Below are 56,292 nucleotides of genomic sequence, written 5' to 3'. Positions count from 1 at the left end.
ATGGCCACAGCGGTCAGGGCAGCCGAAGCGATGGCCCCGACCCACCCGCACCCCGGCGTGGAGTCCCGGGCCAGGAATGTGATGCTCGGCCCCATGGCCGCGGTGATGGACCGTACCCGTGACATCGTCCGCAAGGCCATGGGCGGCGGCAAGGACGGGTGACCACCGGGGCGCCATGGCAAAGCAACGGCTGCGGTTCGACGGCTGGATCGCGGGAGCCGGCACCTCCACCGGCACCCGCATCGTGCTGGGGCACTGGCCCCGCACTCCCTTCGGCGCGTTCAGCGACGTCATGGTCGAACACGCCGACGGCACCCGGCTGCTGCTCGCCCCCACCGACCGTACGGCCGCATTCATCGCCTCCACCTACGCCTTCGACCGGGTACGCGTCGAGCCGGTCACCGTCCAGCGGGCCGGGAACGACTGGTCGGTCATCAGCGACTCCCTCACCTGGCACTTCACCACCGGCCCCCTCGGCCTGCCCGGACGCCTCCTGCGCCTGGTACCGCCCGCGCTGGCCGCTCGTCCCGCATGGATCCGCTGCGCCGACCTGCCGGCCCGGATGCTGGGGCTGCGGACCTGCGGAAGCGGGCGTGCCGGCCGCCGGGAGTTCTACGGCATCCACGACCTGCGGCCCATCGTCATGACGACAGGGCAGTGGGAAGGCACGAGCCTGGGCGGGCTCAGCCGAGTCGAGCCCCCCGTTCGCTTCGGCTTCGCCTCCGTCCCCCGCCGGCCCGCTCTCATCCGCGTCACCACGACGGTCGACCTCCCGGCCGGTGGGCTGGCCGGACCACCGGCCGGAAAGAGCCCCGCCTGACCCGGCGGCCCTGCCGCGACCGGCAAACCCTGGTCGGGCTGGGAGCAGATGGACGGCCTGCTGAGGCCCTGACGACCGTGCCGCCGGGGCCCGGGGCCCCGGCGGTGGCGTACGCGCAGGAAAGCCGGAGATATTCGCTTCAGCGTCACCCGCGCTCCCAAGTACCCTGGCGCGCATGCCATGACCTCGCCGCCGCAACGGCGCCCGACCTCGTCAGCGAGCGCCCCCGCACTCCTTCGCCCGCCCGCCCTCACCACCGGCCTCGCGAAGGAGAACCCACCCATGCCCGCCACACCACCCCTCCGCGTCCCCGACGCCTTCGCCCTCTCGTACGGGGCCAACGGCCCCCAAGCGCGCGCCTGGCTCACCGGCCTGCCCCGCCTCGGCGAGGAGTTCCTCGACCGGTGGGACCTGCGCCCGGACGGCCCGCCCACCCACGGCATGGCCTCGCTCGTCCTGCCCGTCCTGCGCGCCGACGGCACCCCGGCCGTCCTGAAGTTCCAGCAGCCCCGTGAGGAGACCGCCGGCGTCGCGGCCGGCCTGCGGGCCTGGAACGGCGACGGCGCCGTCCGCCTGCTCGACCACGACGAGGACAGCGGCACCCAGCTGCTGGAACGCCTCGACGCCTCCCGTACCCTCGCCTCCCTGACCGACAGCCGCGCCGCGCTGCAGACACTGGCCGAGCTGATGGCCCGTCTGACAGCCGTGCCCGCCCCGCAAGGTCTGCGGCAGTTGGCCGACATCGCCGCCGCCATGCTGGACGAGGTGCCCCGGGCCGTACGCGCGCTGCACGATTCCACCGAGCAGCACCTCCTGCACTCCTGGGCCAGCGCCGTGGCGGAACTGGCCGGCGAGGCCGGCGACCGCCTGCTGCACTGGGACCTGCACGACGGCAACGTCCTCGCCGGCGAGCGCCGGCCCTGGCTGGCCATCGACCCCGAACCCCTCGCAGGCGACCCGGCGTTCGAGCTGTGGCCCGCCCTGGACGCCCGCCTGGACGAGGCGATCGCCTCCGCCGACCCCGAACGGGCCGTGCTCCGCGGCTTCGACCACCTCACCGCCGTCCTCGCCCTCGACCGGCGGCGCGCCGCCGGCTGGACCGTCGGACGGATCCTGCAGAACACCCTGTGGGAGATCCAGGACGGCGCCACCGCCCTGGACCCCGCCCAGCTCGTCATCGCCCGGGCAGTGCAGCGCCGAGCACGCTAGGCCGTGTCCGGCGGATCGTCGTCCCGCGCCACCACGGCGCCCCGTAAGGGGCGCGGGGCACTGCATGATCCGCCGGCAACGCCCTCGGGAGTGCGGGCAGCCGCCGCCTGGTTTCCGCCCGCTTCCTCCTGCGAAGGATCGAAAGGGGGCACGGCGGAGGGGGAGAACGTGACCGTGATCGTGGGGCTCGTGCACAACGACCGCGTCCATCTGGGCGGGGACTCGGCCGGCGTGTCCGGCCTCAGGATCACCGTCCGCCGGGACCCGAAGATCTTCCGCAACGGGCCCTACGCCATGGGCTTCACCACCAGCTTCCGCATGGGGCAACTCCTGCACCACGCCTTCAAGGCGCCCAAGCCCAAGGGCGACCTGGACGGGTTCATGGCCACCGTCTTCGTCGACAAGCTGCGCACCTGCCTGAAGAACGGCGGCTGGGCGCGCAAGGACTCCGAACAGGAGCAGGCCGGAACGTTCCTGGTGGGGATACACGGCCGCCTCTTCGTCATCTACGACGACTACCAAATAGCCGAACCGGCGGACGGCTACGCGGCCGTCGGCTGCGGAAGCGAGATCGCGCTGGGCGCACTCCACGCCACGTCCGCACTGGACGTCAAGCCCCGCAAACGTCTGACCCTGGCCCTGGTGGCGGCCGCCCACCACAGCGCCGGGGTCTGCGCGCCCTTCACCTACGTCACCGCGGCCAAAACCCCTCCCGGACAGACGTAGCATGCGGCCATGACGCAGACGCCGCCCCGCTTCCCGCCCCATCCGATCCGTGGCGTGCACGTACTGCACCGCAGGATCAATTGCGCGCCGCACTTCGCCGAGATCACCGTGGACTTCGAGCCCGCGCCCGAGGGCTTTGCCTTCGAAGTGGCCGAGGGGCTGACGCCGGCGTACGAACCGGCGGACGATGTGCCGCGCTTCTTCGCAGCGGTCGCCGCGGGAATCGAGGAGCAACTGCGCCTGCCCGAACACGGCATCGTGCCCGCCACGCGGGTGGTGCTGCGCCAGGCCCGGGCCCATGCGTGGGGCTCCCACGAACTGGCATTCCGCATCGCGGGCCACCTCGCCGTCGGCAAGGCCCTGTGCCACGACACCGGACCTGCCGACGTCACCTGTTCTCCGGCAGCCTCCGCAGGTTCGCCCGGCCGACGGTGACGTAGAGCCCGGTCCCGGTGACCACCCGGCAGTGGTCGCCCTCCTCGCGCAGGAGGAGCACCGGGGTCCCGGCCGGCAGCATTCCGTCGGGCTCGGGAGCCCGCTCGGACCGCTCGAACCAGTACGGGTGCACCTCCTCGAGGACGTGGCTGAACCGGTTGGGCGCCGGCCGCACGACGTTGTCGCGGGGAATGACCGCCTCGGAGCCGAGGACGGTGGCGTCGGGCCTCAGGACGGCGCGCTTCTCCTCTCCCCGCGCGTCCTCGTGCCCGCCTGGGGCCCGCCGCTCGCGCTCACCGTTCATGAGCGTGCATCCTCACGCCGCCGCCAGCAGGCTGTCCTCGGGCAGGACGACCGGAATGGTGCGCTGCACCGTGCCGGCGCCGACGGGCGCCGCGTGGGTGCGCAGCTCGCCCCGTTCGGCCATCTCCAGGTGGTTGGGCAGCATGTACGCGTCGGCGGCCTCGATGTCGACGACGTAGCCGATGTCGCCCAGGCTGGCCACCGTCAGACGGCTGAGCGGGTTCGGGGGACTGGCGACGAAGCCGGTCATCAGCTCATTGGCGAACACCGTCTCGCGCCAGTGCCCGTCACGCGTTCCCGCTCCGCCCTGGTTCTCCACCGGTACGGGCCGCGGCTGCCCCGCGCCGACCAGCTTGCCGTACTCCTCCATGGCTCTTTGGCCGCGGAAGACGGGGTTGTCGGTGCCGGCCCCGTGGAGCACTCCCTTCTCCGTCCAGGGGCGGGTGCCGATGCCGCAGACGTGCCCCATCTCATGGGTGATCACGTCCACCAGCGTTCCCTTGGTCTGCATCTGCTCCAGGTCGTCCGTGTCGAAGGACATCACGCCCTTCGCGGGCAGGAACGCGCCGGGCCCGTTCGCCGGTCGCAGCACCGTCGGTCCCGCTTCTCCCAGGATGTTCCCCGGCCCGTCGATCGACGTGCCCTGGGCCAGGACGAGCAGGTCGTCGACGACCTCGCCGTCGACGCTCACGTCCGGCAGGTCCCCGACGATGACCTTCGCCCAGCGGTCCGCCGCCTTGGCGAACGCGGCCTTCTGCGTCTCGTTCAACCCGCCGAGGAACTGCACAGCGATCGTGTACGGGGACGTGGTGGCGGCGAGCTCGCGCGCACGCCCCGCATCGGCCTTCGCGTAATGGGTCTCGTACTCGACCATGGGTCTCCCTCCTCGAAGGAGGAGTGAAGGAGGAGTTGTTACGGCTGCGCCGGAGAACCCCGGGAGACGTCGTGCGAGAAGCCGTCCACGAAAATTTTCTGCCTCGGGCCCACGAGCGTGAGGAAACCGCCGGCAGGCTCGGCGGGTTCCCGGCGCCGGCGCACTGCCGAGAGGGCGTGCGCTGACATGTCACACGGTGCGAGCAGGGGCGAAACCCGTGCTCCACTACTTCCAGGCTACGCCTGTCCGGGCCGCCGGCAATGTCACGGGGTTCCGCACGAACGCGCAGCACAGCGGAACCACTTCCCCGGCCCGCACCATCTGTTTGATCAACGGGGACCCGGTCAAGCGCATGGGCGCACACGCACAGCACCAAGGCAGGTATTCGGCATGGCCATCAGCAGGCGCACACTCCTGGCAGCAGGCACCGGAGCGGCGGCGACCGCCGCCTGGGGCACCACAGTCGCCATCGGCAGGGCGGGGGCGGCCGGTGCGCAGAAGGCCGGTGCCGCCGACTGGACCGCTCTGGGCAAGGGCCTCGCCGGCGGCCTCGTCCGCCCCGACGACGCCGACTACACCGCCGCCCGCCAGTTGTACAACACCCGTTTCGACGGGCTGCGCCCCGCCGCGATCGCCTACGTCGCCGGCACCGCGGACGTCTCCGCGGTCCTGGGCTTCGCCCGCCGCTTCTCCATACCGGTCTCCATACGCAACGGCGGTCACAGCTACGCCGGCTGGTCCAGCGGCAACGACCGGCTCGTCATCGACGTCTCGCGGCTCAAGAGCATCCGTACGCCCTCCGCGTCCACCGCCGTCATCGGTGCCGGCGCCAAACTCGTCGACGTCTACACGTCGCTGGCCGCGCACGGCGTCACCATCCCGGCCGGCTCGTGCCCCACCGTCGGTGTCTCCGGGCTCACCCTGGGCGGCGGCCACGGCATCCTGTCCCGTGCCTACGGCCTCACGTGCGACAACATGACCGGCGCCACCCTCGTCACCGCCGACGGCAGGACCATCGACTGCGACGCCATGTGGAACCACACCGACCTCTTCTGGGCCCTGCGCGGCGCCGGCAACGGCAACTTCGGCGTCGTCACCGAACTGCGCTTTCGTACCCGCCCCGTGGGCGAGGGAGTGACCGGCTACGTCTCCTTCCCCTGGTCCAAGGCCGCGGCCGTCCTCAAGGCCTGGCAGGAGTGGGGGCCGAGCCGGCCGGACGAGATCTGGTCCGCCTGCGACCTGTCGGCCGCCGGTGGCGGCTCGCCCCACATCTCCGTGGCGGCGTTCACGATCGGCTCGTACGGGGACCTGGAGAACGCCCTCGACGAACTGACCGGCAAAGTGGCCGCGGCGAGCGGCGGCAGCGCCGGCATCGGCACCCCCCGCCTGCGACGCCACTCCTACCTCGACACCGTCCGCGCCTACGCCGGCTGCGGCGACAAGTCCACCGAGCAGTGCCACCTGCCGGGCACCACGCCCGGCCGCGAGTCCTCCGGCCAACTGGAGCGCGAGACGTACACGGCCCGCTCGGACTTCTTCGACCGCTCGCTGGACGCGACGGGCGTACGCACCCTGCTCGACCAGGTGGAAGGATTCGGGCGCGGCGTCAAGGGCGGGGGAATCTCGGTGCAACTGACGGCCCTGGGAGGGGCGATCAACCGCATCAAGCCGCTGGGAACGGCCTTCGTGCACCGCCGGTCGCGGATGCTGGCCCAGTATCTGACGTCATGGGCGGCCGGCGGGACGGGAGCGGCGCAGACCGCCTGGCTCGACGGCATGCACGCGGCGATGCGCCCCCACGCCTCCGGCGCCGCGTACCAGAACTACACGGACCCGGGCCTGAAGGACTGGCGCACCGCCTACTACGGCGACGCGGCGGACCGACTGACCAAGCTGAAGCGGCAGTACGACCCCGAGCGCGTCTTCGACTTCCCCCAGGCCCTGTGACGCCGGGACCCCCGGCTCGCCGGCTCCCCGCCGCCGACGAGCCGGGCGGCCCTCACCCGTTCGCGACCACTCAGTCGAGGCAGAACTCGTTGCCCTCGACATCCTGCATCGCGATGCACGACTCGTTCTCGTCATCGGCGGGCAGGAGTTGCACGCGTGCCGCGCCGAGCGCGACCAGGCGTGCGCATTCGGCCTCGAGTGCGGCCAGGCGCTCCTCACCCACGAGCCCGGTGCCGACCCGCACGTCGAGGTGCACCCGGTTCTTGACGACCTTGCCCTCGGGAACGCGCTGGAAGAACAGCCGCGGACCCACACCCGAGGGATCGCTGCAGGCGAACCATGCACCCCGCTGCTCGGGAGGCAGGCTGCCATGGAACTCCTCCCACGTGGCAAACCCCTCCGGGGGCGGCGGGGCGACGTAGCCCAACACCTCGCACCAAAAACGAGCGACGCGCTCGGGTTCTGCGCAGTCGAAGGTGACCTGGAACTGCTTGATCGACGTCATCGGTGCATCATAGGGGCCCTTTCGTCGCCCCCACGGGCCCGCGGCCGACGCCCCGTCAGCCGCCCGGGAGACGGACAAGGGCCAGACCATCACGTTCGGCTATATGTCACTGCAAAGGACTGATTCCGCCAGAACAAGGGCAGATTGTCGCCGGGCGGGGGACCGAACAGCACTGCCTCAAGGGGGAATTCATGCCGGACGAGCAGGCGAACGACGTCGTCCGCGGCGGAAGCCCGGACTCCGCAGTCGACCGCGTGGCCGACTTCTACGGCGCCTACATCGACGCCGTCTCCGACGGAACCGACGACCTGGGCGACGAACTGCGCGCCCACTACCTCACCGAAGATCTCCGGGGGCGGCTGGCCGCCTGGGAAGAGGTCAACCACGCCGACGGCGTCCTACGGGCCCAGGACGTCCCCACGCACTGGGACGTCCGCTACCACGACTCCGGCGCCGGACACCTGTTCACCACCGTCACGCTCACCTGGGGCACCGGCCCCGACGCCGGACGCACCCGGCTGGCAGTGCAGAGCGACCTGAGCACCAAGCTCATCTCGGACATCGAGGACGCGCCTCCAAGCTAGGGCGTGTCCGGCGAATCTTCGTCATGCGGCACCACGATGCCCCGAGGTGCTGGTGCGGGTCCGCGCCGCCGGGGTGAACCCGGCCGACTGGAAACGGCGCGCCGGGCACCTGCGCCGGTTCGGCCCACCGCCGTTCACCCTCGGCCTGGACCTCGCCGGAGTCGTGGAGGCCACCGGCGAACAGGCGGGCCGATTCCGCACGGGCGACGCCGTCTACGGGGTCGTCCTCCCGCCGCGCGGGGCCTACGCCCAGTACGTGGCCGTCCCCGAGACTTCCCTGGCACCCGCCCCGGCCGGCCTCGACCCGGTGCACGCCGCCGCACTGCCCACCGCCGGTCTCACCGCCTGGCAACCGCTCGTGCGCGTGGCGGCAATCCGCGCCGGGCAGCGGGTGCTCGTCCACGCGGCGGCCGGTGGAGTCGGCCACCTCGCCGTCCGGATCGCCAAGGCCCACGGCGCCTACGTCATCGGCACGGCACGCGAGGACAAGCACGGCTTCCTGAAGGAGCTGGGTGCCGACGAACTCATCGACTACACCACCACGGACTTCGCCGCAGTGGCACACGACATCGACATCGTCCTCGACCCCATCAGCGGCGACTACGGACCGCGGTCGCTGGAGACCCTCGCCCCCGACGGGATCCTCATCGACATACGCGGCACCGGACCGGACCGCACGGCCGTCCGTGAGCGGGCCCGCGACCGCGGCCTGCGCTACGTCGAGTTCGGCTTCACCCCGTCCGGCGCCGACCTGAACGAGGTCACCGCTCTGGTCGAACGCGGCGCCCTGCGGTCCGCCGTCGACCACGTCCTGCCCATGGAGAAGGCCGCCGAGGCCCACGCCCTCAGCGAGACGGGACGTGTGCAAGGAAAGATCGTCCTGACGGTCGACACGCCCTGGCTGCGGCCGGCGGCAGCGTCCCCCTCCCCGGCGCGCGAGGGGGTCCTCCCGCGTGGCGCATGGCGTACACCGGTGTACGCGACAGCCCTGCGCGGGAAGTGAATCGGAGCGGATCCCCGGACAGAGGTGATCATGAGCACCGACGCGTACCACCACTGGCAAGAGCTCCAGGTCTCCCGGCCCGGCGACGTCCCTCCGGCCACGCCGCTGACATGGCTGGCGCAGAAACATCAGCAGCATGCCGACCGGCTGACCGACCGCCTGCTCCCCGCCGGCGCCCCGCACGACGCCGCCCCGGCCACGGCCGCCGACGCCCTCGCGGTGCTGGCCCTGCGCGAAGCCGTCTGCCGCGAGATGGAACACGGCCGCGGCATGTACCTCTTCGACGCCCTGCGGCTCGGTGCCACCTGGAACGAGGCCGCCGCCGCACTCGACCTCACCCCCGACCAGGCCCGCGATGTGCTGCGCGCCTGGGCCGAGGGCCAGCGCCACCTGTACGCCGCATCCGAGGAACGCGGCGAGCAGCCGCTCGGCCTCGGTCCCCAGGAGCACGCCGCCGTCCTGGCCCTCACCGGGCTCGCTGACGACGAGCCGGTGGCGCCGCGCCGAAGCGGGACGGCGGGGGCGTGACACCCCCACCTTCTATACCCTCATTCGGGTGAATTTCGGCTTTACTTCCCCTTTTCCGTGCTGTGCTGGAGGCGAGCCACGCACGCGTGGCCCACTTCCGCCAGGGAGGGGGGCGTCGGTGCCATGCGGGTGTTCATCGCGGGGATCGACGGGTATCTCGGCTGGCCGCTCGCGCAGCACCTCACCGCGCGGGGCCACGAGACGGCCGGCGTGGATGCCCTGTTGCGGCGCGCATGGGTCGCGGAAATGGGATCGGACAGCGCCGTGCCCGTCGCGCCGATCGACGAGCGGCTCGCGGCCTTCCGGGAGCACTTCGACACCTCTCTGCCCTTCACCCCGACGAACCTGCGCGACCACAACGCGCTGGGGCGTGCGCTCGCGGCCTTCGCGCCGGACGCGGTGGTGCACCTTGCCGAATGCCCCTCCGCGCCGTACTCGATGATCGACCACCGGCACGCGCAGTTCGTGCAGGACAACAACGTCTCGGGCACCCTCGGCCTGCTGTTCGCGCTGCGCGACCACTGCCCCGAGGCCCACCTCGTCAAGCTCGGCAGCATGGGGGAGTACGGCACCCCGGACATGGACATCCCCGAGGGCTTCTTCGAGGTGGAGTTCCGCGGCCGGCGCGACACGCTGCCGTTCCCCCGGCAGGCCGGCTCCTGGTACCACTGGAGCAAGGTCTTCGACTCGCAGAACGTGGCATTCGCCTGCCGCCTGTGGGGCCTGCGCGCCACCGACGTGATGCAGGGCGTCGTGTACGGCAGCTGGTGCCCGGCCGGCGATCCCCGGCTGAGCAGCCGGCTCGACTTCGACGAGGCCTTCGGCACCGCGGTGCACCGCTTCTGCTGCCAGGCCGTCATCGGCCACCCCCTCAGCCCCTACGGCTCCGGCACCCAGCGCCGCGGCGTCCTGTCGCTGGCCGACGCCCTCCAGTGCCTCACGCTCGCCCTGGAGAACCCCCCGGAGCCCGGCGCGTACCGGGTCTTCAACCAACTGCGCGATGTGCGCTCCGTGGCGGAACTGGCCGAACTCGTCCGGGCGGCCGCGCACTGCCTGGGCATCGACGCGCGCATCCTGCCCGTCGCCAACCCCCGGGCCGAGGCGGAGGGCCACCACTACCGGCCCGACAGCAACGAGCTGCCCAGGCTGGGATTTCGCCCCTCCGCCCCCATCGAGGAGGAACTGCGCCGCCTCATCCGCGATCTGCTGCCGCACGCCGACCGGATCGCCGCGCACGCCGACCGCCTGCCGCCGACCGTCCGCTGGCGGCCCGCACCACCGGTGGGCCCACCCCGCCCACCGCACCCGACAGGGAAAGGAAGACACCATGACCAGGACACTGCAGCAGGTCCTGCAGACGGCGGCCGAGGATCCGGACGTCCTGCGCGAACTGCGTGACGGCGCCCCCGCACTGGCCGACCGCTGCGGCCTGACCGGCGAGGCACGCCGCCGGCTGCTCCACGCCGATCAGCTCCTGCCGCGCACCCGCGGCGAGTACGTCACCATCACCCTCCACACCATCACCATCACCGGCGGCCGCACCCTGTGAGCCACCGGCCGGCGGACACCTCCACGCCCGCCATCAGCGTCGTCCTGCCGGCGCGCGACGAGGGTGACAGGGTCGGGGCGACCGTCGCCTCGGCCCTGACGGCCGCAGCCGCACCCGACCGCGTCGAAGTGGTCGTCGTCGACGACTCCTCCACCGCCGGCCGGCGGCCCCGCATCACCGATGCAGCGGACCGGCGCCGTACCCGCGTCATCCGCTCCGAGCAGCACCTCGGCGTCGGCGCCGCACGCAACCTCGCCGCCCGGCACGCCCGCGGCCGGCTGCTGTTCATCACCGACGCCCACACGGCCTTCTCCGCCGGCTGGGACGACGAAGCGCTCCGCCTCGTCGCGCCCGGACGCATCGTCTCCGTCACCGTCCGGGACCGGGCCTCCGACTGGCGCGGCCACGGCTGCCGCCTCGTCGTCCCCTACATGGGCACGCGATGGAACACTGCGGCACCGGCCGACCCCGCCCGCCACGTGCAGATCGCCTCCAGCGCCGGAACGGTCGTCGACAGCGCGCTGTTCACCCGGCTCGGCGGCTACGACGAGGGAATGGTGCACTACGGCGGCTTCGAACCCGAATTCAGCGTCCGGGCGTGGCGGGCCGGTGCCGAGATCGTGCACACCACGGCCATCGAGATCACGCACCGCTTCAAACCGCCCGACGAGTGCACCGCGTTCCTCGGCGCGGCCCGCACCGCGATGGTGCACAACTGCCTGCGTTTCGGCACCGTCCACCTGCCCGAGTCCATGATTCTCGAGATGGTGCGCCTGCACGCCCTGGAATACCCGGACCACGTTCAGCAGGCGTTGGTCATGCTCCAACAACGCGGTGCCTGGCAACGCCGCGCACACCTGGCGGCGTCACTGCCCTACGGCTTCGCCGCGTTCGTCCAGCGCTTCGCCCTGCACGACCAGATCGGACGACCGGTACCCCAGGAATGACCGCCGACGGGTGGTGAGGGCACGCTCGAAAGACCGGCGGGGCGGCCCGCGTCGGCGTGTGGTGGCAGCGGTCCCGCGCATGCCGTGCCGCGTGCGCCCCGGGCGCGTCACGGCGGGAGGAGCCGTACGCCCCCGTGAGCTCCGCCCGTGGCAGGAGCCCGGGCACGCCGGGCCAGCCCCAGGACGCACCGTCAGATCATCGCAGAGCAGGACGATCCGGGTGGATGCCCCCAGCACCATGGAAGTACGGCACAACGCCCCGTACCGCTCGATCCGGTCGGGGCCGCACCAACGGGGGACCATCATCAACGTCACGCGCACCACACCTGCCCGGTTGTCCCAGGAGGACATCCTTTCCCTGATCGACGGCACGGCACTGGCCGTGCACGTCCCCGGCTTCGTCCCGGCCGAGGCCCTCGCCCCGGCCCGCCGCAAGCTCATCGACCACCCCGACCGGGGCGCTCTGACCCAGGCCACCGAGTTCCAGCGCATCGGCTACGCCTACTCCGAGGTCCATGACGACGCCTCCCGCGAGCACTACCACCACCAGGCCCGCGCCGGCATCCAGCGCATGCGCGAGCTGTTCGCCCCCTACGCCTCACCCAGCGACGTGCTGCGCCTGCTGCTGGAGGAGACCTGGCAAGCCGGCGCCCACCTCATGCACATGGACGGCCGCAAGGCGTTCGTCGGCATCTGCCGCTACCAGCACAAGGACGTGGACCTCAACCCCCACACCGACGCCCTGGAGCGCAACCTGCCCGCCGGCCACGCCCTGCACCTCAAGGCCCAGCTCTCCGCCAACATCTACCTCAACATCCCGCGCACCGGCGGCGAGCTGGAACTGTGGGGGACCGAGCCGGGCGAGGAGGTCTACGGCCGGCTCATGGGCGGACGCACCTGGGGCATCGACCGCGCCAGGATCGGCCCGCCCGCCCAGGTCGTCAAGCCCGCACCCGGCGACCTGCTCCTGCTCAACCCCCGCCGCATCCACGCCGTACGCCCCTCCGGCGACGAGCCCCGCATCACCCTCGGCCACTTCATCGGCTACTACGGGACCGCCCGTCCCCTGGAACTGTGGAGCTGACGGTGAACGAGCCGGTGAACGACACCACCGCGCCACCCGCCCTCGGGCGGACCAAGGCCGGCTTCGGCGAAGACGCCAAACAGCTGCCCCTGCACGGCAGGAAGGCCGTGCTGCTCATCAGCGTCGGCCAGCGCTACCACGAGGGCGACAAACTCCAGGCCACCGTCGACCTCGCCAACCGCAGCGGATTCGGCCAGGTGACCATCGCCGTCGCCGACACCCTCCAACGCACCAACTACACCGGCCTGCCGCCCGAGCAGGCGTACGCGCAGGCACTGGCCGCCGGCGACGCCTGGCTCGCCCGCAACGCCGCGATCCTGGACCGGCTCACCATGAGCCACCCGGTGCTGCGCTGGGACCAGGCCCTGCGCGACCCGATGTACCCGGTCTTCCGGGAACGCATCGAGCACGCCTACCACCACGAGCCCGACTACCGGCAGGCCGTGCACGCCACGGTCGCCCGCTTCCTGGACCGGCTCCTGGCCCGCCGGCCCGACACGGACACCCTCGCGGCGTTCCACGACTGCCTGGCCTACCTCATCGAGGAACTGCCCCTGATCATGCCCACCTGGGCGCACCGAGGACACGACTATGTGATCTACCCGCAACCGATGACCACCGCCATGGCCGAAACCCGTCGGCGATTCGTCGCCACCGGATTCCCCGGCAAGGCCGCATGGTTGTCCCTGAGGTTCAAAAAGCGCGCCCTGAGCCCCGGACTGGCCGCCTGACCGACCGGCAGCCGGCCCGCGCAACGGACCGACGCAACGGATGCAACGATCCGACGCAACGATCCGACGCAACGATCCCGTGCAGCACGGGCCGCTGCCCAACCCCGGTGTAGAGGACGTAGAGGACAAGGACTGTGACACCCACGACCGACCGCACATGGTGGGCCTTCGCCGGAGTCGGCCTGATCAGCTTCCTCGGCTGCATCGACCTGACCATCGTCAACACGGCCGCCCCGCAGATCCAGGCCGACCTCGGCGCCTCCGTGACCGATCTCCAGCTCATCGTCAACATCTTCATCGTCGCCCTGCCGATGTTCATGGTGACCATGGGCCGGCTCGCGGACACCTACGGCAGGCGCCGCGTCCTCTACACCGGAACCGTCGTCTTCGGCCTGGCCTCGCTCGGCGCGGGGCTGGCCCCGACCACCGGCTGGCTCATCGCCTTCCGCTTCGTCCAGGGCGCCGCCGGAGCCATCCTGTACACCTCCACCGGCGCCATCGTCCAGAACGCCTTCCCCGCCGCCCGGCGCGGCCGCGCCATCGGCGCCCTCTACGGCGTCAACGGCTTCGGCCTGGCCATCGGCCCCCTCCTCGGCGGCGTCATCGTCTCCGCCCTCGGCTGGCAGTGGGTCTTCTGGCTCAACGTCCCCCTGATCGCCCTCGCCCTGGGCCTGTGCTCCTTCAGCGTGCGCGAGTCCCGCAACGAGGACGCCGGCCCCGGCCTGGACTGGCCCGGCCTCGTCCTGATCAGCCTCGGCATCCCCGCCGTGGTCCTCGCCTTCACCCTCGGCGACACCTGGGGCTGGACCAGCCCCCGCACCCTCGGCCTCCTCGCCTTCGCCGCCTGCGCCCTGATCGCCTTCCAGGCCGTCGAACGCCGCGCCGCCGACCCCATCATCAGCTTCGGCCTCTTCCGGCACCGCGCCTTCCTCGGCGCCATCGTCTCCGACTTCGCCCTCGCCTGCTTCTACGCCACCGTCCTGTTCCTCCTCCCGCTCTACCTCAGCGACGTCCGCGGCTACGACGGCTACGCCACCGGCGCGCTGCTGCTGCCGTGCACGGCCGTGATGGCCGCCCTCTCGCCCTTCGTGGGCCGGCTCACCGACCGCTACGGCCCCCGCAGGCTCCTGGCCGCCGGATTCACGGCGTTCACCGCCGCCGCCCTGCTGCTGTCCGCCGTCACCCCCGGCAGCGGCATGCCCCACCTCGTCCTCGCCCTCGTGGCCATGGGCCTGGGCTGGGCCCTCGTCCTCGGCCCCGCCACCGTCTCCGCCCTCTCCGCCGTTCCCGAACGCCAGGCCGGCCTGGCCGTGGGCTCCTCCTGGACCTTCCACAACCTCGGTGGCGCGATCGGCCTGGCGGCAGGCGTCAACCTCTACCGCGTCAGCAGCGACCACGCCCTGGCCGGTGAACTGATCGACCACCAGATCGCACCGGGTCCCTGGACGAAGGACGTCGTCGCCGACACCCACCAGGCGGCCACCCTCCTGCGCGAGCACACCTCCCTCACCTCAGACCAGGCCCAGGCGGTCTTCGCGCGCACGTTCACCGACGGCATGCAGGCCGCGATGACCCTCCTGACCGCCACCTCCCTGGCCGCCCTCGTCGTCCTCGGTCTCCTGGCCCTGTCCGCCCGCCGCGCCACCGCACCCGCGTGCGAGCCGGTGCTGGACGAGGAGGCAGCGCACTGAGGGAATCACGAGGGCATCACCCCGCCCCTGAATCACCCCGTCCCTGATCACCACGTCCCCTGAATCACCCCGTCCCGTTCAGCGCCGCAGCCTGCTCGCGAAGGGCGTCGACGAGGGTCGTGACCTGGGGGTGGTCGCGCCGGCGGCCGATCGTGGCGATGCCGATGTGCCGGGTCGGGACCGGTGACGCGATCGGCACGACGTGCAGGCCCGGCACGTGCGGGGTCAGTGCGACGGAGGGGACAAGGGTGACGCCCATGCCCGCGGCGACGAGCGAGCGGGCGAAGAAGTAGTCGGTGGTCGTACCGCGCACCTGTGGGGCGAAGCCGGCACGCTCGGCGTAGCGGCGCAGGTACGCCTCGGTCTTCAGGCACCCGAGCACCCACGGCTCGGCCGCCAGCTCGGCCAGGTCGAGCACTTCGCGGCCGGCCAGAGGATGTCCTGTCGGCAGGACCACGTGCAGAGGGTCCTCCAGGAGCGCGGTCCACTGCAGACCGGAGTGCGGGCCTTGCTGTCCGGGCAGCGGGCCGTCGAAGTGGTAGGCGAGTGCGAGATCCACGGCGCCCTGGCGGACCAGCGGCAGGCTGTCCTCGGGCTCGCCCTCCCTGACGTGGAGCACGGTGTCGGGATGCGCCGCCGTGAGGCGGCCGAGCGCGCCGGGCAGCAGCAGCCTGCCCCCGCTGGAGAACGTGGCGACGGTGAGCCGGGTGCGTCCGGTGCCGAGCCGGTCGACCTGCCGCCTGGCGTGGGCGAGTTCGGCGGCGACCGATTCGGCGGCACCGACCATGATCCGGCCGGCCGGGGTGAGGGTGACGCCGCGGGTGCTGCGGGCGACGACCCGGGTGCCGAGGCTGCGTTCGAGGGCGGCCACGTGCTGGGAGACGGCGGAGGGGGTCAGTTGCAGGGCGCCGGCCGCCTGGTTGAAGCTGCCGTGCTCGGCCACCGCCCGCAGGACGCGCAGCCGCTGTAGGTCGATCAACAGTTTGCCTTTATACGTCGTCAGTAAGTGATCACTTCTGCTGATGACGGTAGATCCTCAGGATGGAGGCATGCAAAAGATCTGCGTCATCGGCGGAAGCCGGTACTTCGGCAAGCTCCTCGTCCAGCGCCTGCAGGCCGCCGGCCACCAGGTCACGGTCGTCAACCGCGGCTCCACCCGGCCACCCGCCGGCGTCGAGCACCTCGTCGTCGACCGCAACGACGAAGCCGCCCTGACGGCCGCGCTGGGCACCCGCACCTTCGACGTCGTCGTCGACCAGGTCTGCTACACCCCCGTGCAGGCCGCCATCGCCGCCCGCGCCTTCACCGGCCGCACCCGGCGCTACGTGATGACCTCCACGATCGAGGTCTACGACCCGGCGACCGCCGCCCTCGCGCCCCTGCCGGCGGACACCCTGGTGCCGGAGGAGAGCGTGGATGCGGCCGCCTGGCGGGTCGCGACCGATCTGCCCTGGCACGACGAGGCGTACCTTCAGGCGCACTACGCCGAAGGCAAACGCCAGGCGGAAGCCGTCCTCACCCGCACCCCCGGCTTCGCGTTCGCCTCCGTACGCAGCGCCCACGTGCTCGGCGGCGGCGCCCAGGAGTTCACGGGCCGGCTCGCGCACTACGTCGAGCGCATCGCCCGGGGCGAGGAGATCACCGTGCACGCTCAGGCACGGCCCACGGTGTTCATCCACTACGAGGAGCTGGCGGACCTGCTGCTGTGGGCGGCCACCGCCACCGACTTCACCGGCCCCCTCAACGCCTGCTCCGACGGCCTTCTCGACGTACGCGACCTGAGCGCCGCCGTCGCCGCACGCACCGGACGCCGGCCCCTGTACCGGACCGTCGCCGACGGCGAGAGCGCCTCACCGTTCTCCTTCGACCGCCACTACGCCATGAGCAACGCCCGCGCCCGGCACCTGGGCTTCGCCTTCTCCCGCACCGCCGACTGGCTGCCCGGCGCCGTCGCCGAAGCCCTCACCGCATCCGCCGCCCCCACCCTCTGAAGGAACACGAACCACCATGCGCCACCGCAGCATCGGAAACACCCTCGTCAGCGCCGTCGGCCTGGGCGCCATGCCCCTGTCCATCGAGCACCGACCGGACGAACAGCGCGCCGTCGCCACCCTCCACGCCGCCCTCGACGCCGGCATCACCCTCATCGACACCGCCGACAGCTACCACTGGCACGCCGGCGAGGAAGGGCACAACGAACTCCTCATCGCCCGCGCCCTGGCCTGCTACGGCGGCGACACCTCCGACGTCCTCGTGGCCACCAAGGGCGGCCGCGGCCGCCCCGGAGACGGCAGCTGGACCGTCACCGGCCACCCCGAGCACCTCAAGCGCGCCGCCCGGGCCTCCGCCCGGCGCCTGGGCGTCGAGGCCATCGGCCTGTACCAGCTCCACAAGCCCGACCCGGCCGTCCCCTGGGCCGACTCCGTCGGCGCCCTGCGCGAGCTCCTGGACGCCGGCACGATCCGCGCCGCCGGCATCTCCAACGTCACCACCGCCCAGATCCACCAGGCGTACGCGATCCTGGGCGACGGACTCGTCTGCGTACAGAACCAGTACTCGCCGGCAGTCCGCGACAGCGAGCCCGAGCTGCAGCTGAGTACCGAACTCGGCCTGGCCTTCCTGCCCTGGAGCCCGCTCGGCGGCATCACCCGCAGCTCCCTCGACGGCCCCGCCGCCCCGGCCTCGGCGGGCACCGCCTTCCACCGCGTCGCCGCCGAGCACGGCGTCAGCCCCCAGCAGATCGCCCTCGCCTGGCTGCTGGCCCGCTCCCCGGCGGTGATCCCGGTGCCGGGAGCCAGCCGCCCCGCCTCCGTCCAGGACTCCGCCCGGGCCGCGAGCATCGAGCTGAGCGCAGCGGAGCTGACGCAACTCGAAGCGGCACTGCCGGGCTGAACCTGCCCCGGCACCGCAGCCCCCGCACCGCAGCCCCGGAAGAACATGCCTTCACACCTCTCCTCGACCGACACGCTCCGTGCCACCATGTCCACTTATGGCGCAGGGCGAGCGTGAGGGCGAATTACGGCGCATCGTACGTATTTCCGCACCCGGGGACCACGTGCAGGAAAGAGACGTCGCGTCGCTGGAGGCCTGGCTCAAGGCAGAGCCGGAGTTCAAGGACCAGGTGCAGGTCAAGCGTGCACCACGGCGCGCCGGGAGCGGCGCGCCCATGGGGCCGCTGCTGGACATCGTGCTCCATGTGATCGACTGGAGCGGTTCGGCGGTCGCGGCAACGCTCGTCAGCCGGGTGGCGGACTCCATCAAGGAATGGCGTACGAGCCGCCGGGCCCTCGGCGACCAGGATCCGCCGCAGTTCCGGGCAGAGCTGGACGACGAGCGGGATCAGCACGATGGCGGCTCCTGAGCCGCACGAGCGGCAGCGCAACCGCGCCCTGCTCGTCGGAGTGACGCAGTACTCCAGCGGAAGACCCCTGGAAGTCGCGGACGACCTCGGTGACATAGCGGCCGTCCGGCACAACCTCGACCAGCTGCGCGAAGCGCTGCGGGCGGGCGGAGTCTTCGACGAGGATGCGATCGAGTCCCTCGAATCGCCCGGGCTGGAGAAGTTCGAAAGCCGCCTCGGCCACGCACGGGACCGCACCGACGGACTGCTGCTCGTCTACTTCGCCGGGCACGGCATCGTCGACACCCGCACCAACAGCCACGGCCGACTGCTGCTGGGCCTGCGCGACGCGAAGGTCGAACACGGCGGGCCCAGCTTTCCCGGCTGGGTCCGCTGGGACGACGTGCTCAACCGCCTCTCCTCCGGCGTCCGGCGGCCCCGCCGCACCGTGGTGATCCTCGACTGCTGCTACGCCGGCAACGCGGCCGGCGCCTGGGAGGAACTCGACGAGCAGGACCAGGAACGCATCGCCCTGCTGCTGGCCGTCCAGAAGAACCAGCGCATCGACGCCGGCGACCCCGCCACCCCCACGCCGTACACGGCGGAACTCGTACGCCTCCTGGCCGAGGGCGCCGGCGACTCCGGCGGACCGGTCGGCCTCGGGGCCCTGCAGGAAGGACTCGCGGCCCGCCTCAAGGACAGGCGGACCGTGGGCAGGAAGCGCTGGAGCCCCCAGGCCTGCCACAAGGACACCGCGACCGCCGAGATCCTCGCCCGCCCACCGGAACCGGCTGAGGACGGCGAAGGGCGGGACGGAGCGGGAACCGGAGCCGGGACAGGAGCCGGCGCCGGTACGCTACGGGAAACGGGCATGGCCGCCGTACCCCCGTCCGGGCGTCGCCGCCTGATCCTCGCCGCGCTGACGACCGCTGTGGTCGCCGCTGTCGCAACCGTCGTCTGGTGGCTGCTCACCGGCGATTCGAAGGGCGAAGGCCCCGCTGCCTCCTGCGCGAACCACCCGCCCCTCGAACTGCGCGTCCTCACCGATCCCGACCTGCTGCCGGTCACCCGCAAGGCCGCGGACGGCTTCGTCGCCTCCCGGGCCAACACGGACGAACACCATTGCCGCCGCACCGGCATCACGGTCTACGGCGCGGGGGCTGCCGAGACCGTGGAGGCCTTCCGCACCCAGTACGGCGAGTGGGCGCACGTCGGCCGCGCCGGATTCAACCCCGTCGGCACCGTGGGCCCGCAACCGGACGTGTGGATCCCCGCGTCCTCGGCCGGCGCGCGGCGCGCCCAGGACGAGGCGGGCAACCAGTCGTCGGTGCTCACCCTGGACTTTGACACCACACCGCTCGCCTACGCGCCCATGGTGCTCCTGCTGCCCGAACAGCTCGCCGAGCACGCGGGCGCACGCACCGGCCGCACACTCGCCGAACTGATGACGGCGATGAAAGGACGGAACCAGCAGGCCGAGGTGCGGCGGCCGGACCCCGCGCTCACCGACGCCGGCCTGGCCGCGGCCCTCGGCCTCTACCGCACCGACGCGCCGCGCACCGTCGAGATGGGGCAGCGCCGCCAGGGACGGGCCGCCCCGACGGGACGGGATCTCGTGTGCGCACTGGCCCGGGGGAATTCCGCCGAGGAACGCGCCACCGACCGGCGCACCGCGGTCCTGGTGGCCGAGCCCACGCTCGTGCAGTACCGCAGTTGCGTGGGGGAGACCGGGGTGACCCGGGTGGCGGAATACCCCGACGACGTGCCCGCGCTCGACCCGGTGTTCGTCCACGTCCGCTGGAACGGCGCCCGCCGGGACGAGAACGACCGGGAGGCGGCGGTCCGGCGCTTCCACGACTGGCTCACGTCGGACGACGGCCGGAAGGTCTTCCAGGGCGAGGCGCTCCGCAGCACGCCGGGGTCGCCCCTGCCGTCCCCGCCGGCCGGGCTGCTGTCGGCGGGCCCCGGGCCCCTGCCCCGTGCCCTGACCCCCGACCAGGCGAGCGACACCCTCGAAAAGCACCGGCAGGCCACGGCCGCCAGCCGGGTCTCCTTCCTCCTGGACAGCTCGGGATCCATGAGCCGCTGGTGGGACGGACCCAACGGCGCCCGCGAGATCCTCAAACAGTCGTTGAGCCGCTTCGGCCCCGACGACGCCTTCGGCGTGTGGTCCGTCGCATCGGCCGGCTCGGATCCCCCCTCCCGCGAACTCCTGCCCTTCGGCACGCACGGGTCCTGGTCGCGGACGGCCGACAAGAGCGAGCAGGACAAGGCCGCCGACGCCGGACGGAAGATCGACGCGGCCACACCGCAGATGAACCTGGAGGCGGACATCGGCGGCGCCCTGCGCGCGGCACTGGACAGGATGCCCCGCGGCGACGAGGACGACGGCCATCCCCAACTCGTCGTCCTGCTCACCGACGACGAGGACAACGACCGCCTGAACGCCTCCCAGCAGAACGACCTGCTCTCCTTCGTGCGCGACCGGAAAGTGCCCGTGACCATGGTGTCGTTCGACTCCGGCGGCTGCCTCAAGGACCGCCTGGACCTGCGCGTGGCCGAAGCGAGCGGAGGGACGTGTCTTGATGGCCGGGGCGATCTCGCCAAGGGGCTCGATGCCGAGATCGCCCAAGTGGCACAGGGCCGCCAGTAAGCACGACGGGGGAAGGACCATGAGGCACGGAAAGACGTCGTGGCGGTGGGTCAGCGCCGCCGTGCTCCTCCTGGGCGCGACGACGGCCTGCACCGGTGGCGAAGGCCACGACAACCAGGCCGGACCGCCCTCGGTACGGCCGCTCACCGGCACCCAGCTCGTCATCGCCACCGGCGTGGACGTCACCGGCAAGAACGGCATCCGCAAACACCTGGTCGACGCATGGAACACCCTGCAGGAGAAACAGCACTCCCCCTACCGCGCCCAGGCCGTCATCCTGCCCGGCTCCGCCGACCTGCAACGAAGCCAGCTCCTCGCAGCGCTGCAATCCGGCAGCGCCGGCTACGACATCGTCAACCTCGACGTCACCTGGGTCGCCGAATTCGCCGCCGCCGGCCTCGTGAGGGAACTACCGCCGGAATTCGTCGACGACGGCGACATCATCGACAAGGCCGCCACCACGGCCCGCTGGAAGGGCAAGGTCTACTCCGTGCCCTACAACAGCGACGTCGGCCTGCTGTACTACCGCCGCGACTACCTGATCGACGGCGCCGGAATCGAGGAGAGCAAGCTCACCGACCTCACCAGGAAGGACGCGACCTGGAACGACGTCGCCTCCCTCATGGACGGCGTCGACGCCTGGGCCCGCGCCGACAAGAGCGAGAAATCGAAGAACTACCGCAGCGCCTGGACGAGCCAGCTCAGCCCCTACGAGGGCCTCACCGTCAACGGCACCGAGGCATTCGCCTCGGCCGGCGTCCACCTGACCGACGACGACGGCGACTACACCGCCACACCCGGCAACCTCGCCAAAGGAATAGCCGAATTCCGCCGCCGCACCGCCAGCGCCCACACCCTCGACTCGGCATTCGACGCGGACGAGGCCGGCACCCTCAAGGACTTCGCCGAAGGAAAAACCGCCTTCCTGCGCCACTGGCCCTACGCCTACCGCACCCTGCACACCGCACTCGGAAGCGGCAAACTCGGCGTCGCACCCCTGCCCGGAGCCGTCCTCGGCGGCCAGAACCTGGCCATAGCCGCCAACCCCGGAATGACACCGCAGCGCATCACCAAGGCCAAGGAACTCGTCAAATTCCTCACCGACAGAACCAGCGAACGCTGCCTGCTCGACGCCGGCTTCGCCGCCACCCGCACCTCCGCCTACACCGACCCGGCCGTCTCCTGCGACGGCGACCGCGCCGCCCCGAGCGCCCCCGCCCGGTCCGAGGGCAACGCCGCCGACATGCCCCGCGACCCCTCCCACCGCCCCCTGTACGCCCACGACACCCTCCTGCCCGCCCTCCAATCCGCCACCCTCCGCCCCCGCACCCCCTTCTACGGCGCCTTCACCCACGCCTTCACCACCGCACTCAACCGCCTCCACACGGCGGCGGAGGCACGGTCGATGCCCGACGAGGCGGCGGCAGCGGAACTGGACAAGGAACTCCGCACGGTCCTGCCGAGCGGCTGAGCAGCGACCAGCGGCACCAGCCGGCCACCCCGACCTGAGGGGTGAGCCGCGCCCTCCGCCGTACCCACCCCTACGAAGGAACCGCGCCCACCCACGCCCGCAACAACCGCTCCCGCTCCACCGCCCGAGGCGACCCGCCCTCCCACGTGCGGCCCCACTGCGACATCCCCGCCGGCGTCGTCGCCATCGTCGCGGCACCCTCGGTGAGGCGGGACAGGAGCGCGTGGGAGAGGCCGACCTCTGTCCGGGAGTACCCGACGGCCGCGGCAGCGTAGGCCGGCAACTCGTGACTCCCGAAGATCGGGGAGTTCCCGCACGCACGTTTGCCGCACCAGCCCGAGGCCCGCTGCCGGTTGCCCGGGTTTCCCACCCCGACAGGGAACGGGGCAACCCTTCACCCATGGCCCCGAATGCGGTGAGCTCCTGTCTGCCGGCCACTTGCCGGCTCGTCTTCTTCTCCCGACCCTTTTGAGGAGTACTCCCGTGAAGCGCAGGACCCTTCGCGCCGTTGCCACGTACGCACTGGTCTCGGCCGCACTCGCCGCAGCGGTTCCCCCTGCGTCAGCCGCCGTGACGACCAAGGCCGCTGCCAAGGCGCCGTCCGCGACGATCGACAAGATCCTCATCGGTCAGGGGACCATCCCCTCGGTGATCGTCTCGTTCGACTACGCCTGTACGGCGGCGACCGAGCGCCTCGACGTCACCCTCACCTCGTTTCCGCCGATCCCCGCGCCTGCCGCGTACCTGAAGGCGACGAAGACCAAGAGGGAACTGCGCTGCGACGGCGCGCAGCACACCGCCTTCGTCGAGTGGACGGACCGGACCATCGACAGGGGCACCCCCGCGCGTGCGGTCCTGTCGTTCCACGACAAGGCCGGCGAGCTTCAGGTGCCCATGGTGGAGAAGACCATGAAGCCGGGCACGGGAACGCCGCCGGTCGGCATCGGCTGACCGGGGTACGACCCCGCTCGTCCCGTCCGCGCGGCATCAGGGACAGGGCGCCCCGGGAGGCGGATCGGTCAGGAGGTCGTGCCACTCGTGGGCGGTGCTGAGGGCACAGACGCGGCTCGCGACATCGTCCGGGTCGAGCTCCCACAGGCGGCTGGTCCGGTCCGGGCTCGCCGTGGCCAGCGTGCGGCCGTCGGGCGGGAAGGCGAGGGAGACCACGGCGTCGTCGTGACCCGTCAGGGTGGCGACGACGCGGTGATCACGGGTGTCCCACAGCCGGACCGTTCGGTCGGCGCTGCCGCTGGCCAGGGTGCGGCCGTCGGGGGAGAAGGCCAGGGCCTTGACGACTCCGGTGTGGCCCGTCAGGGTCCTGGTCCGGCGCCACGCGACGGTGTCCCACAAGCGGATGGTGCCGTCCGATCCCGCCGTGGCGAGGAGCCGGCCGTCCGGGCTGAACGCCAGGGCCCATGTGGTGGCCGACTGTCCGGGGAGGACCGCGACGAGGCGGCGGGAGGCCACGTCCAGGAGCCGTACCGAGCCGTTGGCGTTGCCCTTGGCCAGGGTGCGGCCGTCCGGACTGAAGGCCAGGGTGAAGGTCTCATCGGTGTCACCGCTGACGACGACCTCCGAGCGCCGCGAGGCCACATCCCACAGTCGTGTCGTACGGTCCGCGCCCGCCGTGGCGAGGGAGCGACCGTCGGGACTGAAGGCGAGGGCGAGAACGGCCCGGTCGTGACCGGAGAGGATCGCCTCCGTACGCCGCGTGGAGGTGTCCCACAGGCGTACGGATCCGTCCGCGCCGGCGCCGGCCAGCGTCCGGCCGTCCGGGGCGAAGGCCAGCCCGGTGACGGCCTCGGACGGCCCGGCCAGGGTGGCGACCAGCCGGTGGCTGCGGACGTCCCACAGGCTCACCGCGCCCTTGGCATCACCGACGGCCAGCGTCCTGCCGTCGGGGGAGAAGGCCACCTGGCGGGGCATGACCCGCACGCCCAGCGCGGTGGTCATCCTGCCTGTCGCCACGTCCCAGATACCGGCCCGGGGCGGCTCCACCGAGGCACCTGCGGAACTACCGGGGCCAAGCTCCTCCAGCGAGACGGTCGCGAGGTGACGGCCGTCGGGGCTGACATTCACCCCGTTGACGGGCAGTTCGCTGCTCAGCGTGGTGGTCGTCTCGTGACTGGCTGCGTCCCACAGACGGACGGTGCGGTCGTGGCCCGCGGTGGCCAGTTTGCGTCCGTCGGGAAGGAAGGCGACCTGTGCCACCACTCCGGTGTGGCCGGTGAGCACGGCCAGAGGCCGGCGGGACGCCACGTCCCACAGGCGCGCGCTGCCGTCCGCGCTCGCGCTGGCCAGCGTCCTGCCGCCGGGGGAGAAGGCCGTGGACATCACCGAGTCGGTGTGCCCTTCGAGGGTCGCGGACTCCTTCAAGGTGGTGGTGTCCCACAGCTTGATCGTGTGGTCGTTGCACGCGGTGGCCAGCGTCCGGTTGTCGGGAGAGAAGGCGAGGTTCATCACCTGCTGCGTGTGACCGGTCAGCACGGCCCTCTGCCGGTACGTCGCCGTGTCCCACAACCGGACCGTACGGTCGTGCCCGGCAGTGGCGAGGGCGCGCCCGTCGGGGCTGAAGGCCACGCCGAGAACGCCGCCCTCGTGGCCGGTGAGCTGTGCGTCGTGACGTCCCACACCTTGGTGCTGCGGTCGTGACTGGCGGAGGCGAGGGTCCGTCCGTCGGGCGAGAACGCGAGCGCGTTGACGCTGTGGGTGTGGCCCCGGAGCGTGGCCAGCACCTTCCCCGAACCGGCATCCCACAGCTTGACCGTGTGGTCGTCGCTCCCGGTGGCCACGATGCGCCCGTCGGGGGAATAGGCCACGGTGTTGACGGTGGCCGAGTGGCCGCTGAAGTCGTCGGCGTGATGCCGGGCGTAGGCGCTCAGCAGGCTGCTGCGGGCCTCCACGGTGGGCGCGTGCCGGTAGGCCGTGAGCGCGGAGAGCATCGCGGCCTCGGGGGACTCCCGGGCCAGCAGGTCCGCCCGGGCGGCGAACTCGCGCGACAGGGCGAGCCGGTGGTTGCTCCTGGACGTCCGCCACTGCTGGAAGGCCAGCGCGCCGGCGGTCGAGGCCAGGACGAGGAGCACGGTGAGGACCGAGGTCAGTGTTCTCAACCGCCTCAGACGACGCTTCTTCGCCCGTGCCTTCGCGTCGTCGTGGCGGATGCTCGCGTCGAGGAACGCCCTGGCCGCCGAGCCGAGTACGACGCGTCCCGGAGCGGACGCCCACTCCCGCGCGGTGGCGAGGCGGCCACCGCGGTAGAGCAGCCCGCCGTCCCGGCCCTCCGCCTCCCACACCGCGGCCGTCTCCGCCAGGCGCTGGTGGATGTGGAGCCCCGCACGATCGTCGTCGACCCACCGGCGCAGCCGGGGCCATGCGGACAACAGCACTTCATGAGCGAGCTCCACACGGTCGGCGTCGTGGGTCAGCAACCGGGCCCGGGTGAACACCTCCAGTACGGCAGCGGCGTCCTCGGAATCGTCGCCGGCCACCTGCAGCAGGTCCGCCCGGCGCGCGGGACGGCCGGTCTCCTGCTGCTCCGCCCCGACGCTGACCAGCTGCAGCAGGACGTGACGGGCGGCTTCACGCTGAGGAGGGGTCAGGGACTGGTAGGCGCGCTCGGCTGTCGAGGCCACCGCACCGGATATGCCTCCCGTCAGCCGGTACCCGGCCACCGTAAGGGAGGCCCCGTCCCGGTGCTGCCACGTGCCCAGCAGGGCATGCGACAGCAAAGGAAGAGCACCGGGCCGCAGCCCGTCGCCCCGGCCGGAGGAGCCGGGCCCGAGCCCCGCGTCGCGCAGCAGGATCTCCACCAGCCCGGCCTCCACGGTCAGCCCGGACCGCTGCGCCGGGCCGGTGACGACCTCGCGCACCTTCCCCTCGTCCATCGGCGCCAGGGCCACATGCCCCCGCTGCAGGGACGGAGCCAGGCCGGGATCGGCGAGACAATGATGGTAGAAGTCGGCTCGTACGCCGAGGACGACCAAGGCGTACGGCCGGTCCTCGCTCCCGCTCGTGTCGGAAAGCGCGAGCAGGGCGGTGATGAAAGCAGCCCTCTCCTCGCCGTCCCGGCAGAGGGCGAAGACCTCCTCGAACTGGTCGACAACGACCACCAGACCGGCCACGTCCGAAGAGGAACGGTCGACGGAGGGGCAGAGCCCCGCCCCCACCTGCTTGACGAACGTCTCCGGCCCCGCACTCCACGCGGCGGCCAGCTCCTGCCGGGTGAGACCGCACACGGCCGCCAACCGACCCAGCAGCGCCTCCAGAGGACGCTCACCGGGAGTGATGACCACAGCAGGCCACGCGTGCGAGCCCGCTACGGGCAGCGCCCCCCGAGCGAGTGCCGGGAGCAACCCTGCCCGCAGCAGCGAGGACTTGCCGGCACCCGAAGGCGCCACGACCGTCAGCGGGCCCCGACCACGGTCGGCGAGCCGCTCGGCCAGCCGCGCGACGAGCTCGGCCACGGCCTCCTCGCGACCGAAGAACCACCGCGCGTCCTGAGGACCGAAGGAGGACAGCCCCAGGTAGGGACAGACATCAGTGTCCGCGGGCCGCGCCCCGTGGCACGCCGCGGCGTTCGCCGCCCGCGCGAGCTCCTCCAGCGCCCCGTCCGTCCCGAGCGCCTGGTCGCACGCCCGGGCCAGACCCAGGGTCAGCGGCTTGTCACCGTTCTCGACCCGGCTCAGGTAGCTCTTGCTGTAGAAGGCGAGCCGCGACAACTGCAGCAACGACACCCCCCGCTCCCGCCGGAGCCGCCGCAACTGCTCACCGGGCGCCTCCGGATCGGTGGCCCGGCCCTCGCCGGCTCCGTTGCAGGGCGTTGCCCCATCCATCACTGTGTCGTGGCCTTTCCTGATGACGCGAGTGCATGCGCATCTACCGCTGGGCACATGCTTGCTGACGATCAGTAGCAATCATCTCATCAGGTATGGGACGTAGAGACCGAACTGTGTGCGGGTTCAACCATTTCGGGACGTGCAGGGGCGAGCCATGGCCGCAGGCTGCCGTGCACCTTGTTCGACCACCCGGGCTGCGCCGCGGTGGTTCCGCTGAGGACTGTCGGGCGGAAACCACCGCGGCGCACGACATCAGTAGCTGTCGTAGCTGGGCATACCGTTCGGCCGGTAGACGCCGATGACGGTGCCGCCCTTTGTCGTCGACACGCTGACCGGCTCCAGCGCGGTGGGGATCGTTCCGTGGGCGAACAGCCGCTTGCCGGTGCCGATGATCACCGGGTGGATGGTCAGCCGGTACTCGTCGACGAGGCGGTGCTGCATGAGGGTCTGGGCGAGGTTGCCGCTGCCGACGACGTTGATGTCGCCGCCGTCGGACGCCTTCAGGTTGCGTACGGCATCGACGGTGTCGCCCTCCAGTAGGGTGGAGTTTTGCCACTCGACAGACGTCAGGGTGCGGGACGCCACGTACTTGTGCATGCTGTTCATCCGGTCGGTGAACGGGTTGTCGGGATCGGCGGTCGGCCAGTACGACGCGAAGATCTCGTACGTCCTGCGGCCGAGCAGCATGGCGTCGGCGTGCTCGTACCAACCGGCGATGGCCGTGCCGACCTCGTCGTCGGCCACCGGCTTCTGCCAGCCGCCGTGCTCGAAGCCGCTCCCGGCATCCTCGTCCGGACCGCCCGGCGCCTGCATGACGCCGTCGAGCGTCAGAAACGTGCAAACGATGATCTTCCGCATGGTGTACTCCCTTCGTCGATGGGTGGACCGCGCAACCACCGGAACCTCCCCGGCGGGACTTCCGAGGCGCAGCACCAGTCTGCGACGCTGAGGGAGATCCCCGGGGTCCGGCACGACGCCGGCGCTCCCCGCAGACCGAGCCGCTCGGAGTGGGGCACCAGGGCGTGTCCGGCGGATCTTCGTCATGCGGTACCACGGCGCCCGTAGGGGCGCGGGGCCCCTGTCGATTTGCGGCTGCCGCCGCGTGGGCGCGACAAGCCACGACGCACCCGCGGACGAAGTGCCGCGCTGCGGCAAGGCCGCCGGCGGACCGCGCCCCCGCGGCAGCCGCAGATCGAACCGACGCGCACCGCCTGATGGAGTCGAACGCGCATACGGGGAAGATCGTGGTGGCGGTGGCCCGAGCCGCACCGACTGCACTGCCGAGCGGACGCCGAGCGGGCGCCGCGCGGCCGAATCGCCGTTTCGCCAGGCCCTCGGACGGCCTGCGGATCCCCGCCCCGACAACCGGTGGCACGCCTGGGGGATAATGCGCCCATGCGTTCCTGCCCGAGGCCCCTGCGATGAGCACCCGACTGAGACTGCTGCGCAAGCAGAACCGGTTGAGTCTGGAAGCGCTCGCCCAGCAGGCCGGGGTGACCAAGAGCTACCTGTCCAAGGTGGAGCGCGGTCTGAGCGTGCCCTCCATCTCCACGGCGATGAAACTGGCCCGCGTGCTGGGTGTGGACGTCGGCCGGCTGTTCGCCGAGGAGGTCGAACCCGAGCTGATCACTGTCGTACGGGCCGGCGAGCGCACCCCCGTGGCCGTGGCGCCGGGGACCACCGGCGCCACGCACTACGAGGGCATCGCCACGGGCGTGAGCGGCAAGGCCATGGCCCCGTTCATGATGCGACCGCCGCTCGCGGCCGACGACATGTCGTTCAAGTCCCACGCGGGGGAGGAGTTCCTCTTCGTCCACGAGGGCGAGGTGGAGCTGGTCTTCCCCGAGCGCAGCGTGCTGCTCGGACCCGGCGACAGCGTGTACTTCAAGGCCGAGGTGCCCCACCGCTCGCGGAGCGTGGGCGAGCAGCGCGCCGCGGTGCTCGTCGTCATCCACGACGAACCGTGCGCGGCGACCTGCGCGGCGACCGGTGGGGAGATCTCGTCCACGACCTCCTGATGAGGTACCCGCTCACCCCGCCGGTACGGCCGGTGCACCACCCCGGCCCTGCGGCGAGCCCACTGCCTCCGCCGCCTGCAGCGACTCCATGATCTCCGCCAGTCGCCGGGTCTGCCGCGCCTCCAGCGGCAGCAGGGGCCTGCGCGGGTCCCCGGCGTCGAAGCCGCGCAGGGCCAGCCCCGCCTTGACGGTGGCGGGCAGCCCGCCCGCGAGGACGAACTGCAGCAGCGGCAGCTGGCGGTAGAACACCTCCCGCGCTGCGGCGAGGTCACCCGAGCGCACCGCCCGGTACAACTGCAGCACCGGTCCCGGTGCCAGGCAGGGCGCCGCGGTGCACCAGCCGGCCGCCCCCGCCGCGAAGGCCTCCAGCGCCAGCGGGTTGGAGCCGTTGTAGAAGGGCAGCGCGCCGTCCGAGAGCTGGACGATCCGGTGCATGCGCTGCACGTCGCCGCTGCTCTCCTTGACCATGGTGACGTTCTCGAACTTCTCCCACAGCCCCACCAGGAACTCGGGGGACAGGTCGGTGCCGCTGGTCGCCGGGTTGTTGTAGACCATCACCGGTACGCCCACGGCCGCGCAGATGCGTGCGTAGTGCTCGCTGATCTCGCGCTCGCCGAGCTTCCAGTACGACACCGGCAGCACCATCACCGCGCTCGCCCCCGCCCGTTCGGCGAAGCGAGCCCGCCGAACGGCGCCCTCCGTGGTCAGGTCCGAGATGCCCACCACGACCGGTACGCGCCCGCCGACCGCTTCGAGCGAGGCCCGGGCCACCGTGCGCCATTCCTCGTCGTCCAGGTACGCACTCTCGCCCGTGCTGCCCAGCGGGGCTATGGCATGGCATCCGGACGCCACCAGCCGATCGACCAAAGCGGCCAGGGCGGTGGTGTCCACCAGCCCGTGCTCACGGTCGAAGGGTGTGACCGGGTAGGCGATGATGCCCTGCAGGTCGGTGAGAGCCATCTCAGGCACCGCCCTTCGCGCCGGCGGCCGTCAGGCAGTCGGGGTGAAAGCGCAGCGCGCGACGCGCGTAGTAGGCGAAGGACGCCTGGTCGCGCTTGGGCACCGAGATCCAGTCGTGGGCCTCCCGGGCGAGCGCCGCCGGCAGCTCCCGTACCGCACCCGCGGCCGAGGCGAGCAACTGCAGCCGTGCCGCCCGCTCCAGGAGCAGAGCCAGCACGCACGCCTCCTCCACGGTGCGTCCGGTGACCAGCATGCCGTGATGGGCCATCAGCAGTGTGCGCTTGTCGCCCAGGGCTGCAGAGATGATCTCGCCTTCCTCGTTCCCCACGGGAATGCCGGGCCAGTTCTCCAGGAAGGCGCAGTCCTCGAAGAGCGGAGTGGTGTCCATGTGCGAGACGACCAGCGGCGTCTCCAGCATGGACAGGGCCGAGACGTGCAACGGGTGGGTATGGATGATGCAGTTGACGTCCGGCCGGGCCCGGTAGACCCAGCTGTGGAAGCGGTTGGCGGGGTTGGCCATGCCGGCGCCCTCCAGGACGTTGAGGTCTTCGTCGACCAGCAGCAGGTTGTTCTCGCCGACCTCGTCGAACCCCAGCCCCAACCGCTGCGTCCAGTAGGTGCCGGGCTGCTCGGCCCGCGTGGTGATCTGCCCGGCCAGCCCCGAGTCGTGTCCTCCGTCGAAGAGGATCCGGCAGGTCAGCGCGAGCTTCTGACGGGGCGTCCAGTCGTTGTCGGGAATCGACTCACGCATGCGGCGGTGGGCGAGGGCGACGAGTTCGGGTTTGGCGGTGGCGAGAGTGTCGGCCATGAGGAAACGTCCTTCCAGGACAAGGCTCCAGCAGGAAACGCGAGTTCACTATAGGACACCTTGTGTTCTGAGCGTCGACGTTCCTTGGGTCAAGCCGCCTCCGAACAGGCCGGGACGACGCAGCGACGTCACCGTCCGTGGCGCCGCGACCAGCGACATCTGGAATGAAGCCGGTTCCTTCATGCCTCTCGGAACATGACGCCATGACGGTATTGATCTTGGACAGGGCGACCCGGCGCTCCTAGCGTCGAGGTGTTCGCACCTGAAGATCACCGTGGGGAGCAACCATCATGGTCAGCAGCAGTCCGGAATCCGCCGCCGCGCATCGGAGTGGACAGGCGAATCCGCGGGGAATGCGCATCACGCGAGCGGCGCTCGCGAGATTCGTCGCCGTATCGGTGGCCGCCGCTGCGGTCGGCGTCTGCACCGTGGCCGGCGCGGACGCCGACACCCCGAAGAAGAGCCCCGTCGAGGTCCTCGACATCAAAATCCAGAACGATCAGTACGCGGCTCACGACGTCGGCCCGGCAGGGCCGAGTTTGGGGGACATGGACGTCTACTCCGGCGGCATCGTCAGGGACGGCCGCACCGTCGGACGCGGCGGGGGAACGTGCCAGGTCGTTCATGTCGATGGCGCCAAACTCACGAAGCAGTGCCTGCTCACGATAGAACTCGAGGGTGGCTCCCTGACGATGCAGTCGCTCGGGGTGAGCGGAACGAAAACACTCGACATGGCCATCACCGGGGGCACAGGCATCTACCGCGACGCGCGGGGCTCTGCTCGTTACTGGGACATCGCCACGCCCAACGAGAGGCTGCGGGCCGAAATCCTGCACTGACGACACAAGCGACTGCGGCGCTGTCGTTCAAGTTGCTGTCGCTCGAGGCGCTGTTGTTCACGTCGCTGCAGCGCCGGGCGCCGGCGACTACCACCAGCGCCGGCGGCCGCGCAGGTAGTCGCTGGTGGCGTACAGCCAGCGCGCGTACGCCCGGGTCACCAGGGGGCTGGGCACCAGGCGGTCGTAGCGCGGCGGGTGGTAGCGGTAGGTGTACTCGGTGGCGGCCAGCCGGGCGATCGGGATGATCCGCCGGGAGCGGAGGTGTTCGTAGCGGCGCAGCGCCGCGGTGAGGTTCGCCGGCCGGTGGGCGAGCAGGCGGGCGAGCACCCAGGCGTCCTCCAGCGCCTGGTTGGCGCCCTGGGCGACGATGGGCGGCATCGTGTGGGCCGCGTCGCCGAGCAGGGTCGAGCGCTCGGTGCCCCAGATGCGGCGGACCCGGTGGGTGTGGTGTGGGAACATCTCGATCTCCGTCTCCCGGAGGCCCTCCAGTACCGCCGGCACCGGCGGCGCCCAGTGGGCGAAGCGCTCGCGCAGCTGAGGCAGGGCGGGTACGTCGGGCGCGCCGGGGCGCCACGGGAAGCTGAACCACCACTGCAGGGTGTCCGGTCCGGCGGGCAGCAGTCCGCAGAAGCCGGCCCGGCCGTTGATCATGAGCCCGTGGTGCGCACCGGTGATGCGGGACCGGCGATCCACGAGACCCTGCCAGGTCGCCCAGCCGGCCGGCACCGTCGGGTCCTGGCCCCACACATGCCGCCGCACGGCGGAATGGTGGCCGTCGGCTCCGATCAACAGGTCGCCCTCGGCCGTGCCGCCGTCCGCGAGGACGGCCTGGATGCCCAGGCCGCCCTCCTTGGCCCGCACGAACCGGCGCCCGTACGCGATGGTGCCCTCCGGCAGGCCGTCGGCGAGGCGGGCGAGCAGCTCGCGGCGCGGCGCGGTGATGCTGGGGTGGCCCAGCCAGCGCGCCGCATGCCCGACGTCGATGGAGTAGAGGTGTTCCCCGGCGTCGGTCCGGGTCTCCAGCCGGTCGATCCGGGCGCCCAGCCCGTCGGTGCAGACCCCGAGCGCGCGCAGGATGCCGACTCCTCCACTCCAGACAGTGATCGCCGAGCCGGTGATGCGCGGGCTCGGCGCCTGCTCCAGCACGGTCACGTGGTGTCCTGCCGCGAGCAGTCCTCGGGCGAGCGCCAGGCCGCCGATTCCTGCACCAACTACCAGTAACCGCATGGAAGACGACCCCCCAGTTGTGAATACGTCGACGGGTGGGAGCGGTGCGGCACCAGTGCTTTTATAGTACGAACGCGAGCTCCGGAGTGTCACGTCCCACCCGCTACTGGCCTGCAGTCCAGATACCGAGGGTTACTATCGTGCGCACTGATCCGAAGGTGGCCGTCTCCCGTGGCGTGGAGCACCTGCTGTCGATCCAGGAACCGGAGGGCTGGTGGTCCCGCTGTCCGGACGGCAACGTGATGGTCGACGCGGTCGATCTCTTCATCCGCGAGCTGCTGGGGGTGCGCGACGAGCGCGTCCTCGCGGCCACCGCCCGCTGGATCCGCTCCCAGCAACTCCCTGACGCCGGATGGGGTCTGTACCCGCAAGGCCCCGGCGACCTGTCCACCACCGTGGAGGCCTACCTCGCCCTGCGGCTGGCCGGGGACGGCCCCGAGGAACCGCACATGGCGGCAGCGGCCCGTTTCGTCCGCGCCCAGGGCGGCGCCGAACGCTGCCGGCTGGAAGCACATCTGTGGCTCGCCCTGTTCGGCCAGGAGGACTGGGGGGCCGTACCCACCGTGCTCACCGAGGCGGTGCTGCTGCCGCCGCGCGCCCCGCTCTCGCTCTACCGGCTGTCCACCTGGGCCCGGCTGACGATGGTGCCGCTCGGCCTGGTCCACCGGTCCCGGCCCTGCCACGACCCGGGCTTCCGCACGGACGAGCTGCGCACCGGCCGCCCCGCCCCGACCGCGCTGCCGCGGGCCCTTCGGGCGGTGGACCGTGCGCTCGGCTGGTACAACGAGCACGCGCTCGGCCTGCCGCGCCGCCGGGCGGTCGAGCGTGCCGTCCGGTGGATCACCGACCGTCAGGAGGCGGACGGCGCCTGGCTGGCCTGCAACGTGGCCTCCGCGTTCTGCCTCCTCGGCCTGCACGCCGCGGGCCTGAGCACCGCCGACCCCGCAATACGCGCCGGACTGCGCGGGCTGGACGGCTTCGCCGTCTGGCAGGAGAGCGCCGACGGCCCCGTCCGCCGGATGAACTGCATGCCCACGCCGGTGTGGGACACCGCCCTGTGCGTGAGCGCGCTCGCCGACGCCGGCGTCGGCGCCGACCACCCCGCCCTGCTGCGAGCCGCCCGCTGGCTCGCCGGCCAGGAAGTCACCGGGCACGGCGACTGGGCCGTGGCCAGGCCCGGGCGGGCCGCCGGCGGCTGGTCGGTCGGTTTCGTCGAACAGGCCTTCCCCGACTGCGACGACACCGCGGTGGTCGTCGAGGCGCTCTCCAGGGTGACGGCGCCCGACCCCGCCGAGGCCGCCCGGCTGCGCGGCGCCACCGTCCGCGGCACGTCCTGGCTGCTGGCCATGCAGTCCTCGGACGGCGGCTGGGCCGCCTACGACGCGGACAACACCTCGTGGCTCGCCTCCCGCCTGAGCACCCTCGACTTCACCGAACTGACCGACCGGCCCTGCCCGGACATCACCGCGCACGCCCTGGAGAGCCTGGCCCGCCAGGGCCTGGCGGCCGATCCCAGGGCCCGGGCCGCCGTGCGGTGGCTGGTGCGCCACCAGGCCGCGGACGGCTCCTGGTTCGGCCGGTGGGGCGCCAACCACCTCTACGGCACGGGAGCGGCGGTCACCGCGCTGCTGAGCGCCGGCGTCCCGCCGCACAGCCCACCGGTGCGGCGCGCGGTCGCCTGGCTGACGGACCACCAGAACGTCGACGGCGGCTGGGGCGAGAGCCTGCGTTCGTACGAGGACCCGGCCTGGTGCGGCCGCGGGCCGTCCACCCCCAGCCAGACCTCCTGGGCGCTGCTCGCCCTGCACGCGGCCGGTCTGCCGGCCGACGACGAGCGGGTCGACCGGGGGCTGGCCTGGCTGGTCGAGGCCCAGCGGGAGGACGGCGGCTGGGACGAGGAGCCGTTCACCGGCACCGTCCTGCCGCGGCAGTTCTACATGAGCTATCCCCTGTACCGCCACCTCTTCCCCGTCATGGCGCTCGGGCGCTACCAGCGCTGACGCGGCCCCGGGCCACCGGCGCCGCCCCCGGGCCACCGGCGCCGGTTCGAGCCGGCGCTGCCCTAGGCCACCGGCGACAACCAGGAACGGAGTCCTGTGACGAAGCCCAAAGTCAAGGCCAACGACCTGACCCAGTACGACGACCTCGCCGACCAGTGGTGGGATCCGCGCGGCCCCTTCGCCGCACTCGGCTGGATCGCAGCCAAGCGCGGCGAGCTCATCCCCCCGGCCGACCGGCCCGGTGCCCGGCTGGTCGACGTCGCCTGCGGCGGCGGCCTGCTCCACCCGCACCTGGCCGGCAAGGGCTACCGGCACATCGGCGTGGACCAGTCCAAGCGCTCGCTGGAGGTCGCCGCCGCCCACGGAGTCGACGAGACGGTCCTGGCCGACGTGGCCACGCTGCCGTTCGAGAACGACAGCGTGGACGTCGTGGTCGCCGGCCAGTGCCTGGAACACGTCCCGGACCCCTACGCCGTGGTCGCCGAATGCTGCCGGATCCTGCGCCCTGGCGGCACCCTGCTGCTCGACACCATCGCCGACACCTTCCTGGCCCGGATCCTCATCGTCACGCTGACCGAGAACCTCCCGCTGCCCGGAATGGCCCCCAAGGGCTGTCACGACCACCGGCTCTTCGTCAACCGCCCGCGCCTGGTCCGCACCGCCGCGCTCGGCGGCGTCGAGCTGCGCTTGTACGGGCTGTGGCCGCAGGCCCGCGCGCTCATCCCGTGGTTCTTCAGGCTCCGGTCGACGGTCCCGATGTTCCCCACCCGCTCCACCAACGTGATGTTCCAGGCGATCGGTACCAAACGCCTGCCGGCCCCGGGAAGCACGCGGTGACGGCGCAGCCCGCGGCGGCGGCGTCCGGCCGGATGCGACCGGGCCCGCGAGCCTGGCTGGTGGCCGCCGGACCACCGCTGGTCCTGGTCATCGTGCTGCAGGGCCTGTACGCGGTGGCCGCCGCCCGCCAGGTCCACCCGCTGGAGCCCTGGCGGGTGGCGCTGACCCTGCTCGTCCTGGTACCCGACTGTGTCGGCCGGCGCTACGTCAACGACTACGAGGACTACGTGCGCGGCCTCGACAAGACCGACCGGGTCCGCCCCGAGAGCGCCCTCGCGCAGGGCCTGGACATGCGCCGGCTGCGGCTGGCCGGACTCGCCTGCTTCGCCGTCGCCTGGATCGGTCTCGCCGTGCTCGCCGCCACCACCACCTGGTGGCTCCTGCCCCTGATCGCACTGTGCTACCTCGCCTACTTCGCCTACGCGGGCGGCCCGCGGCCGCTGGGCCACCGGGCGCTGGGCGAGCTGCTGGACTTCGTGGTGACCGGCTTCGGCGTCACCTTGATCCTCGCCTGGCTGAACGCGGGCCGCATCGACGCCACCCTGCTGCTCGCGGCCCTGGGACCGGGATTCCTGTTCGCCGCGCTGATGCTCCACAACAACGCCCGTGACACCCAGAAGGACGCCGCGGTCGGCAAGACGACCCTGCCGCACGTGGTCAGCCCGACGGTGACGAAGCTGCTGTACGGCGGCTGCCTGGCCGGCTTCTACCTGGTCGACGCCGCACTGGCCCGGCGCCTGCACGCGGCGGGCGTACTGCTGCCGCTGCTCACCCTGCCGTGGGCCGCCGCGCTGGTCGGCGCCGTTGCCCGGTCCCGGATCGGCCCGTCGATGATCTCCTGGGCCTGGCTGTACTACCTGATGATCGCCGACTTCGTCCTCTTCGCGACGGGAGCGTGGATCTAAAGATGCCCCCTGTTGGAACCGGTTGCGCCCTGCCGGGCCCGGACCTCCCCCGGCTCGCCGGCGACCTCTCGCGCGTCCGCGACCGCGTCGTCAAGGAGCTGACGCTGGACGACCCGCAGATCGAGGACGCACTGCAGCACCTGGTCCGCCACCCGGGGAAGTTCCTGCGCCCCGCCCTGGTGCTCGGCGCCGCCGACCTGGTCGGCGCCGACGCCCCGGCCGGCGAGCAGGTGATCACGGCGGGCGCGACGGTCGAACTGCTCCACCTCGCCACCCTCTGCCACGACGACCTGTGCGACCGGGCCGGGATCCGCCGCGGCGTACCCACCCTCAACGCGCGCTACGGCGACAGCGCCGCCCTGGTGCTCGGCGACTACCTGCTCGCCTCCGCCCTCGGACTCGCCGCCGCACTGGGCCCCGAGGCGGCCGCCGCCGCGGCACGCTGCGCCCGGCGGATCTGCATCGGGCAACTCGTCGAGCTCCGCGAGACCGGCGACCAGAACCGCACCGTCCCCGGCTACCTCGCCGCCGTCTGCGGCAAGACCGCCGAACTCCTCTCCTTCAGCGCCCTGCTGGGCGCCATCGCCGCCGGCGCCGACGAAGGCCACCGACGGGCCCTGGCCGCCTTCGGCCACCACCTCGGCGTGGCCTTCCAGATCTGGAACGACCTCGGCGACCTCACCGCACCGGACGACGGCGCCGGCCGGGACCTCCGCAACGGCACCTACACCCTGCCCGTCCTCTTCGGCCTGCAGACGGCCGGTGACCGGCTGCGTCCACTGCTGTCCGCTCCTGCCCAGGGCCGGACGCTCGCCGAAGTGCTCGCCGTCCTGCGCGACTGCGGCGCCCTGGAACGGGCCGCCGGGACGGCGACCGCCAGGCTGCGGACCGCCTTCGACTGCCTGCAGGCCGCCGACCTGCCCCGGCCGGACGGCGTGAGGTCCCTGCGCCGGATGCTGGCCGCTCTCCTCCCCGAGGCGGCGCACCTGCTCGACACCCCGCCCGGGACCGCTCGCTCCGCGCAGGCGGCGCGATGACCACCGCGCAGGTCCCCAGGCTCGCGCCCGCCGAGGTGCTGCGGTTCGCCGCCGATCCGTTCACCGGCATGCTGCGCGCCCAGCGCGTCCACGGCGACGTGGTGGAGGTCGGATACGGCCCTCAACGCTCGACCTTCCTCTTCGGGCCGGAGGCCAACTCCTTCGTCTTCGCCAACCCCCAGCTGTTCTCCTGGCGCGACTCCTTCGAGGTGATGCTGCCGGTGCTCGGCGAGAGCGCTCTGCTGGTGAGCGACGGCGAGGGCCACCGCAGGCGCCGCCACCTGGTGCTGCCCGCCTTCCACCGCCGCCGCATCGAGGACTACGTCCGCCTCATGGCCTCCAACACCGCAGCAACCGTGGACCGTTGGGAGACCGGCTGGCGCGTGGACCTCTACCGCGAACTGCGCGCGGTGATCCGCCGCAACACCGTCGAGTCGCTCTACGGCTCCCGGCTGGCCGCCCAGAACGACGCCATCGGCGCCCGGCTGCAGATCGCCCTCGACGCCACGGACCTGCCCCTGGGCCTGCAGCTCTTCCTCGCCCGCTTCCCCAACCCGCTCACCGCCCGGGCCAAACGGGCCCGCCGCTGGGTCGCCGAGCGCATCCAGACCGAGATCGAGCACCGGCGCCGCCACCCCGAACCGGACGGTGACGGCCTCGGCGCGTTGCTCGCCGCCGCGGACGGCGAGCGCTGCCCCCTCGACGACGGCGAGATCCAGGACCAGGTGATCAGCCTGATCGTGGCCGGCTACGAGACGACGAGCGCCGCCATGGCCTGGGTGGTGCATGCCGCCCTGAGCACCCCCGGGGTCTGGGAGCGGGCCCGGAAGTCCGTCACGGAGCTGCTGGGCGATGCGCCGGTGACCGTGGAGGCGCTGGAAGAACTCGAGTACGTGGACGGGGTGGTGCAGGAGGCGCTGCGCCTGCACCCGCCCGTGGTCGTCCTGCCGCGGGTGACGGCCCAGGACATCGAATTCGCCGACCACCGGCTGCCGGCCGGCACCCGGCTGGCGATCAGCCCGTACGTGACACACCGGATGCCCCGTATCTGGCCCGAGCCCTCCCGGTTCGTCCCCGAGCGGTGGCGCAGCGGCCACCGGCTGCACCGGGAGGCGACCCCGGCCGGCTTCCTGCCCTTCGGGGGCGGCCGCCACCGCTGCATCGGCGCGCCGTTCGCGACCGCCGAACTCAAGACCATCCTCGTGGAGCTGCTCCGGCGGACCGAACTGACCCCATCCGCCCCGGTGACCCCGGTCAGCATCATGGCCATGCGCCCCCGCCGGGGAGTCCCCGTCGTGGTGCGCCGACGAAAGGCAGGCTCGCACGCATGAGGATCACCATCGTGGGCGGGGGCATCGCCGGGCTGGCCAGTGCCCTGAGCCTGCACGCCGCCGGCTTCGAGCCACGGGTGTGCGAGGCGGCACGGGCCATCGAGGCGGTCGGCGTGGGAATCAACCTGCTCCCGCACGCCGCCCGGGAACTGGCCGAACTCGGCCTGGCCGACGAACTGGCCGCCGTCGCGCTGCAACCACGGCGGCTGAGCTACCGCGACCGGGACGGCGCGCCCGTGTGGGAGGAACCGCTCGGGCTCGACGCCGGCTACCGCTGGCCGCAGTACTCGGTCCACCGTGGCCGCCTGCACCTGCTGCTGCTCGCCGCCGTGCGCGAGCGCCTGGGACCGGACGCCCTCCGCACCGGCCTGCGGTTCCAGCGCTTCGAGCAGAGCGCGGACGGCGTCCGGGCCCACTTCCTGGACCGGGCGAGCGGCACCGAGGTGACCGAGGAGTCCGACCTGCTGGTCGGCTCCGACGGCATCGACTCCGCCGTCCGCGCCCAACTCCACCCGGGGGAGGGGACCTCCCACTGGAACGGCGTGCACATGTGGCGCGGCGTCGCCCCGTACCCGCACATCCTCGGCGGCCGCTCGATCGTCGTGGCCGGAGGCAACCCCGGCGCCAAGTTCGTCGCCTACCCCATCGAGGACCCCACCACCGAGGGCGGCGACGCCCTGATGAACTGGGTACTGGAAGTACGGCACCCCCCGTCCGCCACACCGCTGGACCGCTCGAACCGCCGCATCCCGGCAGCGGAGGCCCACGCCGGCCTGGCGGGCTGGCACCTGCCCTGGATCGACCTGCCCACCCTGGTCGGGAACTCCTCGGCGATCTTCGAGTACCCGATGCTCGACCGCGACCCGCTGCCACGCTGGAGCTTCGGCCGGGTCACCCTGCTGGGCGACGCCGCGCACCCCATGTTCCCGATGGGGATGAACGGCGGGTCGCAGTCCGTCGTCGACGCCCGCGTCCTGGCCTGGTGCCTGGCCCGCGAGCACGACCCGATGACCGCCCTGCGCCGCTACGAGGAGCTGCGCCGCCCGACGACCAACGCCGTCGTGCTGGGCAACCGGGCCCTTGGACCGGAGGAGATCATCGCCCGGGCCGCACGACACGGCGGCCCGCTGCCCGCCGACGAGGCCGAGGCCATCGCGCACCACTACAAGAAACTGGCCCGGGCCACCGTGTCCCAGGTGAACTCCCACCCCTCATGGACGGTCACCCGCGAGGCCGCCGACCGGACCGGCTGAGAACAAGCACCCGATGGTTGCCCGGAAGAAATAACAGCGTTATCGTCGAATAACGGCGTTACTCGACGAGGGGGGAGCCATGCACAGCACGGCGATCGCAACCACGAACACCACTCGGACCACAGCCGAGCTGGTCGTCCTGGACGACCACGCCGAGACCCGGGTCCAGGGCGAACTCGCCGTCGACGACGACGGCGCGAACACCCGTATCCGGCTCGCCTTCCCGGACGTCGAGCGCGCGCTGGGCTTCACGCGCAAGCCGCAGGGCTGGTGCCGGGGCGACCTGTGCATCCCCGCGGCTGTCACCGCCGGCATCGAGGACGTGGACGGCGCCCTGCTGGACGTCACCGCCTTCGCCACCCTCCTGGGCCGGCCGGTGGCGATCGAGCCGGACGCGGGGGCCGTGGCGATCGGCGCGTCGGCCGCCGAGCGGTCGGCGGTCCTGACCGGCGGCACGGCCCCCGAATTCACACTGCCGGACGTCAACGGCGTCGAGCACCGACTGAGCGACCTGCGCGGGCGCAAGGTGGCGCTGGTCTTCTGGGCCTCGTGGTGCGGCTGCCGCTACGACCTGCCGGAGTGGGAACGCCGGCATGCCGCGCTGGCCGCCGAAGGCTTCAGCGTGCTGAGCGTCGCCGTCGACCGCCGTATCGAGGACGCGGCGCCCTGGATCACCGAGGCCGCGCCGACGCACCACGCGTTGATCGATGTCGACGGCAAGGTCGCGGACCTCTACCAACTGCTCAACGTCCCGACCGTGGTCTGGATCGACGAGGAAGGCCGTATCGCACGCCCGAACGACACCCAGTTCGCCACCGACCTCTTCCGCTCCATGAGCGGCCTGGACGCACACAAGGCGCTCGGCGCCCTGCACCGGTGGGTGACGACCGGCGACTCCGGCCTCGGCGAGAACGAGGTCACCGACCTCACCCGTGCGAGCACGCCGGAACAGCAGCGCGCCCGCACGGAGGCCACGCTGGCACTGTGGCTGCTGCGCCACGGCCACACCGAGGCGGCCGAAGCGCATTTCGCACGGGCAGCGGAGCTCGCACCGGAGGACATCACGACCTGGCGCAGCGCCATGCCGCTGCTCGGGGTGGACCCGATGGGCGACGAGTACTTCGCCCGGTGCGCCGCGCTGGAGGAAGCCGGCGTACCGATCTACCGACCGCTGCCGGACCGGCAGTAGCTGCAGGAGAAGATGTCCTCATGCCTGCCACCTCACCGACCAGCGCCTTCGCCCGGGCCCAGGCCCAGGGCGAGGCGGCCGTGCGCGCCGCCATGCTCGACATCGCCGCCGGTCTGCTGGCCGCCGAAGGCCCGACCGCGCTCAGCATGCGCCGCATGGCAACGGTCGCCGGCTGCTCCACCACCGTCCTCTACCGCCTCTTCGGTGCCAAGGACGGCATCGCCGCAGCGCTCTACCGCGAAGGCTTCGCCCGGCTGCGCCGCCGCCTGGACGCCGTGCCACACAGCGACGATCCGGCCGAGTACCTTGCCGCACTCGGCCGCGCCTATCGCGCCAACGCCCTGGAAGAACCCAACTTCTACAGCGTCATGCACGGTGAGGCCATCCCCGGCTTCACCCCCGACGAGACCTCCCGCGCCGCGGCCGCCGCCAGCCTGGACGTGCTACGCGCAGCGGCCCGCGCCTGCATCGAGTCCGGCGTCTTCCGCAGCGATGCGGATGCCGACGAAATCACCGACACCCTCTGGGCGGCAGCCCACGGAGTGATCAGCCTCGAACGCGGCGGCCACTTCCCCGGCACCCTGGGCGAAGCACGGTTCCGAACCCTGACCCGGGCAGCGGTGGAGGCATTCCTGCCCTGAGCGAGGCTCTCTTCACTCCAGGACCCGCTCGCAGGTCTCTTCACCGGCGCCTGCAAGGCATCCAGGACGGTGGAAGGTGCGGCGTTGGCCACAGCGGCGATGCGAACGCTGATCAGCCGGACCTGTCGCCGTACGCGGGCGGGTCCACGCACGGCTGCCCGATCGTCGGCGCAGTCAGTGGGGACGGCACCGCCGGTCGACCCGGTCTCGCTGGAGACTCGGGGGCCGACTGCGATGCGGCGACGCAGCCCGGCGCGGCCAGAGCTCGTACACCGTGCCAGCCGGGCCCGCCCCGGGCGCAGCCGCTGCGCCCGGGCACCGGATCACCGACCCAAGGCCTCCAAATGGCGCTCCTTGTCGTTTGACGGCAGGCCGAGCTTCGCGAAGATGCTCCTGATGTGTTTCTGCACGGCGTTGTCGGTGATGTCGAGACGGCGGGCGAGGGCCGCGTTGCCCAGCCCCTGCGCCAATGAGGGCCAGGACCTCGCGTTCGCGTACGGTCAAGGTGACTACGGCCACAGCCGGGAGACCACCTCGAGGTGGATGGCGGTGCCGCCGGCGGCCACGCGATGCAGCGCGTCGAGGAACTGCTGGACGCGGCCCATGAGTCACGAAACGTGCATGAGGGGAACGATGGCGCTGAACAAGAAAGGGTCCCGACGCATCACTGTCGATGGGACCGAGTACCGTTGGCGGATCCGGAGGAAGCCCTCCTATATGCAGGGATTCTGCTGGACACCGTTGGCCTACGCGGTCGAGGCGCTCAGCGGCAGCAGGTCGGGGGCGATCTTGATGGTCACCAGCAACCGGGCTCACCCCGGTAACTGGGTGGGCTTCGAGGCAGAGCCGATTCGTCCAGCCCACGTTGTTGCCAGCATTCGAGAAGCCCGGGAGCAAGGCTGGGAACCAACCCAGTCCGGTTCCCCTTTCCGGCTCGACCGATCCGCGGGATTCATCGCACAGCCATGAGACAAGCCAGAGGAGGCCGGCGGGACTTGGCCGAGCTGCCGGGCAAGCTGAAAACGTGGTTCGCCGAGCATGAGGAGCGCTTGCGGTCCTGCGGAATCACGGGTGACGTCCAGCAGGCGCCCGCGGATGGACGCACCAAGACCAGTGCCTGGATGATGCTCGAAAGGGATGACCACATCGGCGCGCTCATCGTCGGGAGCAGCGGTGAAGCTGAACTTGAGTACGGAGACGTGGTAAGCGGCCAACTCCAATAACGACACCTTGACCTCCACGCGTTTCCGGACCTTCTCGACGCCATCGAGAGTCTCCTCGAGTGGTTCCAACGAGGGGCGGGCAGTTCCCGGGCGCGTGACCTGATCAGCGGAGTTGCGGCCTGCGTAGGTCGTTGACGGTGCCGGCGACGGCTGGCCCGCAGTTGGCCGGCAGAGCATCTGTCACCAAGGCGATCGCGTGCTCAGCCGTGTCTGCCTCGCCGATCACTGTTCCTCGGGAGGGACCGCAAACCCGGAACCGACCATCGCGCAGCGGGTCGACGAACGGCACGTCCCATGAGTAGGGGAACCCTGTGCAGGTCGTGAAGTGAAGTGACCAGTGGCTGGTGAATGGGTACAGCTGCCGCAGCTTGGGTTCAGCTGATGCCACCTCGGCAAGTGCCAGCGCCTGGGGGGTGAGGGGGAGCCGATGCGCCTCCTGGCGCAAGTCCTCCAAGAGAAGCCACTTGGCTGACCTTGACGAAGTTCCAGGCTGCCAGGGCCTCCTGGACATTCTCGTCCTCCCAGACATGGTCAGGGACGCTGTCGCGTGCCGCCCCGTGCGGCAGCACGATCCGCATGCACGTTGCACACCTTCTTCCTTGTTGTATCTGCCCTATTGACAGCCGCACCCCCTGCAGCGTCGCTCGGCCCGTTGCATCACACATGCCTCCCCAGTGCGTGGCCCCTCTGCTTGAGCAGCCCCTTCCCACCGGTGACGACCGGTGCCCCCACCACCGGCTACTGCTGCTCCCCGTCCACATGCTCCCGTGGAGCGCGGCGGCCCACCGCCGACATGAGCGGGCGGACCCCACCGCACGTCGAGTGCAGCGGTTCCCAGGACAGGCAAGAGCGAGATGACCGCCCCGTGCCCGTTCCGCCCGGGGTACCACCCCGCCGGGCTCGACGATGCTTTACGGGTAGCGGTGGAGGAGGTAGGTGCCGGGCGGTGGGTCGCTGTGGGCCGCCCACCAGCTCCTCGAAGGGGCGGCGGCCTTCGAAGCCCTGGGATCTCACGCGGTCTTGCAGCCCTGGGTCCACATCCCTGACGATCCTCACCATCCGGAGCTGGCCGAGACCGCCTTCGCGCGAGCCCGCAGCCAGTGCCTGACCGCAGCGGAACCGCCGCACTGATCATTTGTCATGAGCGCAACCGAAAATGTGCGCGTTGCGCTGCCACACTCGTTGGAGGTCCTCCGTGTCCATCCGCGGCCGACGACACCCCCTGGTCAACCAGCAGCCACAAGACCTGCGCGACGACGAATTACTGCGCACCCTCGGATACAAGCCGGTGCTCACCCGGCGCATGGGCCCGTTCGGCAACTTCGCCATCAGCTTCTCCGTGATTTCCGTCCTGTCCGGCTGCATGACGCTCTACGGCTTCGGACTGAACACGGGCGGCCCCGCGGTCATGGTGTGGGGATGGGTCGCCGTCGGCGCCATGGTCATGTTCGTCGGCGCAGGCCTGGCCGAGGTCACCAGCGCATACCCCACGTCTGGCGCCCTGTACTACATGGCCGATCAGCTCGGCTCGAAGAAATGGGGCTGGTACACCGGCTGGCTCAACCTGCTCGGCCTGCTGGGAGCCATCGCCGGCATCGACTACGGAGCGGCCCTGTTCACCGGCGCTTTCGCCAACCTGCAATGGGGCTTCCAGCCGACCCCCGCCAAAACCGTGATCATCTACCTGTGCATCCTTCTCCTGCACGCCCTGCTCAACCTCTTCGGCGTCCGCCTCGTGAGCATCCTCAACTCCATCAGCGTCTGGTGGCACCTCACCGGCGTCGCCGTCGTCGGCGGCGTCCTGTGGGCGGTACCCGCACACCACCAGCCGGCCTCCTTCGTCTTCGGCACATTCGTCAACGACACCGGCTGGAACTCGCACTGGTACGTCGTCCTCATCGGCCTACTCCTGGCCCAGTACACCTTCAGCGGCTACGACGCCTCCGCACACCTCTCGGAAGAAACCACCGGCGCACAAGTCAATGCCGCCCGCGGCATCGTCCACGCCATCACCTGGTCCTGGCTCGCCGGCGGCATCCTGCTCACAGGCCTCACCTTCGCCATCCAGGACTACACCGGCACCCAGACCACCAGCACCGGCGTACCACCCGCGCAGATCTTCCTCGACGCCCTCGGCACCGGCGGCGCAAAGGCCCTGCTCCTGATCGTGATCACCGCACAGCTTTTCTGCGGCAACGCCGAAGTCGCCGCATGCTCCCGCATGGTCTTCGCCTTCTCCCGCGACGGTGCCCTGCCAGGATCACGCTGGTGGCGCCAGGTCTCCGACCGCACCCGCACACCCGTCCACGCCGTATGGCTGTCCGCAGCCGTCGCCGCCGTCCTCGCGGCCCCCTCCCTGTACAGCTCCACCGCCTACGGCACGGTCACCGCCATCAACGTCATCGGCATCACCCCCGCCTACGCCATCCCGATCTACCTACGCCTGCGCAACCGGCGCACCTTCCGCCCCGGCCCGTGGACCCTCGGCACATGGGGCCCCCTCATCGGCTGGGTAGCCGTGCTCTGGGTGGCCTTCGTGACCGTGCTCTTCCTTCTGCCCCAGAGCTACCCGGTCACGGCCGACACCTTCAACTACGCCCCCGTCGCTCTGGCTGCTGTTCTGCTGCTGGCCACGATCTGGTGGCACGTCGCCGGCCGACGCTCCTACGACACCCCCACCTACGGGACCGCCCGCGAGACCGCCGAACTCGAGGAAGAGATCGTCTGATGACCGGCACCACACCGACCAGAGCCACGACCAGCAGTAAGCGGACAGCCTCCGGCCGCCCCACCGGACAGCTGGCCCTCGACGAACTCCGACAACACGTCCAGTCAGGACAGGTCGACACCGTCCTGCTGGCCCTGCCCGACGCCCAAGGCCGACTGAAGGGAAAACGCTACGGCGCTCATCACTTCCTCGACCGCATCGCCACCGGGCAAGCGGACATGTGCGCCTACATACTCGCCACCGACGTCGACATGACACCGGCGGACGGCTTCGCACTGACCTCCTGGGAAAGCGGATACCAGGACCTGCACGCCGTCCCCGACCTCGCCACCATCCGACTCCTCCCATGGATGCCGCACACCGCACTGGTGCACGCTGATGCCCAGCACCACGACGGACAGCCCCTCCGCCTCGCCCCACGCCACATACTGCGCCACCAGCTCGCACGGCTGGCTGAGCGCGGGCTGACCGCCAAAGCCGGACTGGAGACCGAGTTCATCCTCTACCAAGGCAACTACGACCAAGCCGCCGAAGACGACTACCAGCACCTCCGACCCGTGACCACGGACAACCTCGACTACGCCCTCGACCACAACCCCCAGCTCGACCGCTTCCTGCACCGTCTTCAAACGGCACTCGCCGGCGCGGGCCTGTCCGTGGAAGCCATCAAGACCGAGTCCGCACCTGGTCAAGTGGAAATCACCTTCCCCTACGCAGACGCCCTGGCAGCCTGCGACGGCCACACGGTACTCAAGCACGCCGTACGCGCCATCGCCCAGCGCTCAGGGATGGCACCAACCTTCATGGCCGCCCCCGAGACCAGGCTGGCCAACGGTCTCCACCTTCACCTGTCCCTGTGGTGCGACAACCGACCGGCACTCGTCACCGACGCCGGCGAACTTTCCCGGCTTGCCCAGCAAGCTCTCGCCGGACTGGTGGAATCCTTGGCCGACTTTGCACCGCTCTATGCCCCTACCGTCAACTCGTACAAGCGGTTCACCACCGCATCGTTCGCCCCGACCCGCATGACCTGGGGATACGACAACCGGACGTGTGCCGTGCGGGTGGTCGGCCGCGGTGACGGACTGCACCTGGAGATCCGGCTGCCCGGCGCAGATGCCAACCCTTACCTCGCCGTCGCTGCCTCGCTCGCAGCGATCATGGATGCGATCGACCGCAAGTTGCAGCCTCCGCCGCCATGCACCGGCAATGCCTACCGAACAGAGCAGGGGAGGGCCGTCCCTCTCACGCTTCAAGACGCGCTCCGCAGCTTCCTCGACAGCCCTACTGCGCAAAAGGCTTTCGGGGGCGATGTGGTCGAGCACTATGCACATCTCGGCGAGCTCGAACTCGCGGCCCATCGCCAAGCCGTCACCGACGTCGAGCGGCGAAGGCGGTTCACACGCGCTTGAACGACAGCCGTTGCGATCGACATAACTCCTATGCACCAAATGGCTAGCTGAGTCACAGGTTGGCTATCGCTCGCCACCCGGCATAGGGCCCGGTCGTGGGGGAGTGGCGGCTCGGCCACGACCGGATTGAGCCGACACGGGCCCCCGCATGGCGACCACAGCCAGGCCAGGAGGGCATCCATCGCCGGGACAAACCCCGCGCCCGCGGGGGTGGTCCACCGCCCTGGTACGCGATGGCCCCGATCTGCTCGTCGTCCCTGCGCCCGCGGGGGTTATCTTCTCCAGGTGACTGATCGCCCGTTCGCCTCCTCGTGGATCGCCACTCACGACCATCTCACTGCAGCTACGTCCTACCTTGCCCAGGAAACAGAGATCGACCTAAGCGGAGTGCAGGAATGGCTCGCCCACAACGAGCTGGGACTCGCCTTCGATGACCTTGTCGACCTGGGGCATGAGCGGGAGCTGCCGCTGGCCTTCTGGGCGGCACCTCGACGAGGCAGCTCGTGGGATGAGCCTCTACACAGCCGCTCTCGGCAAGTCGCACCTCACCTCAGCTGATCTCTGTCGTCGCCATATCGCCGCTGCATCGGAGAGTGAGGACACGTGCTGAGTCACTGAGCTCCCTGCACAGACGTTGAATAGGCGACGTCTCAACATGCGTTACCAGTTGATGGACTTGCGACGCTGCTGATCGGATAGCTCCGGCCCTGGCACAAGGGACGTCAGGGCCTGAGCTGGTTCATCTGAGGGTCGAAGCAGGCCAGCCCCATGGACTGTGCAAGTTGGGCAGCGAAGGCGGATGCCTCCTCGGCCATGCTCCAGCGCATGGGGAAGTAGACAAGAGGTCCGCTGGCCTCGCCGATCAACGGGCCGGTCGACCACGGCGAGGTTTCGTCCTCGTCTTCGGTCAGATCACACCACCGTTCAAGGAGCGCGGCGACGTAGGCCGCAATGCGCTCGGTGGGGGGCTGGGCCTTCCCGGCGCCGATGAATCGGTCATACAGGTCGTTGAAGGTCTGAATAGCAATCTTGTCATCCGCTGGTCTCACGCCCTCCCAGACGGCCAAGTCGTAACTCATGCCCGCGACGCTCTCACACCACACTGACAGTGGCCGCGATGTTCAATGCGGCTTCGTGTCCGAGGCTCTGAAGTACGCAATGAGGATGAGGCAGTGGGTGGTGGTACGCATACTGGCTACTATCTGCGCAGGTCAGCTTGCTTACCAGGATCGTTACGTAATCTCGCGCCAAAAGCTTTCCTGCCATTGCCGATAGCCGCAGGTTCCGGATCGTTCCGTGCGCAGGGCGCCAGTGAGCGGCATGGGCGTGGGTCAGCGGATAAGGGCACACCAACCACATGGTTGCCTCTTCGTTCACCATAGCCGATGCATCCCGTACTGCCCCTGTCTGGGTGGAGTCGATGGGCGGCCCTTTGATCGCCGTTGGCGACAACGGTGTGCAGGCACTGGTGCTGGCGGACGAGCCAGCAGCCAGCTGCTGTCTGCCCGAGCGCCGAGCCCCCTTGCGGTGGCTCGCCGCCGACTCCGAGGCTGGGCTGAAGGCCGCAGCAGAGGCTGTCCTGGCGGACCCGGCCACCGAGGGGGCGGAGTGCGGCACGTGGGTGTCGGATGGTCCGGCCGTGCTCATGGACTCCGTAGAAGAGGGCTGCGAACTCGGCATTGAGTATTCCGGCGGTGGGAAGCCCGGTCACGTACTGGTCGCGCTGCCGGCTGGTCGCTGGCGGGTTCGAGCCACCGGGACCAAGGCAGACGAGGAAAGCGGGGGCGGCCTGGTCCAGATCCTGCCCACGATGGCCAGTGTGCCGAAGGACCAAGGGGACAGTCCCGTGATCGGAGCTGTCCTAGACGGATCGGACGCTGTGATTGCAACCGCCTCGCCAGGGTCTTCCCATGTGTGACCAGTGGTTACGAGACAGCCTTCATGAGCTTGTGCACATTTGGCAGTGGTGTGTTGCGGACCATGCCATGTCCTGGGTGGTGCTGTTCAGGCCAACGGCCTGACGGTGTTTTGCTGATGCGATGGGACAGCTGCGACCGGCCAGTAGCGGCCGTACTCCGGTGATCGAGCACAGCTGCGATCTCGCTCGCACGCCGCCTGCCTGGTCTCTGCAGGCCAAGGACGGCTTCAGCATGGCCCCTGGAAAGGGTTCTCGGCGCCGGTAGGCGTTTGAGCTTCGCCAACTTCGCTCCCGGCGGGCCGCGCGTTGATTCGCCGACCCCTTGGCAGCGGGGCATGCGAACATATGAAAGTGATCGATCACGAAGAGCTGGACGCCGCGGATCTGATTGGCAGGCGGCTGCTGCGGGTCACCGCTGCCTGGCTCCAGCATGATGGGGTCACGCCTTCCCTGCTGAGCCTATGGCTTCACCTGGAGGAGATGGGACCGGTGCTGTTTCACACGCCCAGCGCCGGGCTGTCGCTGAGGACCGCTTCTGCCGGCGAGCTGTACCAGGTGGGGGAGTGCGGCAGTGTCTCGGTGGTGGATGATCCGCCGGACCTTTCCGTGACCCGGTTCGTCGGCCAACCCATTCGCTCGGCTTACCAAATCGTCTACCGGGACGGCCGGACCGGCTTCTCAGCCGGTCTCACCCTTCGGTTCCCCAACGGCACGGTCCGTCTGCTCGCACTCGACGATGACCTCGTCATCGCTGGCGATCAGGATCTCGGTCCCGTCGAAGCGCACCTGCACGCAGACGTGCACCTTGCGCGCGTGGTACAGACCGGTTGCGCCAACCCATCGCAATGGGACGCCTGGACCACTGGCGGCAAGTACCTGTACCTGAGATACCGGCACGGTGAGGGAACCGTCGAGCAGCACCCAAGCGAGGACCCCGATACCTGGGACGGCGAAGAGTCCCGGCTCCGGAGCCTGTGGAACGACGGGACTGACGGCGGCCATATCGAACTCGCCCATTTCCTCGCAATGGCCGGCCTTCGCTTGGCCCCCAATGCCGACGTCTCCTCGAGGTGACGATGGGCGCTCCCGGGCAAGGCGCAACCTGTCTGCCGAGACCCCACTGATGCTTGACTCGAAACTGATAAATAACGGCACGGATCACCTGACGATTCCAGGCAAATCAGTAAATTGGCGAAGTGGGCACAAGATGCCTTAGGAGGCTGTTGTCTGAGGCGCGGCGGCTCCGGTGCATGCCAGCACCGTCGTGGCGGTTGCACTCAGGAAAAGCACGAATTTCCATGCACCGTCTACGCTGTCGATCCGGCCGATGCGCAGGGGTTCCTCTCCCGCACGTCGTAGGATCTCGACGGTTTCGGCGAGGGCGAGTGTTGGCTGGCCGCGCTTCTGGGTGATCCGCAGCCGGGTCCGATAGGTGTGCGTGAGCTGATGGGCAGAGACCAGACCGTCCCAGACAACAAAGGTGCCTCCGGACTGGAGGGCGTACCGCGCAGGACCGCATGCCGGGGTCTGTTCGACGAGCATTGAGACGAGGTCTTCGTGATTCATGTGCCAGCCCTGCTTGCTTGAGGGTGTTTCCATGGGTACCAGGAGGGTCCCCCAGCGCGATGTGCGGCTGGCCGAGACTGTGAAGGGTGCCTCAGAGTAGCGAGAACCCAGTGGTCAGCAGTCCCGTGGAGTCGAACCAGCGCAACCAACGCTTGCTACACGATCCCTTGTGGCCCAGGCATACGTCTACAGCAGGGGCGTGTAATGAACGCGCCAGTCGCAGCGGCTCGTTGATGGCTATGAGGAGGAGGGTCATCTCGTAGCGGGTGTGCGGCTTTTGCGACGATTGGCGTCGTTTTTGGTCATGTGACGAGCTTCGCAGCCGTCGGCATCGAGCTTCGGCGGCCAGCTACCGTGAGAGCCCTGCTTCCGGCGACTGGGGGCTTGGTCGACCTTTCCCGGGATGGTCAGCAGATTCCCTGTCGGCGCCGGTTGGTGTGGTTTTTGCGGGACGTGTATGCCTTGCCGACGCGGGCTCGGCCAGGCCGTGTCTGTGGACATCCTGCACTCAGGCGAGCCACGCGAACCTCCTTCACGACCGACTCGAACTGTGGGAACCGTGTCTCGCCGGTACCGCCGACCTGGCCGACAATCCGGTCCGCAGTCGGTTTTGAGGCGCCGAACATTGCGGCCAGCTCCCGCAGCGTCAAGCTGGTTGGTCATGAGAGGCGATCACCACCAGAAGGAAGTCTTTCAGCGTCAGCGACCAGGGCCGTGCACCCCGCGGCTGGCCCACTCCCTGTCGCCGCACAGAGGTACCAGCTTGCCGAACACACGAGGCTCCAGCCCCGTGAAGGGGGTACCCATGACGCATCCGAGGCTGTGATCACGTTACCCACACAGGAGACCACCACAGCCTTGGCACGCAGTAGGCCGGGCTAGGCTGCGGTGAAGCGGCTAATTGCACTGGGGGGCATCGTGAGCCGACGGCCATTGCTGTTCTTGGACATCGACGGGCCGTTGAACCCGTATGCGACGCCTTCCGGCACGTGCCCCGAGGACTACGTCACTGTCCACCTCTCGGCCGAGGCGCGCCGTCCCTCCGCGGTCGGAAGCCCGCGGTCCTACATGCGACCCGAGACGATGTGGCTCAACCCTGTCCACGGCCAGGCTCTGCTGGCCCTCGGCTTCGAGCTGTGCTGGGCCAGCGCCTGGATGGGCGATGCGAACCGGTGGGTCGGCTCTGCCCTCGGCCTCCCGGTATTGCCGTTCGTCGATTTCGGAGATGCCCTGATGCGCGAGCGTCCGGACGGGGTCCACTGGAAGTCCGCACCACTGGTGGCACACGCTGACGGCAGGCCCTTCGTCTGGGTGGACGATGAGCAGAGCGAGGCCGACCACGCCTACATCACCACCACCCACCCTGCGCAGGCACTGCTCCATCACGTCAACCCACGCATAGGCCTACGGCACGACGACTTCACCACTCTGGCCGGCTTCATTGCGACCCTCAACAGCTCTGTTCCATCCCCCTGAGCCAGGTGTTGGCTCCTGCCTTCGTGCCTCCGCCCTACAGCGGTCTCTTTGATGGGTGGGTTGGTTGATCGGATGGGTCTGTCCGGTTGGTGATCGCGGATGTGGAACCGGATCGAACCGCTGATGCCGGCCGATCCGGCCTGTGGGCGACAGTGGGCCGGCCATCGTCGAAGTCTCGAGGCGATCGCTCTGGAAGTACCGCACCTGTTCGCCTTGGCGGGATCTGCCCAGTGAGCTCGGGTTTTTCCGGACGGCGTACAAACGTCTGATCCGTTGGGCCGTGGACGGCACGTGGTAGCGAGTCTTCGCGGCCATTCTGGTTGGGGCAGACGCAAGTGGTGAGGTGTGCTGGACGGTGCCGGTGGACGCCACCGTCTGCCGAGCCCACCGGCATGCGACCGGCGCCAGGAAAGGAGGAGCACCCGATCGGTCCGAGCCCGCTGATCACGCACTCGGACGCCCCCCGCGGCGGCCGGAGCACGAAGATCCATCTGGCCGGTGAGAGCGGTGCCCGGCCGCTCATCTTTCACATCCCTGCAGGTCAGGCTGGTGACGCACCATCCTTCGGGTCCGTCTTTGGCCGGCACCCGCGTTCCGCGGGAGGCCGCGAACCCGGCCGGAGGCCGTTCTTGCGGGTCGTGCCTGCTCTTCCCGCGCGATCCGCGGACATCTGCGCCGGCGCGGCGCCCGTGCACTCCTCCCGCAGCCCGTCGACCAGGCCGGTGATCGCCTGCGGCGAGGATGCGCAGGAAGGCTCTACCGGGCTTCGATGCTGAGGCGGACACGCAACAGAACGCTGCCGAACGGTGTATCAACCGCGTGAAGCAATGGCGCGGGCCGGCTCTGCGGTGCTGCAGGCTCGCCTTCGCCTGCCATGCCGCACTCCACCTCGCTGCCATTGTCATCCGGAGCAGGCAGTGACTGGTGCGCGAGCTCAGCCGTTGAGCCTGAGGTACTCGCGCACGACAGCCAGTCTTTGACGCGCTTCCTTGATCCACTCCTCATGCATGTCGAGCGGGACTCTGACCGAGACTTGCGTCTGCGGCGTGTCGTGGACCTCCACCATGTAGGGATCATCTGCGATGAAGCGGAGGTACCCATCGTTGCCCGCGGGTGGCCAGTCGAGGGTGAGCGGGTCTCCTTCAGCAGGCTGATGCTCATCCGACCCGATGCGGTCCAGAGCGTCAGCCCAGTGATCCAGGTCTTCAAGCGTCACATGGATCCGGAGTCGTGCGTTTACGAAGCCGCTGGTGACGGTGATGTCAGCAGCGTAGTAGTCCGGCTCCCATGCAGGCACGCGATCAACCAGCGTGACGCTGACGCTCTGACTGCGATCAGCCAGGCGAATCAATTCGAGAGCAGTCGCTTCATCCACCAGCCCAGTGTTCCAGAGCCGCTTGCCCCGCCGTCAGCCGCCCGATTTCAAGAGACATGCTCTAACCCTCGGCGGGTTGAGATGCGCTGGTGCCCATCGCCTTATGGTCAGTGGGGTCAGTCCGTCTGCGTGGCCGTCATTCCCCAACGGATGCCAGGGGACGACGTGCTGATGCGGACGTCGAAGGAGCGTCCCTGCTCGCCACTGAGTACCTTTGACTCCACGCCTGGCTTGCCCTCGCTCGTGCAGTCGACATGGAAGCCGACCGGAGTGGTATCCCCGTATTGGGAGGTCAGCGTGACCTCAACGGACCCCGGACCTTGGCACCCGACGGTGAGGGAGAAAGGCCGGTCGGGGCTCGCTCCGCCACTTACTGCTCCGCCGTCGCCCGTCCATGCGGGAACCCAGAGGAGTATGTCGGGTCCAGGGTAGGGCAGCACTTCACCGTCTGCCGGGCCCCAGGCCGGCTCGTGGGCGATGGCTGTCCCGCTGCCGCTGATGCCGGCACCTAACACAGCAGCCGTTGCGGCCAGCAGGTTGACCGTACGCTTGAGTCTCATGCTTTCTCCAGATCGCTTAGCAGTCAGCCGGGCCTGAGCGGCGCGGTGGTGATCAGCTTGGGCCGGCCGGGACGTGATCGCATGAGTATGCGTACTCACTTTGACCGCTTCCCTGGACAGCTGCCCGGGCGATAGCCGTTTCCATCCAAGAGAATGGGCCATATTTCCGAATTCGTCCCAGCCTGTCCCCACCGGACTCATTCCGCGACGGCAGGAGTCGGTTCACCGCGGCTGGAGGCTGAAGACGTACGCCGGCGCGGCCCCGCTCACGCGAACCTCCAGTAAACGCCGCTACGCCGGCTGCCGGTTCGTCAAGGACAACCGCCTCAATCACGTCGGCTGCCTGTGCGCCTTTGTCCCTCGGCGCGGTCCCACTGGCGCGGACTCCCACTCCCAGCGCCGCCGGGGCAGGAGAGGACTGGCGCATGCAGGCTCTGTGGCACTTGTTCAACCGGAAGCTCGGCCCGGCTCCACCAGTGCTTCCTGGCACGCATCCCATTCGATGAAGCGATCGACTTCCCCGCAGAACCCCAGCCTTCAGGTGCAGCCACCGTGAACATAACGCGGCAGCTTGTCCGGGCGCGACAGGGGAGACGATCATTCGGTCATGAGACCCGAAGTGCAGACGTTCGTTGCCGACGGACCTCTTCCCGACTGGGACGCGAGCGAGGAAGAGATCGACCGGCGTGAACGCCAGCTGGCGGCGATCTCCCGCCCTGTTACGCCCGAAGAGGCCACTGCCCTGGCCACCTGCTTCGGCCCCGACGACTGCTACGGCGTCGCCTGGACGCTCGTGCACCTGATCGAGACGGCTCCCGGGCCGCTGCCGCAGCTGGAGGATCCGGGGCCGGATGCCGGTGACTGGGCCGAGACTCTGCGGGTGCGATGGGGCGGCGACCACCTCATGGCTTGACGTCTTAACTGCAGGAGGTGTCCCGCGCGATGGCCCAAGGGAGAGGTCGCTCCACATCCCGGCGCCGGCGATTGTGCGGAAGATGCAAGTACCGGGACGGTGTGGCGGCGGATCCGGTGGCTGGCCGTTGATGGCGGGGGCGCAACGCACAGCGCGATGCGGTCGTCCGTTATCTGGGCTGCGGGCCAAAGTTGCAGTCGTCCTCCTAGTCGAGATGTCGGGCACGTGTGGCAGGTCGAACGGCTGTGAGGGGGAGGTGATGGTCGTGCCTGCCGCGCATAGGCTCGTGCGCATGCCGACCGAGGACAAACCCCAGACCGTCAAGACTGGCGAGACTGCACGGACGTGTATGACCTCCTTGAGCAAGTCCGCCTGCGGCCCGGCATGTGGCTGCCTGGCGGATCGCTTCACCGCTTGCAGGCCATCCTCATCGGCTACCAGGTCGCCGTCGCCGTGCACTCCGTTGCCGACCCCTGCGACTTCTGGCCTGGCGGGGATTTTGCCCAATGGCTCGGAGAGCGCCTCGACGGCAACAGCCCGCTGGGCTGGGCCTCCGACATCGAGCGCCATACTCCTGTCGGGCCCGCCCCGGCCCAGGAGTTCTTCCGGTTCCTCGACGCGTATCGCCAGGAGACGGCACCGGGCGCGGCTGCCGATCGTCTCCCCGTAGAACCCTGACGCCACAGGGCACCCCTGGCCGCCACGGTTAAGTGTTGCGGTGTTGCGGTTGGAACGCTGTAACGCTTAAACGTCATTTCACTTGGCCAGTCTGCGGTGACATATCAGGGTCGCGGCGATGGCCGTGAAGGCGAGGAAGTGTTCTGGCTTGCGCTCGTAGCGG

General features: G+C 70.5%; 54 protein-coding genes and 1 pseudogene (1 of these 55 only partly in view). 40 read left to right on the top strand and 15 right to left on the bottom strand.

Annotated features, from left to right (window positions below; translation table 11 throughout):
- The 5 genes from AB0K17_RS26765 to AB0K17_RS26745 all read left to right on the top strand — a co-directional run.
- A protein-coding gene (locus AB0K17_RS26765; protein WP_365969101.1) for a hemerythrin domain-containing protein crosses the window boundary here: on the top strand, positions 1 to 162 show its end. Its footprint begins 384 nt before the window's first position; 162 of the gene's 546 nt are visible here — the last part of the coding sequence; its start codon lies off the left edge, out of view; it ends in the stop codon at positions 160 to 162.
- A 13-nt stretch (positions 163 to 175) separates the two neighbouring features.
- On the top strand, positions 176 to 820 hold the full coding sequence (locus AB0K17_RS26760) for a hypothetical protein (protein ID WP_365984531.1): 645 nt from the start codon (positions 176 to 178) through the stop codon (positions 818 to 820).
- A 282-nt stretch (positions 821 to 1,102) separates the two neighbouring features.
- Positions 1,103 to 2,029, top strand: coding sequence for an aminoglycoside phosphotransferase family protein (locus AB0K17_RS26755; protein WP_365984530.1), 927 nt, complete (start codon positions 1,103 to 1,105; stop codon positions 2,027 to 2,029).
- Positions 2,030 to 2,197: 168 nt separating this feature from the next.
- Entirely contained in the window at positions 2,198 to 2,755 is a 558-nt protein-coding gene (locus tag AB0K17_RS26750) for a hypothetical protein (protein ID WP_365969104.1), read from the top strand.
- 9 nt (positions 2,756 to 2,764) lie between these two features.
- On the top strand, positions 2,765 to 3,190 hold the full coding sequence (locus AB0K17_RS26745; RefSeq protein WP_365984529.1) for a hypothetical protein: 426 nt from the start codon (positions 2,765 to 2,767) through the stop codon (positions 3,188 to 3,190).
- On the opposite strand, the gene AB0K17_RS26740 is transcribed toward AB0K17_RS26745, so the two are convergent.
- Both AB0K17_RS26740 and AB0K17_RS26735 read right to left on the bottom strand, forming a co-directional pair.
- Entirely contained in the window at positions 3,144 to 3,494 is a 351-nt protein-coding gene (locus AB0K17_RS26740; RefSeq protein WP_365969106.1) for a hypothetical protein, read from the bottom strand. The two genes, AB0K17_RS26745 and AB0K17_RS26740, sit on opposite strands and share 47 nt — an antisense overlap.
- Positions 3,495 to 3,506: 12 nt before the next feature.
- Entirely contained in the window at positions 3,507 to 4,367 is an 861-nt protein-coding gene (locus AB0K17_RS26735; RefSeq protein ID WP_365969107.1) for a leishmanolysin-related zinc metalloendopeptidase, read from the bottom strand.
- Between the two features lie 396 nt (positions 4,368 to 4,763).
- Here AB0K17_RS26735 and AB0K17_RS26730 point away from each other — a divergent pair, with 396 nt between their 5' ends.
- Positions 4,764 to 6,314 (top strand): FAD-binding oxidoreductase, encoded by a 1,551-nt coding sequence (locus tag AB0K17_RS26730; protein WP_365984535.1) that lies wholly within the window; start codon positions 4,764 to 4,766, stop codon positions 6,312 to 6,314.
- A gap of 70 nt (positions 6,315 to 6,384) precedes the next feature.
- On the opposite strand, the gene AB0K17_RS26725 is transcribed toward AB0K17_RS26730, so the two are convergent.
- Complete coding sequence (locus AB0K17_RS26725; RefSeq protein ID WP_365984528.1) at positions 6,385 to 6,819, bottom strand: VOC family protein; 435 nt, start codon at positions 6,817 to 6,819, stop codon at positions 6,385 to 6,387.
- A gap of 191 nt (positions 6,820 to 7,010) precedes the next feature.
- On the opposite strand from AB0K17_RS26725, the gene AB0K17_RS26720 reads away from it, so the two are divergent.
- From AB0K17_RS26720 to AB0K17_RS26680, 9 genes are all read left to right on the top strand, one after another.
- Positions 7,011 to 7,403, top strand: coding sequence for a hypothetical protein (locus tag AB0K17_RS26720; RefSeq protein ID WP_365984527.1), 393 nt, complete (start codon positions 7,011 to 7,013; stop codon positions 7,401 to 7,403).
- Positions 7,404 to 7,449: 46 nt separating this feature from the next.
- Positions 7,450 to 8,406 carry an NADP-dependent oxidoreductase gene (locus AB0K17_RS26715; RefSeq protein ID WP_365984526.1) on the top strand — a complete coding sequence of 319 codons (957 nt, stop codon included), beginning with the start codon at positions 7,450 to 7,452 and terminating at the stop codon, positions 8,404 to 8,406.
- A gap of 30 nt (positions 8,407 to 8,436) precedes the next feature.
- Positions 8,437 to 8,934, top strand: a complete 498-nt coding sequence (locus tag AB0K17_RS26710) for a hypothetical protein (RefSeq protein ID WP_365984525.1) — start codon at positions 8,437 to 8,439, stop codon at positions 8,932 to 8,934.
- Positions 8,935 to 9,057: 123 nt separating this feature from the next.
- A complete protein-coding gene (locus tag AB0K17_RS26705; protein WP_365984524.1) occupies positions 9,058 to 10,332 on the top strand; it encodes an NAD-dependent epimerase/dehydratase family protein in 1,275 nt (424 codons plus the stop codon).
- Positions 10,262 to 10,483 carry a hypothetical protein gene (locus AB0K17_RS26700; RefSeq protein ID WP_365969113.1) on the top strand — a complete coding sequence of 74 codons (222 nt, stop codon included), beginning with the start codon at positions 10,262 to 10,264 and terminating at the stop codon, positions 10,481 to 10,483. Before AB0K17_RS26705 ends, AB0K17_RS26700 begins: the two co-directional genes overlap by 71 nt.
- Positions 10,480 to 11,430 (top strand): glycosyltransferase, encoded by a 951-nt coding sequence (locus AB0K17_RS26695; RefSeq protein ID WP_365984523.1) that lies wholly within the window; start codon positions 10,480 to 10,482, stop codon positions 11,428 to 11,430. Before AB0K17_RS26700 ends, AB0K17_RS26695 begins: the two co-directional genes overlap by 4 nt.
- Positions 11,431 to 11,650: 220 nt before the next feature.
- Complete coding sequence (locus AB0K17_RS26690; RefSeq protein WP_365984522.1) at positions 11,651 to 12,514, top strand: hypothetical protein; 864 nt, start codon at positions 11,651 to 11,653, stop codon at positions 12,512 to 12,514.
- Between the two features lie 2 nt (positions 12,515 to 12,516).
- Positions 12,517 to 13,245 (top strand): tRNA-dependent cyclodipeptide synthase, encoded by a 729-nt coding sequence (locus AB0K17_RS26685; protein ID WP_365984521.1) that lies wholly within the window; start codon positions 12,517 to 12,519, stop codon positions 13,243 to 13,245.
- Positions 13,246 to 13,379: 134 nt separating this feature from the next.
- Positions 13,380 to 14,936 (top strand): MFS transporter, encoded by a 1,557-nt coding sequence (locus tag AB0K17_RS26680; protein WP_365984519.1) that lies wholly within the window; start codon positions 13,380 to 13,382, stop codon positions 14,934 to 14,936.
- Positions 14,937 to 15,000: 64 nt separating this feature from the next.
- Here the strand turns inward: AB0K17_RS26680 and AB0K17_RS26675 are convergent, their stop codons facing one another.
- On the bottom strand, positions 15,001 to 15,915 hold the full coding sequence (locus tag AB0K17_RS26675; protein ID WP_365984518.1) for a LysR family transcriptional regulator: 915 nt from the start codon (positions 15,913 to 15,915) through the stop codon (positions 15,001 to 15,003).
- A 70-nt stretch (positions 15,916 to 15,985) separates the two neighbouring features.
- Here AB0K17_RS26675 and AB0K17_RS26670 point away from each other — a divergent pair, with 70 nt between their 5' ends.
- The 6 genes from AB0K17_RS26670 to AB0K17_RS26645 all read left to right on the top strand — a co-directional run bounded on the left by AB0K17_RS26670 (position 15,986) and on the right by AB0K17_RS26645 (position 23,351).
- A complete protein-coding gene (locus tag AB0K17_RS26670; RefSeq protein ID WP_365984517.1) occupies positions 15,986 to 16,927 on the top strand; it encodes an NAD-dependent epimerase/dehydratase family protein in 942 nt (313 codons plus the stop codon).
- A gap of 16 nt (positions 16,928 to 16,943) precedes the next feature.
- Positions 16,944 to 17,828, top strand: coding sequence for an aldo/keto reductase (locus AB0K17_RS26665; protein ID WP_365984516.1), 885 nt, complete (start codon positions 16,944 to 16,946; stop codon positions 17,826 to 17,828).
- Positions 17,829 to 17,925: 97 nt separating this feature from the next.
- Positions 17,926 to 18,297, top strand: a complete 372-nt coding sequence (locus AB0K17_RS26660) for a hypothetical protein (protein ID WP_365969121.1) — start codon at positions 17,926 to 17,928, stop codon at positions 18,295 to 18,297.
- Positions 18,284 to 20,929 carry a VWA domain-containing protein gene (locus AB0K17_RS26655; protein ID WP_365984515.1) on the top strand — a complete coding sequence of 882 codons (2,646 nt, stop codon included), beginning with the start codon at positions 18,284 to 18,286 and terminating at the stop codon, positions 20,927 to 20,929. The genes AB0K17_RS26660 and AB0K17_RS26655 overlap by 14 nt, the downstream gene beginning before the upstream one ends.
- A gap of 19 nt (positions 20,930 to 20,948) precedes the next feature.
- On the top strand, positions 20,949 to 22,400 hold the full coding sequence (locus AB0K17_RS26650) for an extracellular solute-binding protein (RefSeq protein ID WP_365984514.1): 1,452 nt from the start codon (positions 20,949 to 20,951) through the stop codon (positions 22,398 to 22,400).
- 483 nt (positions 22,401 to 22,883) lie between these two features.
- A complete protein-coding gene (locus AB0K17_RS26645; protein ID WP_365984512.1) occupies positions 22,884 to 23,351 on the top strand; it encodes a hypothetical protein in 468 nt (155 codons plus the stop codon).
- Positions 23,352 to 23,387: 36 nt separating this feature from the next.
- Here the strand turns inward: AB0K17_RS26645 and AB0K17_RS26640 are convergent, their stop codons facing one another.
- The 3 genes from AB0K17_RS26640 to AB0K17_RS26630 form a co-directional block, all read right to left on the bottom strand.
- Positions 23,388 to 24,980, bottom strand: coding sequence for a WD40 repeat domain-containing protein (locus AB0K17_RS26640; RefSeq protein WP_365984534.1), 1,593 nt, complete (start codon positions 24,978 to 24,980; stop codon positions 23,388 to 23,390).
- The gene (locus tag AB0K17_RS26635) at positions 24,881 to 27,232 is read right to left on the bottom strand and encodes a helix-turn-helix domain-containing protein (protein WP_365984511.1); all 2,352 of its coding nucleotides are present in this window, start codon (positions 27,230 to 27,232) and stop codon (positions 24,881 to 24,883) included. Before AB0K17_RS26635 ends, AB0K17_RS26640 begins: the two co-directional genes overlap by 100 nt.
- A 255-nt stretch (positions 27,233 to 27,487) precedes the next feature.
- Complete coding sequence (locus AB0K17_RS26630) at positions 27,488 to 28,093, bottom strand: dihydrofolate reductase family protein (RefSeq protein WP_365984510.1); 606 nt, start codon at positions 28,091 to 28,093, stop codon at positions 27,488 to 27,490.
- A 563-nt stretch (positions 28,094 to 28,656) separates the two neighbouring features.
- On the opposite strand from AB0K17_RS26630, the gene AB0K17_RS26625 reads away from it, so the two are divergent.
- Positions 28,657 to 29,253, top strand: a complete 597-nt coding sequence (locus AB0K17_RS26625; protein WP_365984509.1) for an XRE family transcriptional regulator — start codon at positions 28,657 to 28,659, stop codon at positions 29,251 to 29,253.
- 12 nt (positions 29,254 to 29,265) lie between these two features.
- On the opposite strand, the gene AB0K17_RS26620 is transcribed toward AB0K17_RS26625, so the two are convergent.
- Positions 29,266 to 30,213, bottom strand: a complete 948-nt coding sequence (locus tag AB0K17_RS26620; RefSeq protein ID WP_365984508.1) for a dihydrodipicolinate synthase family protein — start codon at positions 30,211 to 30,213, stop codon at positions 29,266 to 29,268.
- Between the two features lies 1 nt (position 30,214).
- The gene (locus AB0K17_RS26615) at positions 30,215 to 31,021 is read right to left on the bottom strand and encodes an aldolase (protein WP_365984507.1); all 807 of its coding nucleotides are present in this window, start codon (positions 31,019 to 31,021) and stop codon (positions 30,215 to 30,217) included.
- 290 nt (positions 31,022 to 31,311) lie between these two features.
- Between AB0K17_RS26615 and AB0K17_RS26610 the strand changes: the two genes are divergently transcribed.
- Entirely contained in the window at positions 31,312 to 31,860 is a 549-nt protein-coding gene (locus AB0K17_RS26610; RefSeq protein ID WP_365984506.1) for a hypothetical protein, read from the top strand.
- An 87-nt stretch (positions 31,861 to 31,947) separates the two neighbouring features.
- Here AB0K17_RS26610 and AB0K17_RS26605 read toward each other — a convergent pair whose 3' ends face one another.
- Complete coding sequence (locus AB0K17_RS26605) at positions 31,948 to 33,087, bottom strand: NAD(P)/FAD-dependent oxidoreductase (protein WP_365984505.1); 1,140 nt, start codon at positions 33,085 to 33,087, stop codon at positions 31,948 to 31,950.
- A 35-nt stretch (positions 33,088 to 33,122) separates the two neighbouring features.
- On the opposite strand from AB0K17_RS26605, the gene shc reads away from it, so the two are divergent.
- From shc to AB0K17_RS26565, 8 genes are all read left to right on the top strand, one after another.
- A complete protein-coding gene (shc, locus tag AB0K17_RS26600) occupies positions 33,123 to 35,087 on the top strand; it encodes a squalene--hopene cyclase (protein WP_365984504.1) in 1,965 nt (654 codons plus the stop codon).
- A 96-nt stretch (positions 35,088 to 35,183) separates the two neighbouring features.
- Entirely contained in the window at positions 35,184 to 35,924 is a 741-nt protein-coding gene (locus AB0K17_RS26595; RefSeq protein WP_365984503.1) for a methyltransferase domain-containing protein, read from the top strand.
- Entirely contained in the window at positions 35,921 to 36,829 is a 909-nt protein-coding gene (locus tag AB0K17_RS26590; RefSeq protein ID WP_365969135.1) for a UbiA family prenyltransferase, read from the top strand. Before AB0K17_RS26595 ends, AB0K17_RS26590 begins: the two co-directional genes overlap by 4 nt.
- Positions 36,830 to 36,831: 2 nt before the next feature.
- Complete coding sequence (locus AB0K17_RS26585; protein WP_365984502.1) at positions 36,832 to 37,866, top strand: polyprenyl synthetase family protein; 1,035 nt, start codon at positions 36,832 to 36,834, stop codon at positions 37,864 to 37,866.
- Positions 37,863 to 39,197, top strand: a complete 1,335-nt coding sequence (locus AB0K17_RS26580; protein ID WP_365984501.1) for a cytochrome P450 — start codon at positions 37,863 to 37,865, stop codon at positions 39,195 to 39,197. The genes AB0K17_RS26585 and AB0K17_RS26580 overlap by 4 nt, the downstream gene beginning before the upstream one ends.
- Entirely contained in the window at positions 39,194 to 40,450 is a 1,257-nt protein-coding gene (locus AB0K17_RS26575) for an FAD-dependent monooxygenase (RefSeq protein ID WP_365984500.1), read from the top strand. Before AB0K17_RS26580 ends, AB0K17_RS26575 begins: the two co-directional genes overlap by 4 nt.
- A 79-nt stretch (positions 40,451 to 40,529) precedes the next feature.
- Positions 40,530 to 41,639 carry a TlpA disulfide reductase family protein gene (locus AB0K17_RS26570; RefSeq protein ID WP_365984499.1) on the top strand — a complete coding sequence of 370 codons (1,110 nt, stop codon included), beginning with the start codon at positions 40,530 to 40,532 and terminating at the stop codon, positions 41,637 to 41,639.
- 20 nt (positions 41,640 to 41,659) lie between these two features.
- Complete coding sequence (locus tag AB0K17_RS26565; RefSeq protein WP_365984498.1) at positions 41,660 to 42,280, top strand: TetR-like C-terminal domain-containing protein; 621 nt, start codon at positions 41,660 to 41,662, stop codon at positions 42,278 to 42,280.
- Between the two features lie 323 nt (positions 42,281 to 42,603).
- Here AB0K17_RS26565 and AB0K17_RS26560 read toward each other — a convergent pair whose 3' ends face one another.
- Positions 42,604 to 42,750 carry a LuxR C-terminal-related transcriptional regulator gene (locus AB0K17_RS26560; RefSeq protein WP_365984497.1) on the bottom strand — a complete coding sequence of 49 codons (147 nt, stop codon included), beginning with the start codon at positions 42,748 to 42,750 and terminating at the stop codon, positions 42,604 to 42,606.
- Positions 42,751 to 43,275: 525 nt separating this feature from the next.
- On the opposite strand from AB0K17_RS26560, the gene AB0K17_RS26555 reads away from it, so the two are divergent.
- A complete protein-coding gene (locus AB0K17_RS26555) occupies positions 43,276 to 43,503 on the top strand; it encodes a hypothetical protein (protein ID WP_365984496.1) in 228 nt (75 codons plus the stop codon).
- Between the two features lie 103 nt (positions 43,504 to 43,606).
- Here the strand turns inward: AB0K17_RS26555 and AB0K17_RS26550 are convergent, their stop codons facing one another.
- Entirely contained in the window at positions 43,607 to 44,014 is a 408-nt protein-coding gene (locus AB0K17_RS26550; protein ID WP_365984495.1) for a DUF6193 family natural product biosynthesis protein, read from the bottom strand.
- Between the two features lie 690 nt (positions 44,015 to 44,704).
- Here AB0K17_RS26550 and AB0K17_RS26545 point away from each other — a divergent pair.
- Both AB0K17_RS26545 and AB0K17_RS26540 read left to right on the top strand, forming a co-directional pair.
- Entirely contained in the window at positions 44,705 to 46,231 is a 1,527-nt protein-coding gene (locus AB0K17_RS26545; protein ID WP_365984533.1) for an amino acid permease, read from the top strand.
- Positions 46,231 to 47,643 (top strand): glutamine synthetase family protein, encoded by a 1,413-nt coding sequence (locus AB0K17_RS26540; RefSeq protein WP_365984494.1) that lies wholly within the window; start codon positions 46,231 to 46,233, stop codon positions 47,641 to 47,643. Before AB0K17_RS26545 ends, AB0K17_RS26540 begins: the two co-directional genes overlap by 1 nt.
- Positions 47,644 to 48,365: 722 nt before the next feature.
- On the opposite strand, the gene AB0K17_RS26535 is transcribed toward AB0K17_RS26540, so the two are convergent.
- A complete protein-coding gene (locus tag AB0K17_RS26535) occupies positions 48,366 to 48,722 on the bottom strand; it encodes a hypothetical protein (RefSeq protein WP_365984493.1) in 357 nt (118 codons plus the stop codon).
- Positions 48,723 to 49,000: 278 nt separating this feature from the next.
- Here AB0K17_RS26535 and AB0K17_RS26530 point away from each other — a divergent pair, with 278 nt between their 5' ends.
- Complete coding sequence (locus AB0K17_RS26530; protein WP_365984492.1) at positions 49,001 to 49,561, top strand: Imm21 family immunity protein; 561 nt, start codon at positions 49,001 to 49,003, stop codon at positions 49,559 to 49,561.
- Between the two features lie 351 nt (positions 49,562 to 49,912).
- Positions 49,913 to 50,635 (top strand): hypothetical protein, encoded by a 723-nt coding sequence (locus tag AB0K17_RS26525; RefSeq protein WP_365984491.1) that lies wholly within the window; start codon positions 49,913 to 49,915, stop codon positions 50,633 to 50,635.
- A gap of 138 nt (positions 50,636 to 50,773) precedes the next feature.
- On the opposite strand, the gene AB0K17_RS26520 is transcribed toward AB0K17_RS26525, so the two are convergent.
- Positions 50,774 to 51,127, bottom strand: coding sequence for a hypothetical protein (locus AB0K17_RS26520; protein ID WP_365984490.1), 354 nt, complete (start codon positions 51,125 to 51,127; stop codon positions 50,774 to 50,776).
- Between the two features lie 918 nt (positions 51,128 to 52,045).
- Here AB0K17_RS26520 and AB0K17_RS26515 point away from each other — a divergent pair.
- Both AB0K17_RS26515 and AB0K17_RS26510 read left to right on the top strand, forming a co-directional pair.
- On the top strand, positions 52,046 to 52,603 hold the full coding sequence (locus tag AB0K17_RS26515; protein WP_365984489.1) for a hypothetical protein: 558 nt from the start codon (positions 52,046 to 52,048) through the stop codon (positions 52,601 to 52,603).
- A gap of 86 nt (positions 52,604 to 52,689) precedes the next feature.
- A pseudogene (locus AB0K17_RS26510) lies at positions 52,690 to 53,524 on the top strand (IS5 family transposase).
- Between the two features lie 13 nt (positions 53,525 to 53,537).
- Here AB0K17_RS26510 and AB0K17_RS26505 read toward each other — a convergent pair.
- Positions 53,538 to 53,978 carry a DUF5959 family protein gene (locus AB0K17_RS26505; RefSeq protein WP_365984488.1) on the bottom strand — a complete coding sequence of 147 codons (441 nt, stop codon included), beginning with the start codon at positions 53,976 to 53,978 and terminating at the stop codon, positions 53,538 to 53,540.
- Between the two features lie 1,167 nt (positions 53,979 to 55,145).
- Between AB0K17_RS26505 and AB0K17_RS26500 the strand changes: the two genes are divergently transcribed.
- Together AB0K17_RS26500 and AB0K17_RS26495 are read left to right on the top strand one after the other, a co-directional pair.
- Positions 55,146 to 55,451 (top strand): hypothetical protein, encoded by a 306-nt coding sequence (locus tag AB0K17_RS26500; protein ID WP_365984487.1) that lies wholly within the window; start codon positions 55,146 to 55,148, stop codon positions 55,449 to 55,451.
- A 345-nt stretch (positions 55,452 to 55,796) separates the two neighbouring features.
- Complete coding sequence (locus AB0K17_RS26495; protein WP_365984486.1) at positions 55,797 to 56,129, top strand: hypothetical protein; 333 nt, start codon at positions 55,797 to 55,799, stop codon at positions 56,127 to 56,129.
- The last annotated feature ends 163 nt before the right edge of the window (positions 56,130 to 56,292 follow it).

Origin of the sequence: Streptomyces sp. NPDC049585, from assembly GCF_040675615.1 — a bacterium.
GTDB classification, from domain to species: Bacteria; Actinomycetota; Actinomycetes; order Streptomycetales; family Streptomycetaceae; genus Streptomyces; species Streptomyces luteosporeus.
This window is presented reverse-complemented; position numbering and strand designations above follow the sequence as displayed.

What these genes read in the sequence shown, in the direction of transcription:
- AB0K17_RS26760 (WP_365984531.1), top strand. Translation starts at nt 176, where the DNA reads ATGGCAAAGCAACGGCTGCGGTTCGACGGCTGGATCGCGGGAGCCGGC.
- AB0K17_RS26755 (WP_365984530.1), top strand. Translation starts at nt 1,103, where the DNA reads ATGCCCGCCACACCACCCCTCCGCGTCCCCGACGCCTTCGCCCTCTCG.
- AB0K17_RS26745 (WP_365984529.1), top strand. Translation starts at nt 2,765, where the DNA reads ATGACGCAGACGCCGCCCCGCTTCCCGCCCCATCCGATCCGTGGCGTG.
- AB0K17_RS26740 (WP_365969106.1), bottom strand. Translation starts at nt 3,494, where the DNA reads ATGAACGGTGAGCGCGAGCGGCGGGCCCCAGGCGGGCACGAGGACGCG.
- AB0K17_RS26735 (WP_365969107.1), bottom strand. Translation starts at nt 4,367, where the DNA reads ATGGTCGAGTACGAGACCCATTACGCGAAGGCCGATGCGGGGCGTGCG.
- AB0K17_RS26725 (WP_365984528.1), bottom strand. Translation starts at nt 6,819, where the DNA reads ATGACGTCGATCAAGCAGTTCCAGGTCACCTTCGACTGCGCAGAACCC.
- AB0K17_RS26720 (WP_365984527.1), top strand. Translation starts at nt 7,011, where the DNA reads ATGCCGGACGAGCAGGCGAACGACGTCGTCCGCGGCGGAAGCCCGGAC.
- AB0K17_RS26710 (WP_365984525.1), top strand. Translation starts at nt 8,437, where the DNA reads ATGAGCACCGACGCGTACCACCACTGGCAAGAGCTCCAGGTCTCCCGG.
- AB0K17_RS26705 (WP_365984524.1), top strand. Translation starts at nt 9,058, where the DNA reads ATGCGGGTGTTCATCGCGGGGATCGACGGGTATCTCGGCTGGCCGCTC.
- AB0K17_RS26700 (WP_365969113.1), top strand. Translation starts at nt 10,262, where the DNA reads ATGACCAGGACACTGCAGCAGGTCCTGCAGACGGCGGCCGAGGATCCG.
- AB0K17_RS26670 (WP_365984517.1), top strand. Translation starts at nt 15,986, where the DNA reads ATGCAAAAGATCTGCGTCATCGGCGGAAGCCGGTACTTCGGCAAGCTC.
- AB0K17_RS26665 (WP_365984516.1), top strand. Translation starts at nt 16,944, where the DNA reads ATGCGCCACCGCAGCATCGGAAACACCCTCGTCAGCGCCGTCGGCCTG.
- AB0K17_RS26660 (WP_365969121.1), top strand. Translation starts at nt 17,926, where the DNA reads ATGGCGCAGGGCGAGCGTGAGGGCGAATTACGGCGCATCGTACGTATT.
- AB0K17_RS26655 (WP_365984515.1), top strand. Translation starts at nt 18,284, where the DNA reads ATGGCGGCTCCTGAGCCGCACGAGCGGCAGCGCAACCGCGCCCTGCTC.
- AB0K17_RS26650 (WP_365984514.1), top strand. Translation starts at nt 20,949, where the DNA reads ATGAGGCACGGAAAGACGTCGTGGCGGTGGGTCAGCGCCGCCGTGCTC.
- AB0K17_RS26635 (WP_365984511.1), bottom strand. Translation starts at nt 27,232, where the DNA reads ATGGATGGGGCAACGCCCTGCAACGGAGCCGGCGAGGGCCGGGCCACC.
- AB0K17_RS26630 (WP_365984510.1), bottom strand. Translation starts at nt 28,093, where the DNA reads ATGCGGAAGATCATCGTTTGCACGTTTCTGACGCTCGACGGCGTCATG.
- AB0K17_RS26625 (WP_365984509.1), top strand. Translation starts at nt 28,657, where the DNA reads ATGAGCACCCGACTGAGACTGCTGCGCAAGCAGAACCGGTTGAGTCTG.
- AB0K17_RS26620 (WP_365984508.1), bottom strand. Translation starts at nt 30,213, where the DNA reads ATGGCTCTCACCGACCTGCAGGGCATCATCGCCTACCCGGTCACACCC.
- AB0K17_RS26615 (WP_365984507.1), bottom strand. Translation starts at nt 31,021, where the DNA reads ATGGCCGACACTCTCGCCACCGCCAAACCCGAACTCGTCGCCCTCGCC.
- AB0K17_RS26610 (WP_365984506.1), top strand. Translation starts at nt 31,312, where the DNA reads ATGGTCAGCAGCAGTCCGGAATCCGCCGCCGCGCATCGGAGTGGACAG.
- AB0K17_RS26605 (WP_365984505.1), bottom strand. Translation starts at nt 33,087, where the DNA reads ATGCGGTTACTGGTAGTTGGTGCAGGAATCGGCGGCCTGGCGCTCGCC.
- AB0K17_RS26585 (WP_365984502.1), top strand. Translation starts at nt 36,832, where the DNA reads ATGCCCCCTGTTGGAACCGGTTGCGCCCTGCCGGGCCCGGACCTCCCC.
- AB0K17_RS26580 (WP_365984501.1), top strand. Translation starts at nt 37,863, where the DNA reads ATGACCACCGCGCAGGTCCCCAGGCTCGCGCCCGCCGAGGTGCTGCGG.
- AB0K17_RS26575 (WP_365984500.1), top strand. Translation starts at nt 39,194, where the DNA reads ATGAGGATCACCATCGTGGGCGGGGGCATCGCCGGGCTGGCCAGTGCC.
- AB0K17_RS26570 (WP_365984499.1), top strand. Translation starts at nt 40,530, where the DNA reads ATGCACAGCACGGCGATCGCAACCACGAACACCACTCGGACCACAGCC.
- AB0K17_RS26565 (WP_365984498.1), top strand. Translation starts at nt 41,660, where the DNA reads ATGCCTGCCACCTCACCGACCAGCGCCTTCGCCCGGGCCCAGGCCCAG.
- AB0K17_RS26550 (WP_365984495.1), bottom strand. Translation starts at nt 44,014, where the DNA reads ATGTCCAGGAGGCCCTGGCAGCCTGGAACTTCGTCAAGGTCAGCCAAG.
- AB0K17_RS26540 (WP_365984494.1), top strand. Translation starts at nt 46,231, where the DNA reads ATGACCGGCACCACACCGACCAGAGCCACGACCAGCAGTAAGCGGACA.
- AB0K17_RS26535 (WP_365984493.1), bottom strand. Translation starts at nt 48,722, where the DNA reads ATGAGTTACGACTTGGCCGTCTGGGAGGGCGTGAGACCAGCGGATGAC.
- AB0K17_RS26530 (WP_365984492.1), top strand. Translation starts at nt 49,001, where the DNA reads ATGGTTGCCTCTTCGTTCACCATAGCCGATGCATCCCGTACTGCCCCT.
- AB0K17_RS26520 (WP_365984490.1), bottom strand. Translation starts at nt 51,127, where the DNA reads ATGAATCACGAAGACCTCGTCTCAATGCTCGTCGAACAGACCCCGGCA.
- AB0K17_RS26500 (WP_365984487.1), top strand. Translation starts at nt 55,146, where the DNA reads ATGAGACCCGAAGTGCAGACGTTCGTTGCCGACGGACCTCTTCCCGAC.